At 32.0% G+C, this 57,671-nt stretch carries 53 protein-coding genes (2 of these 53 only partly in view); 24 read left to right on the forward strand and 29 right to left on the reverse strand.

The features are described 5' to 3' along the window. From HNV10_RS06310 to HNV10_RS06320, 3 genes are all read left to right on the forward strand, one after another. Positions 1-150, forward strand: partial view of a DUF2795 domain-containing protein gene (locus HNV10_RS06310; RefSeq protein ID WP_008272287.1) — the 3' portion only. 72 nt of this gene lie to the left of the window's left edge; 150 of the gene's 222 nt are visible here — the last part of the coding sequence; the start codon falls outside the window, past its left edge; it ends in the stop codon at positions 148-150. A 238-nt stretch (positions 151-388) separates the two neighbouring features. Then, positions 389-3,742, forward strand: a complete 3,354-nt coding sequence (secA, locus tag HNV10_RS06315; protein WP_173300475.1) for a preprotein translocase subunit SecA — start codon at positions 389-391, stop codon at positions 3,740-3,742. A gap of 393 nt (positions 3,743-4,135) precedes the next feature. Continuing rightward, entirely contained in the window at positions 4,136-4,678 is a 543-nt protein-coding gene (locus HNV10_RS06320; RefSeq protein WP_173300476.1) for a hypothetical protein, read from the forward strand. A gap of 51 nt (positions 4,679-4,729) precedes the next feature. Here the strand turns inward: HNV10_RS06320 and HNV10_RS06325 are convergent, their stop codons facing one another. Continuing rightward, a complete protein-coding gene (locus HNV10_RS06325; RefSeq protein ID WP_173300477.1) occupies positions 4,730-5,035 on the reverse strand; it encodes a winged helix-turn-helix transcriptional regulator in 306 nt (101 codons plus the stop codon). Between the two features lie 123 nt (positions 5,036-5,158). Here HNV10_RS06325 and HNV10_RS06330 point away from each other — a divergent pair, with 123 nt between their 5' ends. Continuing rightward, positions 5,159-5,671 (forward strand): lactoylglutathione lyase family protein, encoded by a 513-nt coding sequence (locus HNV10_RS06330; protein WP_173300478.1) that lies wholly within the window; start codon positions 5,159-5,161, stop codon positions 5,669-5,671. A 272-nt stretch (positions 5,672-5,943) separates the two neighbouring features. Here the strand turns inward: HNV10_RS06330 and HNV10_RS06335 are convergent, their stop codons facing one another. The 6 genes from HNV10_RS06335 to bshC form a co-directional block, all read right to left on the reverse strand. Continuing rightward, positions 5,944-6,174, reverse strand: a complete 231-nt coding sequence (locus tag HNV10_RS06335; protein WP_173300479.1) for a DUF3820 family protein — start codon at positions 6,172-6,174, stop codon at positions 5,944-5,946. A gap of 66 nt (positions 6,175-6,240) precedes the next feature. After that, positions 6,241-6,780, reverse strand: a complete 540-nt coding sequence (locus HNV10_RS06340; protein ID WP_173300480.1) for a DUF922 domain-containing protein — start codon at positions 6,778-6,780, stop codon at positions 6,241-6,243. Positions 6,781-6,925: 145 nt separating this feature from the next. Continuing rightward, complete coding sequence (locus tag HNV10_RS06345) at positions 6,926-8,842, reverse strand: LysM peptidoglycan-binding domain-containing protein (protein ID WP_173300481.1); 1,917 nt, start codon at positions 8,840-8,842, stop codon at positions 6,926-6,928. A 113-nt stretch (positions 8,843-8,955) separates the two neighbouring features. Further along, on the reverse strand, positions 8,956-10,491 hold the full coding sequence (guaA, locus tag HNV10_RS06350) for a glutamine-hydrolyzing GMP synthase (RefSeq protein WP_173300482.1): 1,536 nt from the start codon (positions 10,489-10,491) through the stop codon (positions 8,956-8,958). 152 nt (positions 10,492-10,643) lie between these two features. After that, the gene (locus tag HNV10_RS06355) at positions 10,644-12,014 is read right to left on the reverse strand and encodes a pyridoxal phosphate-dependent decarboxylase family protein (RefSeq protein WP_173300483.1); all 1,371 of its coding nucleotides are present in this window, start codon (positions 12,012-12,014) and stop codon (positions 10,644-10,646) included. 3 nt (positions 12,015-12,017) lie between these two features. Next, positions 12,018-13,616: a bacillithiol biosynthesis cysteine-adding enzyme BshC gene (bshC, locus tag HNV10_RS06360; RefSeq protein WP_173300484.1), complete on the reverse strand. Its 1,599-nt coding sequence runs from the start codon at positions 13,614-13,616 to the stop codon at positions 12,018-12,020. Positions 13,617-13,733: 117 nt separating this feature from the next. Here bshC and HNV10_RS06365 point away from each other — a divergent pair, with 117 nt between their 5' ends. The 7 genes from HNV10_RS06365 to HNV10_RS06395 all read left to right on the forward strand — a co-directional run bounded on the left by HNV10_RS06365 (position 13,734) and on the right by HNV10_RS06395 (position 20,811). Continuing rightward, positions 13,734-16,214: a M14 metallopeptidase family protein gene (locus tag HNV10_RS06365; RefSeq protein ID WP_173300485.1), complete on the forward strand. Its 2,481-nt coding sequence runs from the start codon at positions 13,734-13,736 to the stop codon at positions 16,212-16,214. 111 nt (positions 16,215-16,325) lie between these two features. Continuing rightward, on the forward strand, positions 16,326-16,976 hold the full coding sequence (locus HNV10_RS06370) for a peroxiredoxin-like family protein (protein WP_173300486.1): 651 nt from the start codon (positions 16,326-16,328) through the stop codon (positions 16,974-16,976). A 294-nt stretch (positions 16,977-17,270) separates the two neighbouring features. After that, on the forward strand, positions 17,271-17,909 hold the full coding sequence (locus HNV10_RS06375; protein ID WP_173300487.1) for a T9SS type A sorting domain-containing protein: 639 nt from the start codon (positions 17,271-17,273) through the stop codon (positions 17,907-17,909). Between the two features lie 535 nt (positions 17,910-18,444). After that, entirely contained in the window at positions 18,445-18,816 is a 372-nt protein-coding gene (locus HNV10_RS06380) for a VOC family protein (RefSeq protein ID WP_173300488.1), read from the forward strand. Position 18,817: 1 nt separating this feature from the next. After that, positions 18,818-19,144, forward strand: a complete 327-nt coding sequence (locus HNV10_RS06385; RefSeq protein ID WP_173300489.1) for a hypothetical protein — start codon at positions 18,818-18,820, stop codon at positions 19,142-19,144. A gap of 177 nt (positions 19,145-19,321) precedes the next feature. Continuing rightward, entirely contained in the window at positions 19,322-19,864 is a 543-nt protein-coding gene (locus tag HNV10_RS06390; RefSeq protein WP_173300490.1) for a DUF4287 domain-containing protein, read from the forward strand. Between the two features lie 134 nt (positions 19,865-19,998). Then, the gene (locus tag HNV10_RS06395; RefSeq protein WP_173300491.1) at positions 19,999-20,811 is read left to right on the forward strand and encodes a hypothetical protein; all 813 of its coding nucleotides are present in this window, start codon (positions 19,999-20,001) and stop codon (positions 20,809-20,811) included. 43 nt (positions 20,812-20,854) lie between these two features. Here the strand turns inward: HNV10_RS06395 and rimO are convergent, their stop codons facing one another. Further along, positions 20,855-22,156 (reverse strand): 30S ribosomal protein S12 methylthiotransferase RimO, encoded by a 1,302-nt coding sequence (gene rimO / locus HNV10_RS06400; RefSeq protein WP_173300492.1) that lies wholly within the window; start codon positions 22,154-22,156, stop codon positions 20,855-20,857. Positions 22,157-22,236: 80 nt separating this feature from the next. Between rimO and HNV10_RS06405 the strand changes: the two genes are divergently transcribed. From HNV10_RS06405 to HNV10_RS06415, 3 genes are all read left to right on the forward strand, one after another. After that, positions 22,237-23,319 (forward strand): serine hydrolase domain-containing protein, encoded by a 1,083-nt coding sequence (locus HNV10_RS06405; protein ID WP_173300493.1) that lies wholly within the window; start codon positions 22,237-22,239, stop codon positions 23,317-23,319. 92 nt (positions 23,320-23,411) lie between these two features. Beyond that, the gene (locus HNV10_RS06410) at positions 23,412-24,383 is read left to right on the forward strand and encodes a fibronectin type III domain-containing protein (RefSeq protein ID WP_173300494.1); all 972 of its coding nucleotides are present in this window, start codon (positions 23,412-23,414) and stop codon (positions 24,381-24,383) included. Between the two features lie 251 nt (positions 24,384-24,634). After that, the gene (locus tag HNV10_RS06415) at positions 24,635-26,818 is read left to right on the forward strand and encodes a T9SS type B sorting domain-containing protein (protein WP_173300495.1); all 2,184 of its coding nucleotides are present in this window, start codon (positions 24,635-24,637) and stop codon (positions 26,816-26,818) included. 15 nt (positions 26,819-26,833) lie between these two features. Here the strand turns inward: HNV10_RS06415 and ftsY are convergent, their stop codons facing one another. The 19 genes from ftsY to HNV10_RS06510 form a co-directional block, all read right to left on the reverse strand. Next, complete coding sequence (gene ftsY / locus HNV10_RS06420) at positions 26,834-27,808, reverse strand: signal recognition particle-docking protein FtsY (RefSeq protein WP_173300496.1); 975 nt, start codon at positions 27,806-27,808, stop codon at positions 26,834-26,836. 186 nt (positions 27,809-27,994) lie between these two features. Further along, complete coding sequence (locus tag HNV10_RS06425) at positions 27,995-28,147, reverse strand: DUF4295 domain-containing protein (protein WP_008271041.1); 153 nt, start codon at positions 28,145-28,147, stop codon at positions 27,995-27,997. 6 nt (positions 28,148-28,153) lie between these two features. After that, complete coding sequence (rpmG, locus tag HNV10_RS06430; protein ID WP_173281391.1) at positions 28,154-28,336, reverse strand: 50S ribosomal protein L33; 183 nt, start codon at positions 28,334-28,336, stop codon at positions 28,154-28,156. Positions 28,337-28,368: 32 nt separating this feature from the next. Continuing rightward, positions 28,369-28,605 carry a 50S ribosomal protein L28 gene (gene rpmB / locus HNV10_RS06435; RefSeq protein WP_173300497.1) on the reverse strand — a complete coding sequence of 79 codons (237 nt, stop codon included), beginning with the start codon at positions 28,603-28,605 and terminating at the stop codon, positions 28,369-28,371. Between the two features lie 179 nt (positions 28,606-28,784). Then, positions 28,785-30,023 carry a competence/damage-inducible protein A gene (locus HNV10_RS06440; protein WP_173300498.1) on the reverse strand — a complete coding sequence of 413 codons (1,239 nt, stop codon included), beginning with the start codon at positions 30,021-30,023 and terminating at the stop codon, positions 28,785-28,787. Then, positions 30,024-30,365, reverse strand: coding sequence for an Hpt domain-containing protein (locus tag HNV10_RS06445; protein ID WP_173300499.1), 342 nt, complete (start codon positions 30,363-30,365; stop codon positions 30,024-30,026). Then, the gene (locus HNV10_RS06450; RefSeq protein WP_173300500.1) at positions 30,366-30,977 is read right to left on the reverse strand and encodes a fumarylacetoacetate hydrolase family protein; all 612 of its coding nucleotides are present in this window, start codon (positions 30,975-30,977) and stop codon (positions 30,366-30,368) included. A gap of 30 nt (positions 30,978-31,007) precedes the next feature. Continuing rightward, on the reverse strand, positions 31,008-31,784 hold the full coding sequence (locus HNV10_RS06455; RefSeq protein WP_173300501.1) for a 3'-5' exonuclease: 777 nt from the start codon (positions 31,782-31,784) through the stop codon (positions 31,008-31,010). Between the two features lie 190 nt (positions 31,785-31,974). Continuing rightward, positions 31,975-34,047, reverse strand: coding sequence for a hypothetical protein (locus HNV10_RS06460; RefSeq protein ID WP_173300502.1), 2,073 nt, complete (start codon positions 34,045-34,047; stop codon positions 31,975-31,977). A 119-nt stretch (positions 34,048-34,166) separates the two neighbouring features. Beyond that, on the reverse strand, positions 34,167-34,949 hold the full coding sequence (locus tag HNV10_RS06465) for an MBL fold metallo-hydrolase (protein ID WP_173300503.1): 783 nt from the start codon (positions 34,947-34,949) through the stop codon (positions 34,167-34,169). Continuing rightward, positions 34,946-35,365, reverse strand: a complete 420-nt coding sequence (locus HNV10_RS06470) for an acyl-CoA thioesterase (RefSeq protein WP_173300504.1) — start codon at positions 35,363-35,365, stop codon at positions 34,946-34,948. The genes HNV10_RS06465 and HNV10_RS06470 overlap by 4 nt, the downstream gene beginning before the upstream one ends. Next, positions 35,355-35,990, reverse strand: coding sequence for a GTP cyclohydrolase II (gene ribA, locus HNV10_RS06475; protein WP_173300505.1), 636 nt, complete (start codon positions 35,988-35,990; stop codon positions 35,355-35,357). Before ribA ends, HNV10_RS06470 begins: the two co-directional genes overlap by 11 nt. An 81-nt stretch (positions 35,991-36,071) precedes the next feature. Beyond that, the gene (locus HNV10_RS06480; RefSeq protein ID WP_173300506.1) at positions 36,072-36,452 is read right to left on the reverse strand and encodes a NifB/NifX family molybdenum-iron cluster-binding protein; all 381 of its coding nucleotides are present in this window, start codon (positions 36,450-36,452) and stop codon (positions 36,072-36,074) included. Positions 36,453-36,455: 3 nt separating this feature from the next. Further along, positions 36,456-36,626 carry a hypothetical protein gene (locus HNV10_RS06485; protein WP_173300507.1) on the reverse strand — a complete coding sequence of 57 codons (171 nt, stop codon included), beginning with the start codon at positions 36,624-36,626 and terminating at the stop codon, positions 36,456-36,458. A gap of 3 nt (positions 36,627-36,629) precedes the next feature. Continuing rightward, the gene (locus HNV10_RS06490) at positions 36,630-37,037 is read right to left on the reverse strand and encodes a DUF134 domain-containing protein (RefSeq protein ID WP_173300508.1); all 408 of its coding nucleotides are present in this window, start codon (positions 37,035-37,037) and stop codon (positions 36,630-36,632) included. A gap of 283 nt (positions 37,038-37,320) precedes the next feature. Further along, positions 37,321-38,754: a dihydrolipoamide acetyltransferase family protein gene (locus tag HNV10_RS06495; protein ID WP_173300509.1), complete on the reverse strand. Its 1,434-nt coding sequence runs from the start codon at positions 38,752-38,754 to the stop codon at positions 37,321-37,323. A gap of 89 nt (positions 38,755-38,843) precedes the next feature. Continuing rightward, entirely contained in the window at positions 38,844-39,944 is a 1,101-nt protein-coding gene (locus HNV10_RS06500) for a glycosyltransferase family 2 protein (protein WP_173300510.1), read from the reverse strand. A 3-nt stretch (positions 39,945-39,947) separates the two neighbouring features. Continuing rightward, complete coding sequence (gene recR / locus HNV10_RS06505; RefSeq protein ID WP_173300511.1) at positions 39,948-40,565, reverse strand: recombination mediator RecR; 618 nt, start codon at positions 40,563-40,565, stop codon at positions 39,948-39,950. A gap of 83 nt (positions 40,566-40,648) precedes the next feature. Further along, entirely contained in the window at positions 40,649-43,189 is a 2,541-nt protein-coding gene (locus tag HNV10_RS06510; protein ID WP_173300512.1) for a T9SS type A sorting domain-containing protein, read from the reverse strand. Between the two features lie 80 nt (positions 43,190-43,269). On the opposite strand from HNV10_RS06510, the gene HNV10_RS06515 reads away from it, so the two are divergent. Next, entirely contained in the window at positions 43,270-44,715 is a 1,446-nt protein-coding gene (locus HNV10_RS06515) for a sodium:solute symporter (RefSeq protein WP_173300566.1), read from the forward strand. Here HNV10_RS06515 and HNV10_RS06520 read toward each other — a convergent pair. Next, a complete protein-coding gene (locus HNV10_RS06520) occupies positions 44,712-45,074 on the reverse strand; it encodes a CoA-binding protein (RefSeq protein WP_173300513.1) in 363 nt (120 codons plus the stop codon). The genes HNV10_RS06515 and HNV10_RS06520 overlap by 4 nt on opposite strands. Before the next feature lie 105 nt (positions 45,075-45,179). On the opposite strand from HNV10_RS06520, the gene HNV10_RS06525 reads away from it, so the two are divergent. Then, entirely contained in the window at positions 45,180-47,624 is a 2,445-nt protein-coding gene (locus HNV10_RS06525) for an outer membrane beta-barrel family protein (protein ID WP_173300514.1), read from the forward strand. A 321-nt stretch (positions 47,625-47,945) separates the two neighbouring features. On the opposite strand, the gene HNV10_RS06530 is transcribed toward HNV10_RS06525, so the two are convergent. Beyond that, entirely contained in the window at positions 47,946-48,950 is a 1,005-nt protein-coding gene (locus HNV10_RS06530; RefSeq protein ID WP_173300515.1) for a 3-oxoacyl-ACP synthase III family protein, read from the reverse strand. A gap of 209 nt (positions 48,951-49,159) precedes the next feature. Here HNV10_RS06530 and htpG point away from each other — a divergent pair, with 209 nt between their 5' ends. From htpG to rlmF, 8 genes are all read left to right on the forward strand, one after another. Next, entirely contained in the window at positions 49,160-51,070 is a 1,911-nt protein-coding gene (htpG, locus tag HNV10_RS06535) for a molecular chaperone HtpG (RefSeq protein ID WP_173300516.1), read from the forward strand. 296 nt (positions 51,071-51,366) lie between these two features. Beyond that, positions 51,367-52,521 (forward strand): iron-containing alcohol dehydrogenase, encoded by a 1,155-nt coding sequence (locus HNV10_RS06540; RefSeq protein ID WP_173300517.1) that lies wholly within the window; start codon positions 51,367-51,369, stop codon positions 52,519-52,521. A gap of 193 nt (positions 52,522-52,714) precedes the next feature. After that, positions 52,715-53,296, forward strand: a complete 582-nt coding sequence (locus tag HNV10_RS06545) for a Crp/Fnr family transcriptional regulator (protein WP_173300518.1) — start codon at positions 52,715-52,717, stop codon at positions 53,294-53,296. Positions 53,297-53,446: 150 nt separating this feature from the next. After that, the gene (locus HNV10_RS06550; RefSeq protein WP_173300519.1) at positions 53,447-53,998 is read left to right on the forward strand and encodes a hypothetical protein; all 552 of its coding nucleotides are present in this window, start codon (positions 53,447-53,449) and stop codon (positions 53,996-53,998) included. A 363-nt stretch (positions 53,999-54,361) separates the two neighbouring features. Then, entirely contained in the window at positions 54,362-55,132 is a 771-nt protein-coding gene (locus tag HNV10_RS06555) for a hypothetical protein (RefSeq protein ID WP_173300520.1), read from the forward strand. 2 nt (positions 55,133-55,134) lie between these two features. After that, positions 55,135-55,929 (forward strand): class I SAM-dependent methyltransferase, encoded by a 795-nt coding sequence (locus HNV10_RS06560; RefSeq protein ID WP_173300521.1) that lies wholly within the window; start codon positions 55,135-55,137, stop codon positions 55,927-55,929. A gap of 47 nt (positions 55,930-55,976) precedes the next feature. Next, positions 55,977-56,714, forward strand: coding sequence for an outer membrane beta-barrel protein (locus HNV10_RS06565; protein WP_173300522.1), 738 nt, complete (start codon positions 55,977-55,979; stop codon positions 56,712-56,714). A 14-nt stretch (positions 56,715-56,728) separates the two neighbouring features. Beyond that, positions 56,729-57,671, forward strand: the 5' portion of a protein-coding gene (gene rlmF, locus HNV10_RS06570; protein WP_173300523.1) for a 23S rRNA (adenine(1618)-N(6))-methyltransferase RlmF. The gene runs 14 nt beyond the window's last position; only the first 943 of its 957 coding nucleotides appear in the window; it begins with the start codon at positions 56,729-56,731; its stop codon lies off the right edge, out of view.

Here is a 57,671-nt window from a genome sequence, read left to right on the forward strand (position 1 = left end):
GACTACGCAATTAGAACAGGAGCGCCATTGGAAGTTGTTGAAAATTTACAAGCAATTGAAGACGAAGGAGATTCTTACGACTCTATTGAAGAAATTTGGCCAGATTACCCAACTGATGAAGATTACCTCTGGAATGAGGATGAATATTAACATATAAAATTATCACAAAAAAGTCTCTTACGTTTCTATAACTAAGAGACTTTTTTTATTTTCGGATGCTTTTTTATTCTGAAAAAAAACTAAATCAGTAACTCAATTTTTATAACCATTAATTATCCATTTGAAGGGATTTTATACGTTTATTAAATTAAATACTGAATTACAAAATAAAACTAACGGAATCAAAATCAATGATTGAAACCATTCAATCTATTACAAAATATAAAATATGACCTTTTTAGATAAAGTACTTAAAGTTTTTCTTGGCGATAAATCGCAAAAAGACGTTGGTACAATGAAACCAATTGTCGATAAAATTAAAACTTTCGAAAAAGCCTTAGAAGCTTTATCTCACGACGAACTCAGAGCAAAAACAATAGAGTTTAAAGCCATTATAGAAGAAGCAAGAAAACCTCTTCAAACTAAAAAAGATGACCTTTTAACAAAAGCTCAGGATACAGAAGACATTGACGAAAGAGAAGATATATATCTAGAAGTTGATAAAATTGATGATGAAATTTACGAGGTAACTGAAGGTGTTTTAAATGATATTCTTCCAGAAGCTTTTGCTGTTGTAAAAGAAACAGCTAAGCGTTTTGTACACAATACGAAGATTCCTGTAACGGCAAATGCATTTGATAGAGAAATTTCTGGTGAAAACGATTATGTAACTCTAGAAGGTGATCAAGCAATATGGGCAAATTCTTGGGATGCTGCAGGTAAACCAATTACTTGGGACATGATTCACTATGATGTACAATTAATTGGTGGTATTGCCATGCACCAAGGTAAAATTGCAGAAATGCAAACGGGTGAAGGTAAAACGTTAGTAGCAACGCTTCCTGTGTATTTAAATGCGCTAGCAGGTAAGGGTGTGCACCTGGTAACCGTTAATGATTACCTAGCAAAACGAGATAGTGCTTGGATGGCTCCAATTTTTCAGTTTCATGGTATGAGTATTGATTGTATTGATTACCATACACCAAATTCTGACGCACGTCGTAAAGCTTACAATGCAGATATTACATACGGAACAAATAACGAATTTGGCTTTGATTATTTACGTGATAACATGGCGCATTCGCCAGACGATTTAGTGCAACGTCCTCACCATTATGCAATTGTAGATGAGGTCGATTCTGTATTAGTAGATGATGCACGTACACCTTTAATTATTTCTGGTCCAGTACCTCGAGGAGATGAGCACGAGTTTGATGCCTTAAAACCAAAAGTGCAGCAGATAGAAGATGTACAACGCAAGTATTTAGTTGGTGTTTTAGCTGAAGCAAAAAAGTTGATTTTAGCAGGCGACACTAAAGAAGGTGGTTTTCAATTATTAAGGGCTTACAGAGGTATTCCAAAAAACAAAGCCTTAATTAAGTTTTTATCTGAAGAAGGTGTTAAGCAATTACTTCAAAAAACAGAAAACTTCTACATGCAAGATAACAATAGAGAAATGCCTAAAGTAGACGCAGAACTCTATTATGTTATTGATGAAAAAAATAATCAAGTAGAATTAACTGATAAAGGTGTAGATTTCCTTTCGGGTGAAGATGACCCAAATTTCTTTGTAATGCCAGAAATGGGAACTGAAATTGCCAAAATTGAATCTAAAGGTTTATCATCTGAAGAAGAAGCCAACTTAAAAGAAGATTTATTTAGAGATTTTGGTGTTAAATCAGAACGTATACACACACTTAACCAATTATTAAAAGCATACGCCTTATTTGAAAAAGACAATCAATATGTTGTAATGGACAACAAGGTTATGATTGTAGATGAGCAAACAGGTCGTATTATGGATGGTCGTCGTTACAGTGATGGATTACACCAAGCCATTGAAGCAAAAGAAAACGTAAAAGTAGAAGCAGCAACCCAAACATTTGCAACAGTTACTCTTCAAAATTATTTTAGAATGTACCGTAAACTGTCTGGTATGACAGGTACTGCGGTAACTGAAGCTGGTGAACTTTGGGAAATCTATAAATTAGATGTTGTAGAAATCCCAACAAACAGACCAATTGCTAGAGATGATAGAGACGATTTAGTGTACAAAACTAAACGTGAAAAATATAATGCCGTTATCGATGAAGTGGTAAGTCTATCTAATGCAGGTCGTCCAGTACTTATTGGTACAACAAACGTTGAGATTTCCGAGTTATTAGGAAAAATGCTAAGCATACGTAAAATACCACATAACGTGTTAAATGCTAAACAACATAAAAAAGAAGCAGACATTGTTGCACAAGCTGGTAATGCTGGCCAAGTAACTATTGCAACTAACATGGCTGGTCGTGGTACAGATATTAAATTAAGTGACGAAGTAAAAGCTGCTGGTGGTTTAGCCATTGTTGGTACTGAGCGTCACGATTCTCGTCGTGTAGATAGACAATTACGTGGTAGAGCTGGTCGTCAAGGAGACCCAGGAAGTTCGCAGTTCTACGTATCTTTAGAAGATAATCTGATGCGTCTTTTTGGCTCTGAACGTATTGCCAAAATGATGGACAGAATGGGCTTAAAAGAAGGCGAAGTAATTCAGCATTCTATGATTTCTAAATCTATTGAGCGTGCACAGAAAAAAGTAGAAGAAAATAACTTTGGTGTACGTAAACGATTATTAGAATATGATGATGTAATGAATGCACAACGTGAAGTAGTTTACAAACGTCGTCGTAATGCCTTACATGGAGAACGATTAAGAGTTGATTTAGCCAACATGATTTATGATACCTCAGAAGGTATTGCAAATAATAACAAAGATGCTAACGATTTTAAAAACTTTGAGTTTGAATTGATTCGTTATTTCTCAATGGCATCGCCTATTTCTGAAGCAGAATTCGGAAAAATGGGAGCCCAAGAAATTGCAGGTGTAATTTATAAAGCAGCTTTTAAGCATTACAGAGAAAAAATGCAACGCGCTGCAGATTTAGCATTTCCAGTAATTGAAAATGTATATAATACACAACGCGATAAGTTTAAGCGTATCGTTGTACCATTTACAGATGGTGTAAAGAATTTACAAGTCGTTACCGATTTACAAAAAGCATACGAAACCAAAGGAACACAGTTAATCAATGATTTTGAAAAAAACATTACACTCGCTATTGTAGATGATGCTTGGAAAGTACATTTACGTAAAATGGATGAATTAAAACAATCTGTTCAATTAGCTGTACACGAGCAAAAAGACCCATTATTAATATACAAGTTTGAATCTTTTGAGTTGTTTAAAGCAATGATTGACCAAGTGAATAAAGATGTGATTTCATTCTTATTTAAAGGTGAAATTCCGCAAGAAACAGCAGATACCATTCAAGAAGCTAAAAAACGAAAAGAGGAAAAATTACAAACTCAAAAAGAAGAGATTCAAAATTTAGACGAACGTGCTTCTCAGAGTAGACAAGTGGGTGAAGGCGCTTCTCGTCAACAACAAGTTGTAGAAACTATTGTTAGAGACCAACCAAAAATTGGGCGTAATGATAAAGTAACGATTAAACATGTAATGAGCGGTGAAGCAAAAGAAGTAAAATACAAACAAGCTATACCATTAATCGCTAAAGGCGAATGGGTTTTGGTTGAATAAAACTCATAATGGCATTTTAATCTAGGTTAAGAAACTAAATACTAATAATCCTGATGTTATTGCATCAGGATTTTTTTGTTAAAAACTTAAGAACATTGCGCCTCAGAACAAAGAATGTCCCACTCCTTTGTCTAAATCTCTAATAACCAACATAACACACTTATTTACAGCAAAATATACGTAGAACTACGTATTGACTTCTGTTTTTATTTTATATAATTTTATAGTCTAGAGATAGTAAATATTAAAAATATGCCGTTTTATTAACCCTAATCATTTGATAAATGAATTAAATCCTAATGTCACAGTTAGGATTTTTTTTGCAATTGTTTAATTAAATATATTAAAAGAAAATATTTTAATACTTTAAAGATTGATATTCAAAATTTTGAAATGAAACATTACATAAAACTATTTCTCTTATCTATATGTCTATACGACTGCAATTACCACAAAACCCAAACACCAGAAAACCCAAACATAGAAAATCAAATTATCTGTTCCAAAACAGAATGCAAAGGTACTTATGTTGGTAAAGAGTTTATTAATGGTAAAGATATTGCGCATCAATTCTCTAACCAAATGTCTGCAGCCGTTGGTGACCAATTAAAAGCCCTCTATAAATCTGGTGATTACAGTAAAGTAGATTTTAAAAATATTACAATGACTACGGAAGGTATGGGCTCTGGTGAGGTTACATATTCTTTATCTATTCCTTTTACAGCCGTAAAGACCAAGTATAACGCTTATACCTCTTTTGATCATGTTGGTGGATGGAACCATGCACCTGCCCTTTCTCAACGCAAAGCACAATTAGAACATCTTCTTTTATCTGGTGAACATCTAGACATAAGTAAATTAAAAACCACAGCAGAGGGTTTACAAGAATATTGGATACAGTGGAAACATAAAACTATTCAGGTTGAATGTGAATAATTCTATATGTTAAAAATAGACCTCAACAGAACCAATTAAATCACTAATAGTTTAATTTTTACAATCTTCTAAACCCCATTTATCAAGGCTTCTTAAAATACCTTCTAAGGATTTGCCTCGTTTAGTGAGCTTGTATTCTACTTTTGGTGGTACTACAGGATAAACTATCCTAGAAATAAGTCCATCTTTTTCTAATTCTCTAACGGTTTGTGTAAACATCTTATTAGATATTTCTGGTACCTTTTTCTGTAATACACCAGAGCGCGAAGCACCTTCTAACAAATGAAAAAGCACTAATGGTTTCCATTTTGTACCAATTAAGGTCATTGTATAGTTTAATGGACAATTAATTTTCATAATTACAAACACATAATATATTGACAATCAACAATTAACTATTTTAGTATACTATAATACTTTTTGGTAAGTTATTGCCGTATTGACAAATATAAATTAATTTTGAAACCTAAAATAAAATCTATGGAAACAAATAAAAATTATCCAAAATCATTTTCTCATATTGGTATTACTGTACCAGATATTAAGGCTGCTGTAAAATTCTATTCAGACGTTATGGGTTGGTATATAATAATGGAACCTTCAACTGTAAAAAAAGAGGCAGATACTGCAATTGGTATTATGTGTATTGATGTTTTTGGAGAGGATTGGGAAAGTTTTGAGATTGCACACATGTCTACTTCAGATGGTATTGGAATTGAATTATTTTCTTTTCCAAATGGTGTAAAAGAAGCACCAGAATTCAATCCGTTTAACACAGGCTTATTTCATTTCTGTATTCAAGATCCAGATATTGAAGCATTAGTTGATAAAATTGTTGCCTTAGGAGGCAAACAGAGAATGCCTATACGAGAATACTATCCTAATGATAAACCGTATAAAATGTGTTATGTTGAAGACCCTTTTGGAATTGTGTTTGAAGTCTACACACACAGCTACGAATTAACGTATTCATCTGGTGCATATGCTAAATAAATAGAAAAAATCCTGATACGTTGTATCAGGATTTTTTTTTTGAAAATTAGTTTGGGGATTAATTTTCAATATTTACTTTATTGATTAATGTTTCTTTTTAGAGATCCACAAGGGGTTTACTTTATGTTTCATTAATCTAAGGATTGTTATGACCTCCTTTACTATTAAGACACCATTACTTTAAAAAAGTCACATTGTTAGACCTAAAATGAACCTGTATATGTAGTTATCAATATTTCACAAAGCAATAGAATATAGTAAAATAAAAAATGTTATTGCTTTGCAAAATCACGTCTAATAGTTCTAAGCATATCTTCTAAACCATTAACTTTTATTTCAAACATTTGCTTCATCATGCTACCAAGTTTTCCTTTCGGAAATCCTTTTTGTTGAAACCAAACATAATAGGCTTCCGGAAGATCAACTAAGTATTGATCCTTATATTTACCAAATGGCATTTTATAATGCGCCAATTCAATAAGTAATTGACCATCTAATTCCATAATATTATCAATTTAAAGATATTTAAAACGCGCAAAAAGGTTTGAAATAAAACTGAACTACCACAATTAAAGTGCTTTAAACTCTTCTAGTCTGTTAAGTTCTTTTTCTATGTAATTAGACCATTTTCGTTGCTCAACCGCATTAATGGAGTGCGTTGTTTCTAGGTCGTATTTTTTTTGAGCTTCGTTAAGTTCTGCATTAATATCTCCATGCAGCTTATTCAATTGCTTTTTAATATTTTGATTAACCTGCAACTTCGCTATTTGCGCTCTAAACTTACGTGCATAAAGTTCTGTGATATCAAAATGTAATTGCTCATGAGCTAAAATATGAACATCACTACTTGCTTTTACATACCAAGATTTATTGGGATAAAAATGAGACTCTACGAGTGTTGAAAACTCGGTAATTCGTTTGCCTGAAGTTTGTACAGAATACCCAAAGGTAATACCAGATGCTGTTAAGGCAACTGCATCAGACTCTTTATCTGGACTTGCTTTAAAATCTGACCAAGTAAGTTTCTTTGTCGCATCCCAAATTATTGTTTCTTCGTTAGATTCACTTCCAATAAATAAGACAAACAGACATATTAGTATATTTTTCAAGGGACAAAATGGATTAAACTGGTTGGCATACTACATTAGGATAGCATGCCTTTCAAAATAACGTCAATTAAATGAAAGTATTCTTATTTTTCGTTAAAGGACAAAAAATTAAGTTGAGTTAAATTTCTAACTCACTAATCTTCGATTAATTAGCTTTTACAACTCTTAAATCATCGAATTTTACGACGTAAAAAGCTTGATTAACATAACCTCCAAAGAAATCTGTGGTATATCTAAACTTGTTTTCTATGTATTCTGTCTCTACAGTATCTCCAGAAGCTTCATATAAATTCTCTGCAGAAGCTAAACGCATCAATAGATCTAAAGTAATATCAAAACCACGAGCAACATATTTACTAGGTGATACACCATATGCTTTTCGATATGCCTTTACAAAACCATTATTTTTAGATTCATCATAATCCTTATATACAGAAGCATAATGAAATTTAAGATTAGATAGATTTATATTATCAATGTTCTTACCTTCAAAAGCTTTACCCTTTTTTAATGTTGTTAAAATTATTTCGGTTTTAGAATCAATGAATCCATTAAGCATACTAATAACACTAGACGCAAAAGAATCGTTATTGGTTTCTAAAAACACATATGTTTTTCCTGCCGAAAAGATATTCTCTAATTCTGTGTGATATATAAAGTAAGCATCTTTAGTTTTATTTTTTTTATCTAATCTTGAAAGTATTAACTTAGAACCAGGAAATTCTTTTTGCAATGACTCACTCGATAATTTATTAGCACGATCAGAAATAATCACTACACTCTTTTTTAAACTATCTGCCTTTACAAAGTCTATCATAGTTTTACGCAATAATTTATCTTCTGGCAAGGTTTGAAAAACATTGCTATACACTTGTTTTGGTTTATTCATTGCCGCAATAACAGGAATACGATCTGCCTTTAAAGCTGAAGCTACACGATCAAAACTTTGCTCTTCCATTGGACCGATAACAGCATCATAATCTGAGAAGTCATTCTCAGCTAATAGTTTTGAAGTGATTGCTGCATGATAACGTGTATCAAAAACCTTTAAATCTGTTGAGATACCTAAATGTTTTGCAGAATCTAATGCCATTAAAACACCAACGTGAAAATCTAAAACAATAGATAATAACTTATTGTTTTTAATACGGTCTTTAGCTTCTTCTACAGAATCTACATCAATTTTATGCAATTGATAAGGCATCATCAACGCAATTTTCTTCGTTTTAAAATTAGTAAGATTACGTCTTAAATTAGTGATTTTAACATCTACTATTTCTGCTGAAGTTATATCTTTAGTTGAGCTATCTGGTACTTTTAATACCATACCTGCTTTTAAACCTGTAGCTTTTAATTCAGGATTTAATTGCTCTAATTGCTCCTGGCTTAAATTCAACTTACCTTTTAAACCGTAAAATGTTTCTTTAGGTAACACTTCATAATACCCAAAAGAAGCTTCTATTGCTTTTTCTTCTTGATCTTTAATATTTGGTACATTAAGAATATCTCCTGGCTGAATAACAGAATTCATGTTAGGATTTAATGCCTCTAATTCTGCAACCGAGACACCAAATTTATAGGCAATTCTCCATTTGCCTTCTTTTGGCTGTACCGTGTATTTTTTTACTGTGTTATTTAAAGTACGCTTAGAGGTTATGGTTCTAAATTGTGGAATTTTAATTTTATCACCTTTTTTAAGGTTCTCAGAATACAAATGTCGATTGGCTTTTTTAAGCTCCTCCTCAGAAATACCATACTTTTTAGTTAAACTATAGATGGTTTCTTTCCGCTTAACTTTATGAGTTTTGTAGCCTGTAAGCTCACGTTTATTTTCTATTAAAGGTTCATTCTTAATTTTAGAATTAGGAATAATTAATACTGTATTAGGTTGAATTTTTTTCTTAGCATCAGGATTTAAAGCATAAATATCAAAAGGTGTGACCAAATATTTTTTTGCAATAGTTTGAATTGTTTCACCAGATTGCACTTTATGTTCTATGTAATTTTGTGCACTTAAACCAATAGTAAAAGCAATTAACAAGGTGGCTAAAAAATTTCTCATGTATTCTATTTTACTTTAAATTCTGAAAACTGTACTTAGCCTTCAATCAGAGACTGGTTAATTTTGTAACCAAAAACCGAAAATTGACTTTGCTTTATAATCAGTAAACTTTATTATTCCCACTCAATAGTAGCTGGTGGTTTTGAGCTAATATCATATACTACTCTATTTACACCTTTTACTTTATTTATAATTTCGTTTGAGGTTTTTTGCAAAAACTCATACGGTAAATTTACCCAATCTGCTGTCATTCCGTCTGTACTTTCTACAGCTCTCAAAGCTACACATTTTTCGTAAGTACGCTCGTCTCCCATTACTCCTACACTATTCACTGGTAACAACATAGCGCCTGCTTGCCAAACTTTATCGTACAAATTCCAAGAACGAAGGTTATTTATAAAAATAGCATCTACCTCTTGTAATATACGTACTTTCTCTTCAGTTAGATCTCCTAAAATTCTAATAGCTAAACCAGGACCAGGAAATGGATGACGACCTAACAATTGACTATCCATATTCATAGATGCACCTACGCGCCTTACTTCATCTTTAAACAAAGCTCTTAGTGGTTCAACCACCTTTAACTTCATATAATCTGGTAATCCACCAACATTATGATGACTCTTTATCGTAGCACTTGGTCCACCTGTTGCCGAAACACTTTCTATAACATCAGGATAAATAGTGCCTTGCGCTAACCATTTTACATCTTGTATAAGATGTGCCTCATCATCAAAAACCTCAATAAACGCATTGCCAATAGCCTTCCTTTTCTTCTCTGGATCACTCAATCCTTTTAAAGCATCCAAAAAGCGTGCCGAAGCATCTACACCTTTAACGTTTAATCCCATGCCTTCGTATTGATGCAATACATCTTCGAATTCATTTTTACGTAAAAGACCGTTATTTACAAAAATACAATAAAGGTTTTTTCCTATGGCTTTATGCAATAGCATCGCAGCCACTGAAGAATCTACACCTCCAGACAAACCAAGAACAACCTTATCTTCACCTAGTTTTTCTTTTAAATCTTCAACGGTTTCTTCAACAAATGCATTTGGTGTCCAATCTTGTTCAACGTTTGCAATCTTAACTAAGAAGTTTTGAAGTAATTGATGTCCATCTGTTGTATGATAAACTTCTGGATGAAACTGAATAGCATACGTTTGTTCGCCCTCAATTTTATAAGCTGCATTTTTAACATCACTTGTACTGGCTAACAAAACACCATTTTTTGGTAATTGTTTAATTGTATCACTATGACTCATCCAGACTTGGCTGCCTTCGTGAATATTTTCAAAGAAATCTTCGTCAGTTTTAATATAAGCTAAATTGGCTCTACCATACTCTCTGGTATTAGATTCAGCGACTTCACCACCCGAAAAATGAGCCAAATACTGCGCACCATAACAAACGGCAAGCATCGGTTTTTTTCCTCTAATACCGTCTAATTCTGGATGAAGAACATCTTCTCCTCTTACAGAATTTGGACTACCAGATAAAATAACAGCCATAAAGCTATCTGAATCTGAAGGAATTTTATTGAATGGGTGAATTTCGCAATAGATGTTTAATTCTCTAACGCGACGCGCAATAAGCTGTGTGTATTGCGATCCGAAATCTAAAATTAGGACTTTGTTGTGTTGCATGCGCAAAAATAAGGATTGATTTGCGAACTACGATTTACGATTTAATTTTTTTTTAGATTAAGTTTTTAACATAATATCAGCATACTTGTTATTAAATTAATTCCTTTAAAATTTGAAATAATTTATAAAATTAACACATCTATAGTTTTGATTTAAACCATAGTTTCTAAAATCAACTTAATATCCTTTTCTGTGGTATCTGGATTGATAAAACAGAAACGAGAACAGGTTTCATAAGTATCACCGTTTTTCCACTTAGTTGGTGTGACTAATGCAAATCCTTTATCGTGATTTTCGTACGTCCAATGTGTATAATCTTCTGGCTCCCAACCTATTCTTCTATATAATACACAAGATAAACTTGGCTCTCTAACCAATTCTAAATCTGGATGCGCTTCTATTAAACGACCTGCAATTTGTGCTAATTCTAAACCACGTTCTACAGCTTCTTTATAACGGTCTGTGCCATGAGTTGCCAATGAAAACCACAATGGTAAACCTCTTACTCTTCGTGTTAGTTGAATTTGATAATCTGTTGGATTAAATCCGTGTGCACCTTCGTCTTTAAAAATTTCTAAATAAGACCCTTGTTGTGAATGGGCATTTTTTGCCAATTCCATATTCTTATAAATAACAGCACCACAATCGTATGGCGAAAACATCCATTTATGTGGATCAATAGTTATACTATCTGCTTTTTCTATACCTTTAAATAAATGACGAACAGAATCTGCAACCAAAGCACCTCCACCATAAGCGGCATCTACGTGAAACCATAAATTCTCAGCTTCGCAAACCTCTGCAATGCTATCTAAATTATCAATAATACCTGCATTTGTGGTTCCACCTGTAGCAACAACAGCAAATAAACATTTACGCTGATGTTCTGTTAAAGTAGCAATAGTCTCCTTTAGGGCATCACCTGTTAAATGCTCTTCAGAGTCTACCAAAAGTATATCTACATCTGCTACTTTAGCCATAGATTTTATAGAAGAATGCGCACCTAAGGAGGTTATTATTAAACCTTTTTCTCTTTTAAATTCTGGGTTTTCTCGCCAATGCTCTCTTGCAGTTACTATCGCTGATAAGTTTGCTGCTGTGCCTCCACTGGTAAAAACACCAAAAGCACCTTCTGGTAATCCTGTTAAAGACACAATCCATTTCATAGCTTCGTTTTCACAAAAAATACCACCTGCACCTTCCATCCAATAAGCACCATGAATACTAGATGCCGACGTTATTAAATCGAACATAATGGCAGCCTTAGTTGGTGACGCTGGCACAAAAGCTAAATTTCTAGGATGATCAACTGGTACATTTGTTTTTGCTAAATGTTCTTTCCACAGATTAAAAGCATATTCACCTCCAACACCTTTTGGTGTTACAGTTTCTCCTACTATGGCTTTTAATTCTTCTGCTTTTTTGGGTTTACCTATTTGATGCTCGGTAGCAGAAACTCTGCCGATAACATATTTCATGACATCTAATGTCATTTCAATTAACTCAATATCAATATGATGCATTGATTATTTTAAATTTAATATTAGAAATTCACCTTTTAAAGGTTCTAAGGCTTTTAATAATTCAGGAATTAATTGGTCTCCAAACTCTAAATATAATTCCGAAAAATTAGTATTTCGTTCTTGTAAACTTTGATTAGGAAACAGCTGCTCTTGTAATTCTGTACAACGGCTAATTTGGTCTGCTAATTTTCGCTTTTGTGCTTGTAGTAATCGTTTTTCAAGATTTTTTAAGCCTTTTAATTGTTTTACTTCTTGCGCTTTTACTGCACCAATAAATGATTTATCGGTTTGTTCAGCTAAATCATAAAGGGATTTAAACTGAGATTCTAAATGCGCTATTTGGTCTGAAAAGTCAATATCCATATTCGATATTTTTCTAACTTTTTTATTAATAAACGCGTGTCTGTCTAAAAATAAATCTTTGTCAGAGATATTTAATTTTTCAAGTTTCTCCGCTTGTTTGGTTGTTTTTATTAAGGCTGAATTTCTTAATAACAACATAGGAAATGTGACGTTTTGCGCTTCAAAATTAGATTTTAATTGTAACCAATAAATCATTTCTCCGCCTCCACCAATGTAACAGAGATTTGGTAAAATTACTTCTTGGTATAATGGTCGCATAATTACGTTAGGCGAAAAACATTCTGGTGCTTCATCTAAATGTTTTAGAAGTTCAGTTTCATTCCATTGGATTTCTGAATCTAAAACCGAATAGGCACCATCACTTTCCACAATACGTTCGCGCAAGCCATCTTTTATATAGAATAAATTTATTTCTCTTGGATTAACTTGAATTTTTAAATCTAATTCTTCTAATTTTTTATTGGTTTCAGATACGGTTTTAAATGCCGTTTGCTCTAGCATTTCTTTTCTCATCTGCGGAATAAACAGACGTTTCAATTCTCTATCGTCAGCATCTACAATTACTAAGCCATGTTCGCCAAACAATTCATTCGCCAAATAACGTGTGGCATCAGCTAAATTATTATGTTTTAAATAGCCTTCCTTAAACCATGTTTTTAATTGTTTTGCATGTCTACCTTCTCCGAATTCTAAAGAAATAATGTCGAAAACATCGTCTAAGCCCTCAGTATTAAAATGACCAACAGCACCTGTTTGGGTAGAATTCCACTGTATCTTTTTTCCTTTAAAGTTAAAGTAATTGATTTCTTCAAAATCGTGGTCTTCTGATGCCATCCAATAGATAGGCACAAAATTATAATTTGGATATTCGGCCTTTAACTGCATGGTTAAATTTATAGTTGAAACAATTTTGAACAGAAAATACAATGGTCCAGTAAACAAATTTAATTGATGACCAGTTGTAATGGTGAAGGTGTTTTCTTGCTGTAGACTTTCAATATTTTCAGACGTCAAATTTGAAGTCTTTATATCTTTATATTGTTGTTTTAATGTTTCAACTAAAACAGTTCTCGTTTCACGTTTAAATGATATAGACTTTTCATGTATCTGAGCTTCAAAATTTTCAAGCTTAGGAAAACGATGATAAAAGTCTTTTAATTCTGGTTTTTCAGCGAGATAATCGCATATAAAATCTGAAAAATAATTGGTTTCCTTAAATGGAATACAGTCAGTTGGCATAGGTTAATCTTAATTTCGGCATAAATATAAGGCTCTTCAATTTTTTATCTGCTAATTTTTAGTTAATTCAGTTGCGCTAACTATCTTTACTAGCTTACAACCTTAATTTTAAATTAAATGCAAAAATTAGTCTTCGTTTTATTGGTCGTTTTAGGCAGTCTATCCTTAGCAGCATCGCAAACCATTCCCTCTCCTAATGACGTTTTAGGTTACGATATTGGCACACAATTTAGTAGAAATCATCAGGTTATTGATTATTTTAAAACTGTTGAAACTGCTATTCCTAAGCAAGTAAAATTGGTGAACTACGGAAAAACCAATGAACGTAGAAACATGTATTTAGCTTTTGTTACAAGTGAAGCTAACATGGGAAATCTGGAAACTATTAGAGAAAATAATTTAAAAAACGCAGGTTTATTAGATGGCGAACCAACTGCAACAGATACTGCAATTGTTTGGTTGAGTTATAATGTGCATGGTAACGAAGCATCGAGTTCTGAAGCTGCAATGCTAACACTTTATAAATTACTAACGGAAGAACAAGATTTATTAAAAAATACGGTTGTAATTATGGACCCAAGTGTAAATCCGGATGGTAGAGACCGTTACATTAATTGGTATAATGAAACCAAAAGCGAACCTTACGATGTGGACAAACAAGCCAGTGAGCACAACGAACCTTGGCCAGGTGGACGACCAAATCATTACCTTTTTGATTTAAATAGAGATTGGGTTTGGGCAACACAAGTTGAAACGCAACAACGTTTAGAAGTTTATAATACTTGGATGCCACATGTGCATGTCGATTTTCATGAACAAGGCATTAACGAACCGTATTATTTTGCGCCTGCTGCAGAACCGTTTCATGAGGTAATTTCTGATTGGCAACGCGATTTCCAAACGCAAATTGGTCAGAATCATGCTAAATATTTTGATGCAGAAGGTTGGCTATTTTTTACAAGAGAACGTTTTGATTTATTGTACCCAAGTTATGGTGATACCTATCCAACGTTTATGGGTGCCATGGGAATGACTTACGAACAAGGTGGACATGGTATGGCAGGTTTAGGCATTTTAAACGATGAAGGTCATGTTTTAACTTTGGTAGAACGCTTAACGCATCATACCACCACAGGAATTTCTACGGTAGAAATGGCTTCAAAAAATGCCAAGCAATTGAATATTGAGTTTGGTAAATTTTTCAATAATGCCAATCTAAAATATAAGAGCTACGTATTAAAAGGGAATGAAGACAAAATTAATAGCTTAAAAACACTGTTAAATAAACATCAAATTTCATTTGAAAATGCAACGAGTTCTAAGGTTTCTGGTTACAATTATGCTACAGGAAATCAAGGTAGTTTTAATGTAGATGCTAATGCTTTGGTGGTACATTCTAACCAACCGAAAGGAAAAATGGTAAAGGTTTTGTTTGAGCCCAACACATTGCTTTCCGACTCATTAACCTACGATATTACAGCGTGGTCATTACCTTATGCTTATGGTTTAGATGCTATTGCTACAACATCTAAAGTGAGCAGTAACAAAATGGCGAGTAAAAAAGCGCTTCAGGTTTTAAATGATGCTTACGGCTATGTTAGCAAATGGAATTCCATGGAAGATGCGCAATTTTTAGCCGCATTATTAAAGCACAATTTCAAAGTTCGCTTCACAGAAAAACCATTTTCTTCTAACAATAAAACCTTTGGTCGTGGTTCTTTAATTATCACTAAAGGCGACAATAAACATATTGAAAAAATGGTATCAAAACTGAATACCATTGCACAAGAACATGCACAGCCTTTAACAGAAATCACTTCTGGATTCTCTCAAAAAACACCAGATATTGGCTCGCCAGATATTAAATTAGTGAACCAACAAAAAATTGCTATGCTTTCTGGTGATGGTACATCATCTTTAAGTTATGGTGAGATTTGGCATTTCTTTGAGCAACAATTGCACTATCCAGTAACTTCTATAAACACAGATGATTTAAGTAAAACCAACCTGAATAAGTACAATGTTTTAGTTATACCAAATGGTTATTATGGCAAAGTATTAACTAGCGATAATATGACCAAATTAAAAGAATGGGTAAGTTCTGGTGGAAAAGTAATTGCTATTGATGGTGCATTAAGAAGCTTTGCAGGTAAAGATGGATTTAGTTTAAGTTATAAAGATTCTGACGATGATGCAGACGACGACAACTTAACACCTTACGCCAATCGCGAACGCGAATACAGTAACCACTTAATTACAGGTGCCATTTTTAATACTAAAGTAGATGCTACGCATCCTATGGCTTTTGGTTATGATGATAATTATTTTACATTAAAATTAGGTAGTTCTGCATACAATTTATTAGACAGTGGCTATAATGTGGCTTACTTAAATGACACCAAAGTATTTTCTGGATTTGCAGGTCAAAATGCTGTAAAAAACTTAGACCAAACTTTGGTTTTTGGTGAGGAAACTATGGGAAGCGGTAGTTTTATTTACATGGTAGATAACCCTCTTTTTAGAAGCTTTTGGGAAAACGGTAAATTGTTTTTTGTGAATTCTTTATTCTTTGTGAATAACAATGCTTACGAGTTGTAAATACTATTTAAAACATTAATTAAAATTAAAGAATAACTTCAGTTATTAGATAATAGGTAAATTGAATTTTTATTTAAACATTATAAAACTTACTCAAATTTAATATCTGACATGAAAACACTTAAAGAACAAACCGACGCCAAAATTGCATCAGGACGTAAAGCAAAACCCGAATTTATGCAAGGTGTTGATGATGTTATAGCCAAAGCAAAAGCCTTTGAAGACGGAAAAGACGCTCTAAAAATTGGCGACAAAGCTGTAGATTTTGTATTACCAAACCCTAAAGGACAACAAATTTCTTTAGCCAATTTACTTAAAAAAGGACCTGTTGTAGTTACATTTTATCGTGGTAGTTGGTGTCCTTATTGCAACTTACAATTAAGAGCATTGCAAGCTAAACTCAGTGAGATACAAGCTTTAGGTGCAAGCTTAGTTGCTATTAGCCCAGAAGTACCAGATGATTCCTTATCAGAAAATGAAATTAGTAAAATGGAATTTACAGTGTTGTCGGATCAAGATGCTAAAGTTGCCAGACAATATGGTGTGGCTTGGGAAGTCCCAGAATTTTTGATGGAACATATGCGTGTAGATCGTGGACTAGAATTAAAAGCTATTAATAATGGAAATGCTAATGTTTTACCAATTCCTGCGACCTTTATTTTAGACACAGATGGTATTGTAAAATGGAATTACGTTAATATAGATTACAGAACACGCTCTGAACCAGATGAAATTATTGATGTGCTTAAAAGTATGAGTTAAGCAATAACAACATGCTTGTTACCTATAATATAAATGGTGTTTTACCTTATTAACAATTAATGACAAAAAACTATATATTTAAGAGTGAGGCACTTGACTTTAAATCTCAAAAAAACTACCTTCGTTTAACGTTGGATATAATACTTTGAAACGCTTTTATATCCGCGAGACATTGTAAAGCATTAACTAGCGTCCTGAAAAATATTAATCTGAAACCTGAATTGTTAACGAATATTCTAGCCGAATAAAATTTTTAATACTTTGGTTAATTAAAGACAATAAAATATTTGAAATATGAAAAAAATAGTATTTCCTCTAATCCTATTCTTAGTTTCTTTGCCATCATTTGCAATAGAAATAGCTAGCACTTCTGCTACACAAATAACAGGAGGCCTAAATGTAAATGTTGAAACTTTTTGGCATCAAGGGTTTAGTTTATTAAGTAGTGAATTTTCAATTGAAAATAATGTAATACATCTTTCAATTTGTCTCAGAGATGAAGGCACCTTAGCGTTTCACCAAGAAGACAATGATTTTTTTATACCATTAACTAATAGTGGTAATTATACCATTAATATTGGTATCATTGTATCATCACTAGGTTCTACAACATGTGATTCAACTGTTGTGTCAGATACAGATTCAATTAGTGCTGAATATAACTCTTTATCAACCAATGATTTTGAAGATTTGGAAAAGGAAAAATTTATTATATATCCTAACCCTGCATCAACAAAAGTCAACTTAAAATTTGAGAAAGTTTTTTTTGAACAAATTTGTTTATTAGATAGTTTTGGTAGAGAAATAATAAAATTAGATAATTCTAATAACGAAAATATTCAATTTGACATTTCTTACTTGAATAATGGTATTTATTTTATTGCAGTCGAAACTGATAATAAAGTTTTTTATAGAAAACTGATTAAAAATTAACAAAATACCGAATATTAATTTTATTCATTTAAAAAATAACGCTTTACAACAATAGCAATAAGTAATTGCTTGTTCTCGCCTACTTCTAAAAATCCTTACGGATTTTCAGCTTGGTGTGTACTTGCAAAATTTCGTGCTAACCCACGCAACTACTCATAGCCGAGATCGATGTGGTGAAATTGCCTGCGGCACGTAGAATCGCGTTTTCCAAACGCTTCCTTTCTACTAATTTTACCACATCGTCCATTGTTAATTACACCTCAAATAATTTTGTGCTATTGCTATATTTAGTCGAGTCTACAAGAGCTCCACACGAAACTACACACATCAGCGTTTATAGCGAATGAGGCGCAATTATGACTCCTCGTGAGGCGCGCCTCACTTCGCCATACACAGTGGACGTTAAACGAATATTCAAAACCACATTAAAATTAAAACCTTAATTTAACTAACGTATTGTACACATTATTAAAAAACACCTACAAAACGTCATAATTAAAACTTTCATTATCTTTAAGTCTAACTAAATAAGATTATGAAACTAGGCGCATTTTCAGTTAGTCTTGCTGTAAAAGACATAAAGGCATCAAAAGAATTTTATGAAACTTTGGGATTTTCCGTTTTTGGTGGTGATTTAGAAAAAAATTACCTCATTATGAAAAATGGCGAATCCTTGATTGGTTTATTTCAAGGTATGTTTAAAAACAATATCCTCACCTTTAATCCTGGTTGGGACCAAAACGCTAATACTTTAGAAAATTTTGATGATGTTAGAACTATTCAAAAAGCATTAAAAGCTAAAAACATAAAATTTGAACATGAAGCTGACGAGTCAACCTCTGGACCTACAAGTTTTGTAGTTTTAGACCCAGATGGAAATGCTATTTTAATAGATCAACATATTTAATATGACGTGGGAAGAAACATTAAAACTATACGATAACATAACCGAAGCTTGCGATGGTTTTGAGCGTAAAGGCAAAAAGATGATTTACACATCATCTAATGGTTATATGTTTACCTTGCTAAATAAAGATGGAGAAATTGGCATTCGCTTACCAAAGGAAATGGCGAATAAATTTAAAACCGATTATAATACAGGAGATTATTATTCTTATGGTGCTAAAATGCGAGATTATGTTTTAGTACCTAAAAACCTATATATCAACAAAGCACTCTTAGTAGAATATTTTGAAAAAAGTTTCGCTTACATTAATAGTTTACCTTCAAAATAAAAAACAATTAGAATAAAAAATACCATATTAGTGAACTCATTATCGTGTAACAAGATAATAATACAATTTGCTTTCTATTGTGTCTAACGGCTCTGTTCATAATACTGATATTTTTGTTCAATTATAAGACACACAATACTGTAAAAAGTCACATTAAACCTCTTAAAACCAAAGCTTATGGAAAAAGCACTACAAACAATGATTAATAATATGCCTGAGAAAACAGGTAAATCTTTAGATCAATGGAAATCTATTTTAAAAGAAAAAGCATTTGCCAAACATTCTGAAGGTGTTAATTTTCTTAAAAAAGAACATGGCGTAACACATGGTTTTGCCAATACTATTGTCACGCTTTCTAAAGAAGAAAATAATACAGCAGATGATTTAGTTGCCAACCAATATAAAGGCAAGGAAAGTTTATTTCCTATATATAAAAAGCTACAAGCTACTGTTGAAGTTTTTGGAAATGATATAACAATCACTCCCAAGAAAACAAGTGTTAGTATTATAAGAAAACGTCAATTTGTTTTAATAAAACCAGCTACTAAAACAAGAATTGATTTAGGATTAAAACTACCAGATAAACCAACAACAGATAGACTCGAAAATTCTGGTCCTTTTGGGACAATGTGTACACATCGAGTAAAAATAACTACTGTAGATGATATAGATGATGAATTAATTGAATGGATGAAAGAAGCTTATGATAAAGCAGAATAATTCCACACTTTCAGCGTAGTAAACATTTACAACGTTAAGATTCACAAAGAATTTGCACTTTTTTTACATTTAATTTTACAACTGTAGCTTCAATCCATAATACATTTGAAGTATTCATCTCAAAAACAACAATTATGAAGAAGCGTATTATTATCTTAGGAACAACATTAACCATCCTTAGTGTATTATTTTTTGGTTTTACTAAATTAACAATCAATAATCCTGAAACTTTAACTACAGTTGCAACCAATGAAGCTGTCATGGAAAACAACGTCTATGTTGGGCCATATCTTAATCCATTACCAAATTTATATTATGGAGTAGATGCGCGGTTTGCTCCTGTAAAAAAAGCAGATGTTCTCAATGCTAAGAGTATTTATGATTTTTTAAATGAAGGTGAAAAAGACCAAATAATAACAATAAAATCGGTAAATCTTACGGTTATAAAAGACAATCAATTATCTGAATTACAAGCACTAGGCACAACAGCAAAGCTTACAAAGGCACAAATAAAACTTTTAAAATCAATGGATTACTTTAATCATTTTACGATTAGAACAGAGTTTAGAGGTAAAAATATGGAAACAGGTATTATAGAAGATAAATTTTTTGGACCTCATATTACTATTGTACCAAACCAACAAGCTGCTTATTCAGAGGGCAAAGAAGCATTACTAAACTATTTTAAAGACAATAGTAGAAACGTTATGAATATTATAACAGATAATAAAATTAACGCCTTAAAAATTAGTTTCATCATCAACAAAGAAGGAAAAGTGACAAATGTTAAACACGATGCAATGTCAACTGGTTATCCTAAAATAGATGCAAAATTTATGGAGTTGGTAAAAAATATTCCTGGTCAATGGATACCTGCACAAAATGCAAATGGTGAAAAAATGAACCAAGAACTGGTATTTACATTTGGTCCTACTGATGGTTGTTAATCAACCTTGCCACATCTTTAAAACTACTTAAAACATAAAAACATTATAAGACTTCGCCATAAAGGTCGAAGTCTTCTGCTTCAATCACTTTTATAGTTGCAAATTCTCCTGTTTTCAAATAAGTTTTAGAGGCATCAATTAACACTTCGTTATCTACATCTGGAGAATCAAATTCTGTTCTACCAACAAAGTAGTTGCCTTCTTTTCGATCAATAACAACTTTAAACACCTGTCCAATTTTAGCTTGGTTTAATTCCCAAGAGATCTGCGATTGAATTTCCATTATGTCATTTGCACGTTGAATTTTTACGTCCTCAGGCACATCATCTTCTAAGTTGTAGGCATGTGTATTTTCTTCGTGAGAATATGTAAAGCATCCTAGACGTTCAAAACGCATATCTTTTACCCATTGTTTCAATTCTTCAAAATGGGCTTCTGTTTCTCCAGGATAACCAACAATAAGCGTTGTTCTAATTGTCATTTCGGGAACAATTGCTCTAAATTCATTAATCAATTTTGTCGTCTTAGCTTTTGTAGTTCCACGACGCATAGATTTTAATAAATCATCAGAAATATGCTGTAAAGGAATATCTAAATAGTTACAAATCTTAGGCTCACGTTTCATAAGGTCTAAAACGTCCATCGGAAAACCAGTTGGGAACGCATAATGCAAACGAATCCACTCTATACCTTCAACTTTAACTAAGTTTTCAAGTAATTCAGCAAGGTTTCGTTTTTTGTATATATCTAAACCGTAATACGTTAAATCTTGAGCTATAAGAATTAATTCTTTAACGCCTGTTGCTGCCAATTTTTCAGCTTCAGTAACCAAGTTTTCTATTGGTGTACTTTTGTGTTTCCCTCTCATAATTGGGATTGCACAAAAACTACATGGTCTGTCACAACCTTCGGCAATTTTAAGATAAGCGTAATTTTTTGGTGTCGTAGTTAGACGTTCACCAATAAGCTCATGTTTATAATCTGCACCTAATGCTTTTAATAAACCTGGTAATTCAGTTGTTCCAAAATACTGATCTACATTTGGTATTTCCTTCTCCAAGTCTGGCTTATAGCGCTCACTTAAACAACCTGTTACAAAAACCTTATCTACTTCACCATCTTCCTTCTTCTGCATGTATTCCAAAATGGTATTCACACTTTCTTCCTTGGCATTATTTATAAATCCACAAGTATTAATCACCACAACATTACCTTCTTGTTCATGGACTACATCTTTACCACTAGCTTTAAGTTGCCCCATTAATACTTCGCTATCGTAAACGTTTTTACTACAACCAAGTGTTATAACGTTGATTCTGTTTTTCTTAAGAGTTTTTGTACGCATGTTCTATTAAATCAGTTTGCAAAGATACAATGTAAATTAAACCTTTAGTATATTTATCAGTCTTAAATAAAAACTTAACCATGAAATCGTTACAATTACTCTCATTTTTCTTCTGTTTTTGTCTAATAGTATCATGCTCTAGCGATAGTGATTCTAGTGATGACGAAGATTCTCAAACTGAAGATATCTATTTTCCGCCTTTAGATTCTGATACTTGGGAAACGGAATCTATTTCAGAATTAAACTGGAATGAAAATCAACTTCAACCACTATTAGATTTTTTAGAAGAAAAAAACACCAGAAGTTTTATGATTCTACACAATGGAAAAATTGTAGTAGAGGAATATATGAATGGGCATAACGCTAACTCAACATGGTATTGGGCAAGTGCTGGTAAAACATTAACAACTGCCACATCTGGAATCGCAGAACAAGAAGGTTTTATAGACATAAATAATAAAGTTTCTGATTATTTAGGAACAGGTTGGACTAGTGCTACTTTAGATAAAGAGAATTTAATTACCTGTAAACATCTTTTAACTATGACTTCTGGATTAGATGATAGTGCTGGAGATGATGTTTCACCATCTAATTTGCAATATTTAGCTGATGCTGGCGAACGTTGGGCTTATCACAATGTCTATGTAAAAATGCAAGATGTTGTTGCGGAAGCAACTAACCAAACTTGGAGTAACTATTTTGATGCTAAATTAAAAACACCAATTGGCATGAACGGCAGTTGGCTTGCTCTTGGTGATTTAAGTGTATATTGGAGTAATACCAGAAGTATGGCAAGATTTGGCTTATTAACTTTTGCCAATGGAATGTGGGAAGATGAGCAAATTATAAACAACAATTATTTAACAGAAGCTACCAATACTTCTCAAGACATCAATTTAGCTTATGGCTATTTATGGTGGTTAAACGGAAAATCCACGTATCATTTACCGCAAACACAATTTGAATTTGCAGGCAAACTAATTACAGATGCTCCAAACGATATGTTTGCTGCATTAGGTAAAAATGATCAAAAAATTTATATTGTCCCAAGTAAAAAAATAGTTGTTATTAGAATGGGAGAATCTGCCGATGATGAAAACTTTGGACTTTCTAGTTTTGATAATGAGCTTTGGCTAAAAATTAATAATTTAATTAGTGATTAAGTCCTCTTTACAAGCCTAGTAAATTAGATTTATTGATTTAAGTATTTGTCCTAATAATATTTATATTTGCGACCCTTAAATCAAATCAATCTATGAAAAAATTAATTTTACTTTTAGCTATTTCTATCCTAGCACTTGGGTGCTCAAGTAGTGATGATTCAGACAGTTCCAGCTGTCCTAAACCTACCAACCTTGATGTTAATAACATCACCAACACAACAGCTACATTTAGCTGGAGTTACGAAGTAGACTCTGCTTTGTTTCAAGTAGAGTATGGTCAATTTGGTTTTACACAAGGCTCTGGAACGATTTTAACGATACCTGAACCTTATGTTCATATCGAAAATCTTTTGGAACAAACACAATACACCTTTTATGCACGAGTTTTTTGTAATGAGTCTAACGAATACAGCAGTTGGTCAACACCTTTTAACTTTGTGACATTAAATTATAATCCTTATTGTAATGACCCTGGAAATCTTTATGTACAACCCTACAATAATTCTGTAAGTTATAATTACATAGACTTAGCATGGTCTGATGGAGATTTTGATGGCTCACAAATTCAACATGGTACGGAAGGTTTTATATTAGGATCAGGAACCATAACAACATATGATGAGACAATATATCCTAGTAATGCTAGAATAAGTGGTTTAAACTCTGATACATCTTATGACTTTTATGTACGTAATACTTGTGGTGAAAGTGGTTATAGTTCTTGGGTAGGCCCTGTTACTCATAGCACTTTGGAAGACCCTTTAAATCCTAGCTGTTTAGACCCTATTAATTTTACTTTAGACCAGATTTATACTACTGCTCAAGGATCAGACGTACTAGTATTTAGTTGGGACTCTATGAATGGTGAAAACACATGGCAATTACACAAAGTTGGTTCTGGTGACCCTATAGGTTCTGGGACAACAATAGACACAAGTTACAATCCTATACAGTTAACAAATCACACGTATACAGGCGCAGTTTATGACTTTTATATTAGAGCTAACTGCGGCACTAACGGTTATAGTGATTGGGTGGGTCCAATTACAGTTACTGGACCATAATAAATTAAAAAAACACAAAATATTAAAAAGCCTTTAGACATTTCTAAAGGCTTTTTGCTTTTTTAGAATTTAAATGATATAACAGTTATTTAGAGCTTTCTGACTTGTTTGTTTTCCAAGATTCTGTATTTGTTAAGTACTTTCAATTTAAAAATATTAAACTTTACTACACAAGTTTTTTATGAAAAACACATCTAAAAATTAATAGTTAATACTTTACTATTCGTTTTTAAGATTAAAAAAAAATAGCTTTGCAGAAAAACCACATCCTTTATTCTATTATTCTATTTTTAACTTCATCGCAAGTCTATTCACAATTATGCGAAGGCAGTTTAGGTGATCCTGTTATTGAAATAAATTTTGGTTCTGGCACAAACAGAGGACCAGCTTTAGGATCTAATATAACTGCATTTACTTACAGTTCTTCTGGCAATTTAGACGAAGGAGAATACACCATAGCAAATACAACTAGTGGTTTAAAAGATAATGCTTGGCATACCACATCTGACCATACAGGCGATTCTAATGGTTACATGATGGTAATTAATAGTGCTGTACTTGCTAATGAAGGTGTCTTTTATACCAAAACTGTAACAGGGCTCTGCGCAAATACCACATTTGAGTTCTCTGCTTGGCTAATGAATATTATGAATCCCTCTGCTGGCACAGATGAATATCATCCAGATGTTACTTTTAGAATAAGCGATACATCAGGTAATATTTTAGGATCATATAATACAGGTGATATAGCACAATCTACTTCTGGTATTTGGCAACAATATGGATTCTTTTTTACTTTAGACGCAGATACTGAAGTCGTAATTACAATACTAAACTCAGCACCAAGTGCACATCCTGGAAATGATATTGCTTTAGATGATATAGAGTTTAGACCTTGTGGTCCAACAATTTCAAACACAATTGAAAACGAAACAACAAATAGTATAACCGTATGCCAAAACGAAAATGTAAGTTATACTTTTCAAACAACGATTTCTGAAGGTTATTCTAATCCACAATATCAATGGCAATATTCTACTGACTTAGGTACAACTTGGTTAGATATTGAAAATGCCACGGCTTTAGATTATATTTTTACAGAAACAACTTCTGCAGGAATAGTTTATTATAGAATTGCTGCGGCTAATGGAGACAATATAAATTCAATTTCTTGTCGTATAACTTCTGAAGTAATAATTGTTGAAATAACTGCAACACCAGAACCTCTAATTGGTGAAGCTGAACAACAGTTTTGCACCACCCAAAATCCAACCTTAAGTGATATTGAAGTAAATGCCAATGCTGTTTGGTATGACGCTGCAATTAATGGCAATATTTTACCAAACACCACAAGTTTAGTGAGTGGTACAATCTACTACGCAAAGAAAGAAAGTCTTAGTGGTTGTGAGAGCGATGAAATATTGTCCGTAACAGTAACTATTATTTCCCCTACACTTGTTGTAAATAACATTTCCACAATTATATGTGATACTGATAATGACAATTCTGAATTTACAGATTTAACCATCCATGAAGACGATTTAGTAAATTGTAATGATTGCATATTTAGTTATTTCATGTCTTTAACAGATGCTGAGAATTATTATGAAGAAGGACTCATATTAAATCCAACAAATTATGAATGGACCACAGACACCTATTCTATTTTTGTAAGAATTGATTCTTTAGATAAATGCTATCAAATTGCAGAAATCTCAATTAGTCTAGGTGAATCTCCTATTATTCCAATTGAAGAAGTCGTTAGTATATGTGAAGGTGAAAACTCTGTAACAATAGATGCTGGTTATGGCTTTAATAGTTACTTATGGTCAACAGGAGAAATATCACAAACAATTTCAGTCAATAATGAAAATATTGGACAATACTGGGTTTCTGTTACTGAAGATTATGGTTCTTATACTTGTAGCTCTTTAAAAGAATTTGAAGTCATACTTTCTAATACTGCTATAATTTCGAATATTGAAATTGAAGATTGGACTGATAATAATAATTCAATCACAATCTTCTTATCGGATTTAAGTTTAGGCGATTACGAATATTCAATAGATAATATAAACTACCAAGACAGCGATAGTTTTACAGGATTATCTTCTGGCGAATATACCGTTTACGTTAGAGATAAAAATGGCTGTGATACCGCAGAAGAAGTTATTTATTTATTAAACTACCCTAAGTTTTTTACACCAAATGGAGATGGCACAAACGACAATTGGTATATAAAAGATGCTTTATCTGAACCGAGTTTAACTATTTTGATATTTAATAGATATGGAAAAATCCTAGCCAATTTAGATGCCACATCCACTTGGGATGGCACCTACAATGGAAATTTATTACCTACCAACGACTACTGGTTTAAAGTTACACGAGCCAATGGTAAAACTCATGTAGGACACTTTACTTTAAAACGGTAATAATAGATAGTAACATTATTTAAAAAAAGAATCTACAAATTCATATTTATTAAAAACCTGTAAATCTTCTATACCTTCACCAACGCCAATATACTTAACTGGAATTTGAAATTGATCGCTAATACCTATAACTACACCTCCTTTTGCTGTTCCATCTAATTTAGTAACCGCTAAAGAGGTAACTTCTGTTGCTGCTGTAAATTGTTTGGCTTGTTCAAAAGCATTTTGCCCTGTAGAACCATCCAAAACTAATAAAACATCATGAGGTGCATCACCAACTACCTTTTGCATAACACGTTTTACTTTTGTTAACTCGTTCATTAAGTTAATTTTATTATGTAAACGACCTGCAGTATCAATAATTATAACATCGGCATCTTGGTTAACACCAGATTGTAGTGCATCAAAGGCAACAGAAGCTGGATCAGAACCCATTTCTTGCTTTATCATTGGCACATCTACTCTATCTGCCCAAACCTGAAGTTGGTCTATTGCTGCTGCTCTAAATGTATCTGCCGCACCAAGTACCACCTTTAAACCTTTCTTCTTAAACTGGTATGCCAATTTACCAATGGTTGTTGTTTTACCAACACCATTTACACCAACAACCATTAGAACATATGGCGTTTTAGAACCATCTGTTTGTTTTGGTAATTCTGGAATGGTATACTCGGTTTCCTCTCCAGATTTTGTTTCAGATAATAAAGCAGCAATTTCTTCCCTAAGTATTTTATTAAGTTCTGATGTACCCAAATATTTATCTTTCGCCACCCGTTCTTCAATTCTTGTAATAACTTTTAAAGTGGTATTAACACCAACATCACTTGTTACTAAGATTTCTTCAAGATTATCTAGAACATCGTCATCTACTTTAGATTTTCCAGCAACGGCTTTATTTAATTTACTAAAAAAAGAGGATTTAGATTTCTCTAAGCCTTTATCTAGTGTTTCTTTCTTTTCTGAAGAGAATATTTTTTTAAAAAAACTCATTTTGTTGTTAGGTTATTTATCAGCACATCGACAAGCTCAGTGTGACAGTATTATTAGTAATTATGACATTACAACAACCTTGCCTTTAGTATTATACTGATAAGATGTCAGATGTTTTTCAAATATAAACATAAAAAAACTGCTTTCATAAGAAAGCAGTTTAGTAAATCTATATATAAATAAAGATTATTTTTTGTTTAAAAAGTCATTGACAAATTCTGGTGCCATTACTGATTCTACAAACATGTAAGCTCCAGTTTTTGGTGATTTTACCATTTTAATCGCTTTTGTCAAACGCTTTGATCCTGTCTGTAAAGACGCTACTGATTTCTTTGCCATGTTTTCTTATTTTATCTCTTTATGTACTGTCATACGCTTAAGAATAGGATTAAATTTCTTAATCTCCATACGATCTGGCGTATTCTTCTTGTTCTTTGTTGTAATATATCTTGATGTTCCTGGTTTTCCAGAAGTTTTGTGCTCCGTGCACTCTAAGATAACCTGTATTCTATTTCCTTTTTTTGCCATTGTAAATTGACTTAAGCGTTAAAAAAACGCTATTATTTGTAAAATCCTTTTGCTCTAGCTTCTTTTAACATTGCTTCGATACCAATTTTATTGATAGTCTTTAATGCTGATGTAGAAACTTTTAATGTTACCCACTTATCTTCTTCAGGAATGTAAAAACGTTTTTTGATTAAATTTGCATCAAATCTACGTCTTGTTTTATTCATAGCGTGAGAAACATTGTTTCCAACCATCGCTTTTTTCCCAGTAAGTTCACAAACTCTTGACATTGTTTTCTTTCTTTAGGTCTATTATTGTTTTTCTGCTAACTCTTAATATTGTTGTTGTTTTTAGAGTATATCCCTTTAAACATTAGCATTAAGAATCTAAAATCCGAACATGGATATTTTAAACAGGGTGCAAATTTAATAAAACTTTGAGGTTTAGCAAAAATATATATCCACTTTTTTTAAATTTCTTTTAGTAACATCTCAAAAGCCTTACTAGTTGCTCTACCAATAACTTTTTCTCTAAGTGTTCCAAAATTAAAAACTTCTGAAAACACCTCATCTTTTGTAGCAATACCAATCCAAACGGTACCTACTTCTGCATCAGAATCTCCTTTTGAAGGTCCTGCGTTGCCAGTAGTACTTATTGCATAATCAGTATTAAAAAGTTCTCTTACGTTATTAGCCATAGCTTCTGCAACTTCTTTACTTACTACAGAATGTTTGTCTATAACTACTTGTGGGACGTTTAACACTTTCACTTTAGAGCTTGTTGCATAAGTTACAACACTACCTTTAAAATAATTAGATGCACCAGCAATTGCTGTAAATGATTGCGCAATTCTACCACCTGTACAACTCTCTGCTATTGCTAATGTTTTCCCTTCTTGCGATAATTTGTTACCAATAAGAGCTTCTATTGATGCCTCATCTTCAAAACCAACAAAAATATCTTCAATTTGTGGCAAGAGCAGATTTATCTGATTATTAATTTCAGTTTCAAGTAATTTTTTATCCGAAGATTTTCCAGACAACCTTAAACGTACGCGACCTAAACTAGGTAAATACGCTAATTTTATAAAATGAGGTAAATCTTCTTCCCACTTTGAAATATGTTCTGCTAGTGCACTTTCACCTCTACCATAAGTTAAGATGGTTTTATGCATTATAAAAGGAAACTTAAACTGTTCCCTTAATTTAGGTATAACTTGCTCTGTAATTAATGCCTTCATTTCGTAAGGCACTCCTGGAAGTGACACAAAAACTTTTCCGTTTTTTTCTAACCACATTCCTGGAGCTGTACCATTATAATTCTTTAAAACATGTGCTTTAGAAGGCACTAATGCTTGTTGCTTATTTACTTCTAAAAGCGGAGATGAACTGAATTTTGAAAATATTTGTTCTACATGTTTTAAAACAGCTTTATCTTCAACTAGTGTATCATTAAAATATTCGCAAATGGTATGTTTGGTGATATCATCTTTAGTTGGTCCAAGTCCTCCCGTTATAATTATGATATCTGCATTAGCTTCTGCTTCCTTTAAGGCTTGAAGAATATGAGATTTTTCATCTTGAATAGATGTAATCTGATAAATTGAGATTCCAACTTTATTGAATTCCTTACCAATAAATGCAGAATTTGTATCTACAATTTGACCAATGAGAATTTCATCGCCAATAGTAATTATTTCTGCTTGCATTTAGAGTCCGAAATCGGCTTTAATTTCATTAACAGCATTATCTACTGCAGTTAATACTGTGATAAGTTGCTGATCTATATTTTTTTCTGTTTGCTCAAACTTTCCCCAATCTTGCACTTCAATTAAGGTATCTAATACGCCTAGTTCAAACAAATCTACAGTTGGCTTCATTTTATGAGCGGCTTGGTAAACTTCTTTAAAATCTTTTGCTGGAACTGCTGTTCTTAATCGTTCTGCATCTTCGGGTACTTCTTCTAAGAAGGCTGCTGCTATAGTTGCAACGAATTCTTCATCGTTATCAGCCATTTCTCGTACACGATCTAATTTATAATGTTGTGACATTTATTTTATTTTTATTGAAAACATTTCTTCGTCTTCTATGTAACCAATTAATCTATCGTCTGCAAAAATCTTACCAACTCCTGCAGGTGTGCCTGTAAAGATAATATCTCCAATTTTTAAAGTAAAATATTTAGAGACATATTCTATAATTTCATCTATTTTCCATAGCATAAGTTCTGTATTACTAGCTTGTACTATATCTTCATTCTTTTTTAAACTGAAATTTATATTGTTTATATTTTGAAATTTGTTTTTTGGTAACCACTTTCCTATTACTGCTGCACCATCAAAGGCCTTAGCTTTTTCCCAAGGTAATCCTTTTGACTTTAATTGTGCTTGTAGGTCTCTAGCTGTAAAGTCAATTCCGAGCCCTATTTGATCATAATACTTATGCGCAAATTTCTTATCAATGTACTTTCCTACTTTATTTATTTTTACCAAAACCTCAACTTCATAATGTACATCATTAGAGAAATCTGGAATAAAAAAGGGTTGTTTCTTTAATAAAATAGAAGTATCCGGTTTTAGAAAAATAACAGGATCTTTTGGCCTTTCGTTTTCTAGCTCTTTAATGTGGTCTGTGTAGTTGCGACCTATGCAGATTAGCTTCATTTTTCAGCTTTTAATTTTTAAAATTAGCTTTTAGCTAAGCTTATTATTAAATTGTCTTAATTTAATTGCTGTCAATACTTTTTTGGTATATAAAGGAAAATCTGCATTGAGCAACCAACCAAAATAACCTGGTTCTTTTTCCATAACATCCACTACCTTTTTCCCCTTGTGCTTACCAAAAGAGAAACATTCTTCACCTTCTTTATTAAATATTATAAAACCGGCAAAATCTGCAAACTTTTTACGTGAGCTAAACTCTGCTAAAAATTTAGTATCGTTTTCTAATTCATCATACTTAGACAACTGTGCTTTTAGAACCTCATAGGTTGCTTTGGTATCTGCTTCTGCGCTGTGAGCATCGCTTAAATCTTTATCGCAGTAAAATTTATAAGCCGCAACTAATGTCCTTTGCTCCATTTTATGAAATATAGTTTGCACATCTACGGATTGTGTGTTTTTCATATCAAAATCGACATCTGCTCTTAACATTTCTTCAGCTAAAAGCGGAATATCGAAACGATTAGAATTAAATCCTCCCAAATCCGAATCCTTTATCATATTATAAATCTCCTTAGACAATTCCTTAAAGTTTGGCTTATCTGCAACGTCTGCATCCGAGATTCCATGAATTGCTGTTACTTCTGCAGGAATTGGCATCTCAGGATTCACTAACCAAGTTTTAGCTAACTCCTTACCATCGGGATAGACTTTAAGTATAGAGATTTCTACGATTCTGTCTTTTGAAATATTAATACCTGTAGTTTCTAAATCGAAAAAACAGATAGGTTTTGAGAGCTTAAGTTGCATTGGTTTTGTTTTCTGCAAAGGTAGTTAGATTCTTTAACATCAAAAAGGCTCTTACATTTTAATATAGAAAGGTTTTTAAACAAAAACACCTTGGATTTTACAGTCTCGACTATGCAAAACTAAACACCTTTAAAATTAGAAAATCAGAATTTAAAAACATAATTTTAAATCTTCAGTATTTTGTAATACTTCAATCTATCAAATCTGGGTGATTAAGAATCAATTCTATCTTTCTAATAATCACCGTCACTTGACTCATTTGCATTTCTATATTCCTAAAAAACAGACTAATATCTCTATTTACCCAACTTTCTGAAATAACCCTTGCTCCCAAACTTATTCTTAAAACAGCACTTTGTAAATCGTTTCCGTATTTTACATTAACTGCTTGTCCGATATGACATTTTTGCGCTGCAAGCCTTATAATTTCTAACGAAGAACCTTCAAATTTATCTGACAAATCTGAATTTAATAACATATAGAGCTCTTTCACCTTATCTACAGGTAAAACTTTGTTGTTTTTACGGATAAAAAACGGAAAAATTGTACGGATGTTTCTTATTCCAAATTCATTATTATCATTACTATTAGCTTTTGCTTCATCATCATACAATCGCTCTAAAAAGGATGCATCTTTTATAGAATCGTCAACAAAATTACAAAACATCTCAATACCCATATTTCTATATAAAATTGGTGTTTTATAATATCTATCCATTTCTACTATTGCAGCATTCCATCTCATGTAAGAACCATAATTAAATCCGTCTGATAACGCTTTAGAACAAAACCATGATGTTGGCCAATCTGTATGGTTATAATACTGAGTTAACCCTTCTGGCAATGATTTTTTTGAAGCATTAATTAATTGATTCACACTTTCTGGTAATAGCAATGCGCCACAATATGGAGGTCCTGTAAAATATTTACTTCCTGTTATTGCAACCATATATCCTCTCTCTAAATAATTTTGAATATCTGTTGCATCTAACCTAAGTTGAGCTGCATCTACAATAATTTGTAAAGCAGGACTATTGAGTTTATTTAAATCTTCCATCATTTTTTTACTAGGCGATTGATAACCTAGTTTTGAATGATCCATTACATGCAGCACAGCATGTTTACCTGATTGCTCGGTTTTTGTAATTTCATTAAGAACTTCAGCATCTAACTGAGCAGTGGTTTTCAATTTTCCATTCTCATCTCTAAAAGGAATATTAATGACATCAACATCTCTAAACCCTTCAATTTTATCGCCTTTTTTAACCGGATAATTTAGTGCCGATGTGTTTTCAAAATGACAGCCTTTTAATGCTGTAGAAACACCACTACCCGTTTCGTCTGAAGCCACCAAAATATGAGTAATTTCCTTGTCTGTAGTAATTTGAGTAATTGCAGCTATTTGAAGTGAAGAATCAGTACCTGAAGGTGAAAAAATTATCTCACAGGCATCATTTAGTTTAAAGATTTTTTTTAGGTTGTTTTTTAATAATTCAGAGAATTCATTAGTCGTTTTTTTGAAACCATTTTTTAAGCTATTCTTTATTAAAATGCTCCTTACTTTATCTGTTTTATCGAAAGCAAAATTTGATACACTTGTTGCTGTAGAAGAGGCAAACGTAAATGCATCTGGTCTAGGAAATGGTCTGCAACCGTATTTATTTAGCAAGGCTACTTCATCTATATTTAATCTAAGATCACCACCAGCCATTAGTAAATACTCTGTTGGTTTTGCTAGATTTTCAACAATAGGTTTCCAAGACTCTTTAAAAACTTTACTGGTATTTTTAAGGCCATGGAAAGCTTGCAATTCTTGATATTCTAGTAAAGATTCTGCACTTAAATCATCTCCTTTTATAACCAAATCAATTAAAATGTAATTTAGAGCGTTTAATTTGTCTTTATCTTCTTTTGGTAATAATTGGTAAAATATGCGAGTTACTTCAAACGCAGCTATATCGCATAATGCTATATTTTCTTTTTTATCACTTAAGGCTTTATACCACAACTGCCATTCTATACCATACCTTAAATAAACCAAGGCTAAAACTGGGTTCTTCAAATACAAGGCGCCAATTATAATTGCTTTATTTGGCACAATTTTAAATACAGCAGGCTCTGTATTAGAGGTAATAATATTAATATTATTTAATTTAGGTACCGTATTAAAACGTTTTAATACATGAACCAAGTAATTCACATTATCTTTTTCAAATAAACTTGTTCTTTTGTATTGATTTTCTATAATTATATTGTTTGTCATAAATGCCTTTTTTTACGTTCGTAAGAACGGGTTTCTCTAGTGATAAAAACTCACCATTAATTCAATCTTTAATGTTTTAAGGTTTTCCTTGTTTAAGATGTTATAAAAATAAGTTTATTTTAAAAATATAAGACCATTCCTGTTTTTAATTGTTCTATTTTAAAGTTTTTATAAAAAGCTACAAGAGCCGGAAATTGCGTGCAATGTGATGGGTAAATATTAGCAATTTGTTTTTCTTTTAGATATTTTATAGTTTTTTGGGTCTGAAAATCATTCTGTTTTAAATGAAAACCACCTATCACAGATGTTACTTCATTAATACCTGTGACTTTACAGGCATAGTCAATAATATTACAAATACCAGAATGTGAGCAACCTGTGACTATTACCAATTCTTTATTCTGAATTATTACAATAGCAGAATCATCATTAACAAAATCTGGCTGTCCGTTTTCATCTGTAAAATTAGTTGTTTTTGCTTCAAAATCATTCTGTCTTGGTATTTGTCCTAAGAAAATAATATGTTCTGAAATATGATAAGGTTCTTTTGAAAGAATTAATTTGAATTTTTGTTCAATTTCATCTTTCGTTAAACTTAAACCTAACATTGAATGATCTTTATTCCTATAGCGCTTTATAAATGACTCTGGATGTGTAATTAAAGTTTTACCATCTATATATCGAAGTCCATCTCCATGATCCCAATGTCCATGACTGAGTACTACAGTATTAACATCTTTTTCAATATCTATACCACTTATCTTAGCATTTTTAATAAATACATCTGTATAACCTACATCAAACAAAATCTTTTCGTCTTTGTGCTCTATAAAATAAGATAAGCCATGCTCTGCAAGAAATCCAGACCCAGCACAATTTTCTGTTAAGACAGTTAATTTCATACGGCACTTGTGTTAAATTTAGACTTAATATTCTTGGCTATAAAGTCTGGTATTTTTTTTGGTAAGCGCGACTCTATATGAGCAAATACAACAGTAGATTTAGCGAAACTTAAAAGTATGTTTTGTTCATTTTTTATTTCGAATTCAAAATTAAACCGAACCTTTGGCAACTCTTTAATTGTCGTTTTTATGGTAATAATTTCATCAAAAACAGCTGGTCTCTTATAATTAATATCAAACGAAATTACTGGTAAAATAATATTTTGCTTTTCTAGTACAACCTCATCTAAATCTAATTTTCGTAATAATTCGTTACGAGCTTGATGACAATATTTAAGATAATTAGCATGGTAAACATATCCCATTTGGTCAACATCTCCATATTGTGGCCTAAGTTGAAATATATCAGTTATCATAATGCTGTGTTTCTCCTTTTTCTTCTTTAAGTTGATGCCCCATATGATTTTCCTTAGTATCCAAATAGAATTTATTAAATGGATTAGACTTTATTATCAGCGGAATTCGTTTAATAATCTCAATTCCGTGTTGTTCTAGTCCTATGATTTTGTCTGGATTATTGGTTAATAAATTCAATTTACTTACACCTAAAGCACTTAAAATTTCAGCACCAATTTTATAGTCTCTTTCGTCTTCAGCGAAACCTAATTCTATATTTGCTTCTATAGTATCCATACCAAGTTCTTGCAGTTTATATGCTTTCATCTTATTCATAAGACCGATTCCTCTTCCTTCTTGTTGTAAATAGACGATTACTCCACTTCCATTGTTCTCTATTATTTTCATGGCCTCATTTAATTGTTCACCACAGTCACATTTTAATGAACCAAATAAATCTCCTGTTGCACAAGATGAATGAATACGAGTTAAAACAGTATCCTTTGCCGTAAAGTTTCCTTTAATTAATGCCATATGCTCTATCCCAGTTGCTTTTTCTTGAAACGGAACAATTTCAAAGTGACCGTATTTGGTTGGGAGCTGAACCCTTTCTCCTTGTAAAATATTTGTATATGTTTTAGTCATTGGTTTATTTTCAATACACCTTTAAGAGATGAAACTTTTAAATTTCACTTTAAAAAAATTAATAGTTATAAGGGATTAAGTTTAATGACTACAAGAATGTTGATGACCTTTATGGTTATGATGAGAGCATGTCTCACCACTATCTAAAATTTTACCTTCTACATACTCTAAAATAACATCTGCAGATTTACCAGAACAGCCTCTTACAACGCCTATTCCTGCATCATTTAATTTGTTCAATGCACCATTTCCAATATTACCAGACAACATAAATGTTACACCTTCATCTGCTAAAACACTAACAACATTAGATTTACACCCACAACCTTCTTCTGCTTCTAACAATTTTAAATCTATAATTTCATTTGCATCAGAAAAGGTATAGATTTCATAAAACCTACTATGTCCAAAATGATCTTCTATAATATTATCGCTTGTTATTGGGATTGCTATTTTTTTCATGATTTAAAAATTTATTTTTGTTATTTTATTATTACATTTTTTTCGTCTTCCCATTCTAAAAGGTCTGTTTTTAGGATACTCGTTAGAATCTGATTCTGTTTTTCTACAGTTCCCTAATTTCATTCCTGTTTTTGGCCCTAAATTATGGGGTTCTTTATGATTAAAATTTGACATATCTTACTCATTTAAATTAACTAATTCATCTGTTTCATTAGAAGGACAATCATCGCACTCTCCGCTATTATCCATTCCTACAATTAATTTGAAACATTTTTTACATTTATACCAATCGTCTTCAAATTCAAAATCTCCTCCTTTAATAAGGATAGATTTACCCTCTACAAAGGCTTGTGCTATTTTCTTTAAAGCACTGTTATAAATCCTTGTAAGTGTCGGTCTTGAAACCTCCATCTTTTCCGCTGCTTCATCTTGTGAAAGATTATCATACACAACTAACCTGAGCGCCTCATATTCTTCATATTGCATTACAACATGCTCAGTATTACGAAATCGAATTCCGAATGGCTTAAACCCTAGCATTTTAGGCGGATAATTAACTTTTCTCTTTTTTTTTGGACGTGGCATTTATAAAACTTTATACAAAGATAATGAACTTACGTTCAAAACTAATCGAATTGAGAAGAAAAAACACATAATAATCTGTCTCTACAAATACAAACAAACTATACAACTGTATTAACTTCTACAAATACAGATTAGAAACCTTTTGAGAACATGTAAAGGCTAGGAAGCACTAAACTTGGGGTTATAAAAAATAAAATATATCCATAAAAAAAGCACAGTATTTAAACTGTGCTTTTAACTATCTTAATATGAGCATCTTCACTATACTTTTAATACCACTGTATTAAATCTCATGATTTATATCCCAAGATTCTAAATGATCTTTTACGGCTTTTACAAATTGGCCACCAAGTGCACCGTTAACAACTCTATGATCATAAGAATGTGATAAAAACATCTTATAACGAATACCAATATAATCACCTTGTGGTCCTTCTATTACAGAAGGTGTTTTTCTAATAGCGCCTAACGCTAAAATTCCAACTTGTGGCTGATTAATAATTGGTGTTCCCATTATGCTTCCAAAAGTACCAACATTAGTTACCGTATATGTTCCACCTTGTATATCATCTGGGTTTAATTTGTTTTCTCTAGCTCTGGTTGCTAAATCGTTTACACGTTTTACCATACCCAATAAATTTAGCTGGTCAGCATTTTTAATTACTGGAACAATTAAATTACCGTCTGGTAAAGCGGCTGCCATACCAACATTAATAGCTTTCTTTTTAATGATTTTATCTCCTTGTACAGAAATATTCATCATAGGAAACTCTTTTAGTGCCTTAGTTACAGCTTCCATAAAAATTGGCGTAAAGGTTAGATTTTCACCTTCGCGCTTCATAAAATCATCCTTAACTTTCTTTCTCCAATTCCAAATAGCTGTAACATCTGCTTCAATAAATGACTGTACATGCGCAGAAGTTTGAACAGAATCTACCATATACTTTGAAATGAGTTTACCCATTCTGGTCATTTCAATAATTTCATCACCTTGTGAAATTGCAATCGGTTTTTCAGAAGATTTCTCTTCTGGTTTTTCTGTTTTTGATTTTTCCGCGATTGGTTGAGCTTTTTCTTGTGGTACTTCAGCTTCAACCTTAACACTTTCCGACGCTACGTTTTGAGCAACATTAGAAACTGTTTCAACTTTTGAAGGTATAACCTGCTCAACAACAGGAGCGGCAACTGGTGCCGAACTGCGAGATTCTAAATACGCTTTTATATCGTTTTTAGTTACTCTATTATCTTTACCTGTCCCTGGAATGGTATCTAATTCTGCCTGAGTAACTCCTTCTTGTTTGGCAATATTTTTAACTAATGGCGAATAAAAACGGTCTTCTGTGGAAACCACAGGTTCTACCGATGCTTTTGCTGCAATAACGGTTTGAGCTACATCAGCAGCTGCTTTAGGAACTTCTGATGCTACAATTGGCTCTGTAGTAGCTGCAGGTGCAGTTACTTCAACTGTTCCGCCACCTTCTGTTTCAATTACTGCAATGGTTTGACCAACTTGCACAACGTCATCAACATTAAATAGTTTTTCAACCAAAACACCATCCACTTCACTAGGCACTTCACTATCTACTTTATCTGTCGCAATTTCTAATACTGCTTCATCAGCTTCAATGGTGTCTCCAACTTCTTTAAGCCATGAGGTTATTGTTGCTTCCGCAACACTCTCTCCCATTTTAGGTAACTTAAGTTCAAATTTTGCCATATATATAATTTGTAGGTCTTTAATCTGTAATTGACTGCAAAATTAACAAAAAAACCAATACTTTACTGATTTTTCATCAACTAAACAACCTAGAAATGCAACACTTCACCCCTATTAATTGAGCTATCACTTCCGAGTATAAAATTACTGTTTTTTGGTAGAAATCTAAAAACAATATTCTCTTGCTTAGATTTCTGTTTCATATCTTCAATTACTACACTAGCTTTCAACAAGTTAAAATCATACAAAAGCATACTATTATCTTCTATTTTATCTAGTATTATTTCCGTTTTCTTCGTTGGGTTTGGCAATTGTTGATTTAAAGAGGAATTTATGGATTTAGAATACACATAAGTTCTATCCATTTTAAGTTTTTTCGCTTCAGGTGATTTACTCATTAAATAAGCCATTTTTATACCTAACCAAACCGAAGCATTAAGAAATAGATTCCGCTTAAAATGTTTCTTATAAAAAATCTGCATCGCTCCATAAAAGCGTTTGGCATATTTTGAGTCTTTCAAAGTACTTTCGCCCTTAAAATGTATAACCGTAGTTTCTCCAAAATAGTAATTATCGTAACCTAATTTTAAGACTTTATAGGACAAATCGATATCTTCGCCGTACATAAAATAGTCTTCATCAAATCCTTGTACTGCATTGTAAACCTCTTTTCTAAGCCACATAAATGCGCCTACAAGAATATTTACTTTCCCCTTATTTTCTTTTTGAATATGATTAGCGTAATAATCATTTGATAGGCCTAATACTTTTTTTAGCGATACTTTAGGAGTTGGAATATTACGCTTGCTCTCTGGAAGAAATGCACCTCTTCCATCTATGAGCTGACAGCCAACAATACCTACGTTTTCTTTAGAATCTGAAAATTTAAGCAGCTTAAGAAAAGTATCTTCTGCAACTACAGTATCTGGATTTAATATACATAAGTATTCTCCTTGTGCTTGCTTAACTCCAATATTATTTCCTCTTGAAAACCCAGAGTTTTCCTTGTTTTCTATTAGTTTTACTGAGGGAAACAATTGCCTAACCATAGAACAACTATCATCCGAAGAATTATTATCAATAACAATAATTTCTGCCTCTATATTGTTGATTGCAGCTTCCACACTTTTTAGACATAATTCTAAAAAATAGCGCACATTATAGTTTAATATGATGACAGATAATTTCAAATTCTAGGATTTTAGTGAAGCTTCAAAAGGCACACGATCAATAATACTGCGACCTAAGGTAATTTCGTCTGTATATTCTAATTCGTTACCTGCTGCTACACCTCTTGCAATAGCTGATGTAGAAACATCATAACCTTGTATTTGTCTAAAAATATAGAAATTAGTAGTATCTCCTTCCATTGTAGGACTCATTGCAAAAATTAGCTCTTTTACTTTGCCAGATTTTACTTTTTCTACTAAAGATGAAATATTTAAATCTTGCGGACCAATACCATCCATTGGTGAAATTTTACCACCTAAAACGTGATACAACCCTTTAAAAGAACTAGTATTTTCTATGGCCATAACATCTCTAATGTCTTCAACCACACAAATTAATTCACTATTTCTATTTGGATTTTCGCAAATTTCACAAAGTACTTTATCGCTTATGTTATGACAAGATTTACAAAAATTAATTTCAGCCCTTACTTTTGATAATGCATTGGCTAATTGAAATGTTTGATTTTCTGGCTGACGCAATAAATGCAACACTAAACGTAAAGCGGTTCGTTTACCAATACCAGGCAATTGCGCCATTTCATTTACTGCGTTTTCTAAGAGTTTTGATGAAAATTCCATAAGAGCAAAGGTACTGATTTTTAAACACAAAAAAGTCCAACTGTAAGGGCTTTACACTTGGACTTTTGCTTCATTTTTATGTTTTATTTTATAATAAGTTTTTTAGTTAACGCTCCTTTATTACTATTTAATTTCACAAAATAAATACCTGATTCAAAAGATGATGAATCAATTTTATAAGCGTTAGATAAATTTACATTTTTAGAATAAAGCATCAATTTACCTAAAGAATTAAAAACTCTAACTGTAACAATATCTGAAACATTCCATTCTAAATTCACTTCATTTTTTGCCGGATTTGGGTATAGTTTCAAATCATCTAATTCTAAATTAGTAATACTTAAAGTTTCGTCATAAAGGCTAGATCTCCACAAACCTCTTCCGTAGGTTGCTGCGTATAGCTTACTATCCGCAGTATTAATTTCGAGCTCATTAATTCTTACATTTGGTAATCCGTTATTAAACTGAGCCCATGTATTACCCAAAGTATTATCTGTGTAATAGACACCATAATTCATCCCTAAGTACAAACCATCTTTACCATTGTTTTGCCATGTTAAGGCCTGCGCAGAAAAGCTTGGCAAATCCCAAGCAATAGATGCAAAAGTTACACCATTATCAGTACTTACATAAACCTTACCACTATCCGTAGTAGCAATTGCAATTTTATTTGGGTCCGTAGGATGTACTGCAATGCTATTAATTTGACCACCAACAAGGTTTAAAGTTGATGAAGACCAAGTAACTCCTCCATCTGTAGTGAACCAAAAAGCACCATTGATAGCTATATAAATTTTATTATTATCAGTTGGAGCAATTTTTAAATGATCTATATTATTAGAAAAATTCTGAGATATCGATATCCAATTTAAACCAGCATCAGTAGACTTATAAACCTCATCAAACGCACAGTAAATAACATTTTGTACTATTGGGTCTTGTTCAAACGGCACAACCCAATTCCAAGAAGCATCTCCACCCTTGTCATCTGGTTGAGTTAATGCAGAAACTCCACTAGTCCAACTCCAATTAGTATATTTATATAACGATCCAAATTGCGTTGTCCCATAAAATATATCAGCATCATTCTTATCTACAAAACCTTCCATACCATCTCCACCAAACCAATCAATCCAATTTCCATCCGATAACAATGCCGATGATCCATTATCTTGAGAACCTCCAGTTACAACCACAGGATTTGTTTGGCTTACACCTATTTTATAAAACTGTCTTATTCCCAAACCAATTGTTAAATCTGTATAATAACCACTATTTACTACGGTAGGGTTTTCTGCTTTATATATTCCTCCATCTGTGCCTACAAAAAGTTTAGCATTAGTACCAGAACCCACAAACTCTAAAATATCTACGTCTGCATGGCAATACCCAATATTTTGATTAGTCGCACTTTCTGGTGTCCATTGTGATGTGATACTAAAATTAACACCTCCGTTTAAAGACCTCCAAGTGTTAATACCTGCAATATGAACATCATTTACATCATTAGGATTAACCGCAATATCCATATCTCTAGGTGCTTGACCTCTATCGTCATTGCCAGAAGAATCATATCCAAAATAATTTGAAGTATGGCTCAATTTAGAAAAACTACTGCCACTATCTGTTGATTTATATAAGGCTCCAAATAATCCATCTTCAGCTTCAAGAACATAAACAGTGTTTGGGTCATTAGGAGAAACTGCTATCATTTTAGGTCCAAAAGAAAACTCATTTGGTGTAACGCCTTGTACTTTTGAAAAACTAGACCCATTATTTATGGACTTATAAAAATCGGATCCTGTTGCATAGACTACAGTTGGGTCTCCTGGTTTAAAATCTATATCATAACCATTATTAACGCCTGCAAAATATATTGAATTCCAATTTTGACCACCATCACTTGATTTATATATTCCACCGCCTTGCGAACTAGCGTATATAATTTGATTATCTGCTGGATGAATAAGTATTTTATTTACAGAACCTCCTCCAGGCAGATTGCTATGTAATGTCCATGTAGATCCGCTATCTGTAGATTTAAAGATTGCTCCATTTGAAGAACCCCAAAAATAATTTAAACTATTATTAGGATCAATTGCCAGTGAATTCACATCCATATTTGCTAGATTATCGGTAAGAACCGTCCAAGTAGATCCACCATCTACACTTCGCCATACACCACCTGTTTCACTGCCAGAAATAATATGATTTAAATTGTTTTTATCAATAGAAATTGATGTAATTCTGCCAACTCCAGGATTATAACCAGAAGTAGCATTCCAATAAGTAGGTCCCATTTCTTCCCATGTACCAACAACTGTTCTTGCTGCATAACCTTCCGTATTGATATTGGCATTGTAATTTTGTAGCTCGTTATAATAAAATTCTGAAGGTTTTAATTTCCCCATTTCATCCATAGCGCGTTCTGCAAAATACTGCCAACGTCTAAAAGGCTTATAACCTGTTCCACGTTCCCTTCCTACTGAATCGAAATGACTTTCGGCAGTAACAACAATTTCTTCAACTGTATAATTTCCATCTGCAATAAGTTGCTTAAAATCTTGGGAGAAAATACTAGAACAAAACAAAGAACACACAAATAGTAAAGTATATCTTTTCATAAAAATTTCCTTTTTAGAGCAATGATTTTTCCCAAATGTACTACTTTTCAAAAATAATTTACGAGATTGAAGCCAATTATATGACACCAACTTCTATACTATTTCTCATTGCAAGTTACTTTGTATTGCTTGTTTTAATTTCTTATTTCACCGGAAAAGAAGATTCTAATGCTGCTTTTTTTAAAGCAAATAAATCTGCTCCTTGGTATTTGGTAGCGTTTGGGATGATTGGCGCTTCGTTATCTGGTGTTACTTTTATCTCGGTTCCTGGAGCTGTAGAAGCCAAACAATTTGGATATCTTCAGGTTGTTTTTGGTTACTTTTTTGGATACCTCATAATAGCCTATGTTTTACTACCGCTTTATTACAGACTAAATCTCACGTCTATTTACACGTATTTAAAAGACCGTTTTGGTATTATAAGTTATAAAACGGGTTCGGTAGCTTTTCTAATTTCTCGTACAATTGGCGCTGCCTTTAGATTATTTTTGGTAGCTAAAGTTTTACAGCTTTTAGTTTTTGACCTTTTTGATATTCCTTTTGCTATAACTGTAATAATTACTATTGCTTTAATTTGGCTCTACACCTTTAAAGGCGGAATAAAAACAATTATATTTACTGATACGCTTCAGACATTATTTATGTTGATATCTGTAGTGGTTGCCATAATCTTCTTAGCTTCTGCCTTAGATTTAAATAGCGTTTCTGATATTATCACATACACTAAAGATAGTAACCTTAGCAAGGTGTTCTTTTTTGAAGACGGAAACAATTCTCAGTATTTTTGGAAGAGCTTTTTATCTGGCATTTTTATTACCATCACCATGACTGGCTTAGATCAAGATATGATGCAAAAAAACCTAACTTGTCGTAATCTAAAGGATGCTCAAAAAAACATGGTAACTTTTAGTGTAGTTCTTATTTTTGTGAACATTCTGTTTTTAGTGCTTGGTTTAATGCTTACGCAATACGCAGAAAAACATGGTATTTCAGCATCTAAAGATGATTTATTTCCAACAATAGCTATGCTTCCTGAAATAGGAATTGTAACCTCAGCATTTTTCTTATTAGGTTTAATAGCTGCTGCTTACTCTAGTGCAGATTCTGCTTTAACATCCTTAACAACATCGTTTTGTTTCGACATTCTAGATATTGAAAACAAACCAGAAACCCAAAGAAAACATCTAAGAAAACGCGTTCATATTGGCTTTAGTCTCTTACTAGTTATCGTTATTGTATTATTCGATTTAATCTTTAAGGATGTTTCTGTAATTTGGGAACTATTTAAAGCTGCAGGTTATACTTATGGACCTTTACTAGGTTTATTTGCATTTGGACTTATCACCAAGTCGCAAATAAAAGATAAACTTGTTTGGCTTGTTGCCATTGCAGCGCCTCTACTATCATACATTTTAAATATATACTCAAAAGAACTTTTTAATGGCTATGAAATTGGCTTCGAAATCCTAATTATTAATGGTCTCTTTATGTTTTTAGGATTATTGCTAATTAAAAAGAAGTCTTAATATTGGTTTGTAGCCAAAAGCACTAAAGTACAAGCGGCTTCAAATTCAATATTATTTTGTTCTAACAATTTATAAAACTCAGGGTTTTCGGTTCCTGGATTAAAAATAACACGCTTTGGTTTCAGGCTAATAATGTAGTTATAATACTCTTCTTGGCGTTGCGGATTTAAATATAAAGTAACTGTATTTATAGCATCATAATTTATTAATTCCGTATCAATTGTTACATCATCTACTTTACCAGGTTTTAATCCAAAAGCTACTACAGTGTGATTATAATTTCTAAGTCTATTAATTGCAATATTAGAGTAGCGTTCCGTTTTTAAGGAAGCGCCAATGACTAGTGTTTTTTTATCCATAATGTTAAAAAGGTGTTAACATATAATTATTACGTAACATGTGGTAAAATTAGTCGTCTATACTTTAATATACTTTCAAATCAATCAAAAATAATCAATCAAACAATGAAATCAATCACACTATTCTGTGCGCTATTATTTTCCCTAGTGTTAATAGCCCAACCCAATTCTAACAAAGATATTAAAAACGGTTCTGTATCTGGACGCGTTTTAGATGCCCAATTAAATGAACCTCTACCATACGTAAATATTGTAATTACTGATATTGCAAAAAAAGTTATAACAGGTGGCATTACTAATGATGATGGTACTTTTGAAATTAAAAATATACCTGAAGGCTCAATTACAGTATCTATTCAATTCGTAGGTTTTAAAACCATTGACAAAAATGTAACATTAGGTAAAGGAAACTATAAAGTAAACCTAGGAGACATAAAACTAGAAGAAGAATCTACCAGCTTAGATGAAGTTAATATTGTTGCAGATGTTTCTACCATACAACAAAAAGTAGACCGTAAAGTCATTACTATTGGTAAAGATTTACAAACAGCAGGAGCTACTGCAAGTGAACTAATGAACAATTTACCGTCAGTAAGTATAGACCAACAAACCGGATCCGTTAGTTTACGAGGCAACCAAAATGTAAGAGTTATGGTAGATGGAAAATTATCTAATATTCCTGCTGAGCAATTACTAAAACAAATTCCTTCAAACTCAATTAAAAGTATAGAATTAATAACAAACCCTTCTGCTAAATATAATCCTGAAGGCATGAGTGGTATTATTAATATTATACTTCATAAAAACACAAAAATCGGTTTTAACGGAAATATCACTGTGGGCTTAGCTCATGATATTGAAGCTAAATTCAACAGTTCTATCGATGCGAATTATCGAAATGGAAAAGTAAACGTTTACGGTTCTTACGGCAATAACATTAGAAGAAATGCTAACTACGGTTATATCTTTAGAACTGAGCAAGAGGTAAAACAAAATTTCGATATTCTAAATGATAACAAGTCTCACTTATTTAAAATAGGACTAGATTATTACTTAAATGACAAAAACACTATTTCCGTTTTTACTAACCAAAACATCTTTAACGGTGAAACTGATGTTAACTCAAGCATTGCCTATTTATTTAATGATGCTCTAGACGAATCACAATATTTATCTGGATTAAACGAAAACGATTCGCAACAATATAACTTTAATTATACGCACGATTTTACTAAAGAAGGTCATAACATAGAATTAGAAGTTGACCATAATATATATGAAGGATTTGCAGATAATAGCAATATATTTTTTAGCTCTCAACGACCAAATTTTATTGAAGACACAGATACAGATAGAAATAGAACAACATTTAATTTAGATTATGTAAATCCATTATCTGAGTCTGTAAAATTAGAATTGGGCTTACAAGCGCGTCTTTTTGATACCAATATTTTTTACCAATCTGATGCTAGAGAACAAAATGAAAACGAAGAATATATACCAACAACTACAAATTTTAATTATACCAGAAACATATATTCTGCCTATGCAACGTATGGTAAAAAACTAGAAAAATGGAGTTATCAAGTAGGTATTAGAGCAGAAACAGTAAATGTAGATTCTGATGCTTATAAAATAGATTTAGATTCTAATGAAGAATTTAATATTCCTTTTGAAAATGATTATTTTGAATTGTATCCTTCTGCATTTGTAACCTATTCGCCTTCAGAAAAAAACTCGTATCAATTTAGCTATAGTAGAAGAATTGACCGACCAGGAATTGGACAAGTAAACCCATTACCTAACTGGAGCACGCCTTTAATTTCAGAATTTGGAAATCAAGAATTGCGTCCGCAGTTTACTAATTCCGTTGAAACAAATTACACAAGACAACTCGAAAAAGGAAGCATTACTGCTGGTGTTTTTTACAGAATTATTGAAGACGAAATTCAGCAAGCCATTTTAATAGATAGAACAGATACAAATCGTTTAATTTTTACCAATTTAAATTTTGACAATACCTCTGCTTATGGTATTGAATTATCTTCTAATTACAGACCAACAAAATGGTGGAGCATTAATGCTAGTTTTGATTTGTATGCTCAAACACAAAAAAGTTTAGCAGAATCTTTTGATACAAATGATGAAATTGTTTTAAACACAGTAGAAGTAGACAATATCGCATGGAGTGCTAGAGCTTTTAACAATTTTAAAGTAAGTAAAAGTCTTAGTTTTTCGGCATTTGGAATGTACCGTTCAAAAAACAAAAACATTCAATTTGAAATGAAAGATATGCTAATGGTTAACCTTGGTATGCGTTATAACTTTATGGAAGGTAGAGCAAACTTTAGCTTAAGCTATAATGATATTTTTGATACCATGTATGCTGAGTTTGATGGCGAAAGACCATATGCTCAACAAGGCCAATTTAACTGGGAAAGCCAACAAATAACTACAAGCTTATCTTATCGCTTTGGAGGTGGAAAATATAGAGCTAAATCTCGTAAACAACGAGATAATGATGTAAAACAAGATGGTGGTATGTTTTAAATAATATTCAATAGTCTACATAAATAGTTGATGGTTAGTGTTAGTGTATAGCTATTGAATAAGAAAACCCGAAACGCAAGTTTCGGGTTTTTGTTAAATACGCGTTAAATATACTATGTCATGAAATAAAATTGAAATTTCGGCGTCTATATAGTAGTAGGTTTTAATCATAGTATTATAAATTTTGGGAATTTATATATGATTAGTTAAATTTGGTTAATAGTTGAAAAGCCCAAACAAAATATCTGTTTGGGCTTTTTTTTATTAATAACTATATAATACTTTTAATAATAGTAAATTCACTTTATACAAAAATTTGCCTTACCACTTCATAATAACACTTCCCCAAGTAAAACCGCTACCAAAAGCAGCTAGTACAACGGTATTGCCATCTTTTATTTTACCTTCTTCCCAAGCTTCAGTTAAAGCAATAACAACAGATGCCGCTGTAGTGTTACCATATTTTTGAATATTATTAAAAATCTGGTCGTCTCTTAGACTAAATTTCTTCTGAATAAACTGTGCTATTCTCAAATTAGCTTGATGCGGAATTAACATATCAATGTCCTCGCGTTTCAAACTGTTTTTATTTAATCCTTCCATTATGACTTCGCTAAAACGAACCACCGCATTTTTAAATACAAAAGTGCCATCCATATATGGAAAATAAGACAAGTCTTCCTCACCAGCTTCAATAATTTCTGGAACCCAATGCGATATACTTGGCGAAGCTACTATGAGCTTATCAGCATATTTACCTTCACTATGTAAATGTGTAGACAATATTCCTTTAGAGGTATCTTCTTCTCTACTTAAAACTGCTGCTCCTGCTCCATCTCCAAATATTACAGAAACACCTCGTCCTCTAGTTGTTTTATCCAATCCGTTGCTATGGTATTCTGCACCAATAACCAAAATGTTTTTATACATCCCAGTTTTTATAAATTGATCCGCAACAGAAATAGCGTAAATAAAACCAGAACATTGATTACGCACATCTAGTGCACCAATAGTTGGCATATCTAACATATCTTGAATTTGCACACCACAGCCAGGGAAATAGTAATCTGGACTCAAAGTAGCAAACACAATAAAATCAATATCATCTTTGCTTAAACCAGAACGTTCAATTGCAATTCTGGCAGCTTTTGCTCCCATTACTGCAGATGTATCTTCACTGCCTTCTTTTATCCAGCGACGTTCTTTAATACCTGTACGCTCTTGTATCCATTCGTCATTAGTATCCATCATTTTAGATAGATCGTCGTTAGTAACAATGTTTTCAGGAACATACTTCCCTAAACCAATTATTTTAGAATTATACATATTTAAAGGGGAAAAATTGTGAATAACAAAAATAATCAATTAAATACTAATTGGTTTTAAACAAATTTGTATTTATTATGCAAGCATAATATTTGTGTCAGTTTGTCACCTTTTAACTCTTGGTATTTTATTTGACAAGAAGTAAAGTGTAATTAAAATAATAATTAATCAGGTTCTTGCCTTTGCAAGAATGACAAAAACTACATAAAATGGCAAAAGGAAACATTAATGTATCGGTAGAGAATATCTTTCCGTTAATTAAAAAATTCTTGTACAGTGATCACGAAATCTTTTTACGTGAGCTTATTAGTAATGCAACAGATGCTACGCTTAAATTAAAACATCTTACCAGTATTGGAGAATCTAAATCTGAATATGGCAATCCACAGATTGAAATAAAAATTGATAAAGAAGGAAAAAAACTTCATATTATTGACCAAGGTCTAGGAATGTCTGCTGAAGAGGTTGAAAAATATATTAATCAAATTGCATTTTCAGGTGCTGAAGAATTTTTAGATAAATACAAAGATTCTTCTAAAGACTCTGGCATAATTGGTCATTTTGGTTTAGGTTTTTATTCAGCCTTTATGGTTGCAGAAAAAGTAGAAATTATTACAAAATCGCATACTGATGCTCCTGCAGCACATTGGATTTGTGATGGGTCACCAGAATTTACTTTAGAGGCATCAGATAAAGAAACAAGAGGTACAGAAATTATACTTCATATTGCGGAAGATTCTACTGAATTTTTAGAAGAATCTAGAATTCGCGAATTACTAATGAAGTACAATAAGTTTATGCCAATTCCAATTAAATTCGGAACTAAAGAAATAAACGACCCAGATTTTACACCAAAAACAACAAAGGATAAAGATGGTAAAGAAACTACTGAGCCTCACAAACAAATAACAGTAGATAACATTATTAATAACCCAAATCCTGCATGGACAAAACAACCTTCAGAATTAAAAGATGAAGATTACAGCAGCTTCTACAGAGAGTTGTATCCAATGCAGTTTGAAGAGCCTTTATTTAACATTCACTTAAATGTAGATTATCCATTTAATCTTACAGGAATCTTGTATTTCCCTAAGATGACAAATGATATGAACATACAGAAGGATAAAATACAACTATATCAAAATCAAGTTTTTGTAACAGATAACGTAGAAGGTATTGTTCCAGAATTCTTAACTATGTTGAGAGGTGTAATTGATTCGCCAGATATTCCACTAAATGTATCTCGTTCTTACTTACAAGCAGATGGAGCTGTAAAGAAAATTTCATCTTACATTACAAGAAAAGTAGCAGATAAGTTGAAATCTTTGTTTAACGCAAATCGCGAAGATTTTGAAGCAAAATGGGATGACATTAAGATTGTAATTGAATACGGAATGCTTTCAGAAGAAAAATTCTTTGAAAAAGCAGATGCGTTTGCACTTTACCCTACAGTAGACGGTAAATACTTTACTTACGATGAGCTTTTCAATAAAATTAAAGCAAATCAAACAGATAAGGATGATAAATTAGTAATTCTTTATGCTTCTAATAAAGATCAACAACACTCGTATATTGAAGCTGCTAAAGCTAAAGGTTATGAAGTGTTATTACTAGATTCTCCTATTGTATCTCATTTAATTCAGAAACTAGAAAGCACTAAAGAAAATATTTCTTTTGCTAGAGTTGATGGTGATCATATTGACAACTTAATTAAGAAAGATGATACTACAATTTCTAAATTAACTGAAGAGCAAAAAACAGAACTAGATACACTTTTAAAAGAAGTAATTCCTTCTGAAAAATTCTCTGTACAATTAGAAGCTATGGATAGTGATGCATCACCGTTTATAATTACGCAACCAGAATTTATGCGTAGAATGAAAGAAATGCAAGCTACAGGTGGAGGCGGAATGAGCATGTTTGGTAGTATGCCAGAAATCCATAACCTAATTGTTAATACAAACTCTGATTTGGTTGGTGAAATTTTAAGCACTAAAACCAAAAAGAAACAAGAACGCTTAATTAATCAAAGTTTAGATTTAGCACGTTTATCTCAAGGCCTTTTAAAAGGCGAAGAGTTAACGAACTTTATTAAGCGTAGTTATGATATGATAAAATAACCAAGTGCCTTTATTTAAAAGATATTTGAACAAAAAACCACTTAGTTTTAGCTAAGTGGTTTTTTTTATAAAATGATTTTTTTAACTATCATTTTAAACATAAAAAAGCATTAACTAAAAAAAACAACACTTATTACAACAATAACAAAATATATAAACACATTCTACATTTGCAATCAGACCAACATTTAACTTTTTTAAGTCTAAAGTGACAAAAATCATAAAATAGGAGCGGAATATTTGAGTCTTTTACACTATCAATTATAATTTAAATTTAACAATTAAAAAACAGTAAAATGTTACAAAACAGAAGAATTTATTTACCACCGTTAAGCTTAATAGGACCAGGTGCATTGAATGATTTAGGCGAAGAATTAAAAACGCTTCCATATAAAAAAGCACTATTTGTTACTGACAAAGTTTTAGTAAAATTAGGTGTTGCTGAAGATGTATTAAAAGTTATCAATGCTTCAAATATTGAAACTGTTGTTTATGACGATGTACATCCAAACCCAACAGTAAAAAATGTTAACAACGGTTTAGAGTTATTAAAAGAAAATAACTGCGATTTTATTATTACCCTAGGTGGTGGATCACCACAAGACTGTGGTAAGGCTATTGGTATTCTTGCCACTAATGGAGGAAATATTGGTGACTACGAAGGTATTAATTTATCTAAACACGCTTCATTACCAATTATAGCAATAAATACAACAGCTGGTACTGCTAGTGAAGTTACTATTAATTATGTTATTACAGACGAAGAACGCCACATAAAAATGGTGATGGTAGATAAAAACTGTTTGGTGAAAATTGCAGTAAATGACCCAATATTAATGCTAGGTAAACCAGCATCCTTAACCGCTGCGACAGGAATGGACGCTTTAACCCATGCCATAGAAACTTATATTACAAAAGGAGCTTTTGGATGGTCTGATGCTTTAGCCCTAGAAGCAATCAAATTAATTTCACAAAGCTTAGAAAAAGCAGTGGTAGATGGTAAAGATTTAGAAGCTAGAAGTAAAATGGCTTGGGGCCAATTTATTGCAGGACAAGCGTTTTCAAACGCAGGATTAGGATATGTACATTCTATGGCACATCAATTAGGTGGTATGTATGATTTACCGCATGGTGTTGCTAATGCCATATTACTGCCGCATGTAGAACAATTTAATATTCCTGCTTGCGCGCATAAACTAAAAAAAGTTGCAAGAGCTATGGGAGTTGGTGTTCTAGAAATGAGTGATACTCAAGGCGCTAATGCCGCAATCGAAGCCATAAAAGCTTTATCAAAATCCGTTGGAATTCCTTCTGGCTTAAAAGAGTTAGGTGTAAAAGAAGAAGATTTTGAAGAAATGGCAAAAAATGCATTAGAAGATGTTTGTACAGGAGGAAACCCTAGAGAAGTAACATTAGAAGATACAATAGCTATATATAAAGCAGCTATGTAAAACAGATGATTATAAGTTTTATTGACCCTTTGTAATTAACATTGCATAAATAAAAAAATCACGCTGAGAAATCAGTGTGGTTTTTTCATTCAAAATAATTGCTGTTTAACCATTAATTAAATATTGTGTCGAATTTAAACGACATACTCTAAATCTTTGTGTAATTTAAGGTCAGATAACAATTCTAATTTATGTGATTTCCAATAATTCTGTAATAAAAGAAATATTTAAAGACCTTAATTTTAATAACGATGAAATTAAAATAATAGCATCTGTATTTAAAAAATTAACTGTAAAAAAGGGAACAATTCTATTAAATGCAAATGATATTGTAGACAAACAATATTATATATTAAACGGATGTTTAAGAGCATTCCATATTGATGCTCATGGCAAAGAGCATACTATACAATTTGGAGTAAAAGATTGGTGGATTAGTGATTATACGGCTTTCTTTTCAGAAGGAAAAGCCATTTTAACCATAGAAGCATTGCAAGATTCTACACTCTATTGCATTTCTAAAGAAGGAAAAGACGAGTTATATGATAGAATTCCTAAAATAGATAAATTTTTTAGGATAAAATTAGAAAGAGCATTTGCAACATTTCAGAAAAGAATACTTTCTAATTTAGCAAAGCCAGCTATTGAACGTTATATCGATTTTATTACAACCTACCCAAACATAGAAAAGAGTGTTAAAAACTATCATATCGCTTCTTATCTCGGAATTACTACGGAGAGTTTAAGCAGAATTAGAAAAGAATTATCCAAATAATAGATTTATTATCATACATCAATTTTTTGAATTAAAAAAAGTATTAATTTTGTAGTCCTTACAAGGTAAATATTCCCTTATTTTCCTAAGATTAATAGCTAAAAAAGCGTGAGTTGAATAAACTTGCGCTTTTTTTATTTAAATTAGCTTATGCAAGAAATAAAAATACTCTTCTTTATTGTTGGTTCATTTTTTGGTGTTAATGAAAGTCAAATTATTTCAGAAAAAACAACGGTAACAATAAATCCAACAGAAAAAACAATTTTTATAGTTCATGAGAATTTAATTTCCATAGTACAGAAAGAAAGTGATAGCATTACTTTAACTGCTGAATTATTAAAAATTAGTAAAGCTGACGCTAAATGGGACTCAGAATTCATTGGTTATTCTAATACAGAAAAAGAATTCTATCTTTCAGAAGAAAACGAAACACTAAATTCTAAACTAAAACTAACCTATTCTAAAATTGAAGATTTAGTTGCTTTTGGCATTGATGTTAATAAGAATGGTGAATTCTCTATGACTAATTTTCCAAAATATCACATAACAACAACTGATGGTACTTTAAATGACCGTTACTGGAATTTTAAAGCAGACCAACCATTTACATTTACAATAGAACCATTAATTGATATGCCTGAACACTATAAAACTTTAGTAAAAAGTTTATTTCCTATTTGGAAGACCATTAAAGAACAATAATAGAAGTCATTTCTACTAATATTGCTCAACCAACAACTTTTATATAGAATGAATTAGGTAATGTTTTTAATGCAATTTATATAGCCAAGAAAACCTTGTTTTAAATTTGCCTATAAGTTTGTAGTAATGCAATTTTACATCACTTTATTGACTACGGTTTTTCTGGTACTTAAGTAAAGGTTAACGATACGTTTCAATTGATAGAACACCAACCAAATGGCGTTTCGGTTTTTCAGTTATTTAAATTATTAAATACCAAAAACAAGAATAGTGACCATATTTGTTTATTACTAAATTATGATGCTTTACCACAAAGTTTAATACAGCGTCTAGAATTTTACATAAAGTAATTAGTTTCTAAAAATGACGGAATATACAGACTACTATAAAACCCTTTCACTTTCTCAGCTTTATAAAATTATTGAAGAATCTGAGAAATATAATCCAATTGCTGTGAAAACTGCTGAACAAGAAATTAATCACAGACAAAATAACGAGGCAAATTTCAACGATACTAAATCTATAATTGAAGATCAAAAAAAACAGAACGATACTAGATTAAGAAATAAAAAAAATCAAGAGGAAAAACTAAAACAAGGTGCATTTACTTTTCTCGAAACTATAAGCCCTATTCAAAACGGAATTCAAACACCAGAAAGAATAATTAGACTAATTACTATTCTCTTTGGAATAATAGCTGTTTTTAAAATCTATGATGATTTTTGGTTTCTACAGTTTATGTTAACTGACGGATTAGATAACTGGGACTTAAGTATGCTTCTCTATTTAGTAGAGTTAATAATACTACCCATTACAGTCATTCTCTTTTGGCAACGAAAAAAAACAGGTTGGATTTTATTGGCATTGCTGTTAACCTCAACAGCCGTCTCAGCTATAAACCATTTCTTATCTAGTATTAACAGAAAACCTTCAGATTTTTCAGGAATAGATAATTTGTTTCCAGAAATATCACCTATGGCCTATGTTACTGCATTCCTATTTTGTAGTACATCGCTTTGGTTAATTTGTAAAAAAAGTGTGAGTTCAATTTTTAAAGTATCTGAGCAAACTGTTTTTTTAGCCGTTTCTTTGACTATTATTGCGCAATTAATTATTATTTTATTTATAACTTAAGAATGAAGTCTAGCATATACAATAAAATAGGAATCAATTACAACCAAACACGTAAAGCAGATCCATATTTAACCGAACAATTTCTTAAACACCTCAACCCTAAAAAAGGAGGCCTATATTTAGATGTTGGTTGCGGAACAGGCAATTACACCAATGCGCTACAACAAAAAGGATTTCAATTTATGGGCATAGATCCTTCTATAGAAATGCTTAAACAAGCTCATGCACTTAATAAAAATATAGAATGGAATTTTGCTGCTGCCGAAAAAACAAACTTAGATTATCAGAGTATAGATGGTATTATGGCAACGTTAACCCTACATCATTGGCCAAATATTACAAGAGCATTTTCAGAATTTAAATATATTTTAAAACCAAATGGTAAAATTGTCATCTTCTCCTCTACACCTCAACAAATGAAGGGATATTGGCTAAACCATTATTTCCCTAAAATGCTCGAAGATTCTATGAAACAAATGCCATCGTTTGATGCTATTGAGACTGCTATGAATCTTTCAGGATTAAAAATTTCAAAAACCGAACTCTATAACATAAAACCAGATTTAGAAGACCAATTTCTATATTGTGGTAAGTATAATCCCGAATTATATTTTGACGAAAGTATTAGAAATGGTATTTCGTCTTTTTGTGCTTTAGCTAATATAACTGAAGTTGAACAAGGATTACATATGCTAAGAAATGATATAGACAGTGGAAAAATCGACGAAATCATTAAATCTTACGAGAACAACCTTGGTGATTACCTCTATATTATTGCAGAAAAAACAAACCTTTAACCAAATGCTTTTAGCGTACCTTTGCAATTGCATTTACTAATCTATTTATGAAACACTTTTACTTTTTTATCATTCTTATTAGTTACCTAACTCATGGTTTTTCTCAAAATAATAGAACTAGTTTTTCTTTAGCATTAGGACCTACATTATCAATTCCAAGCACAAGTGAACTTACAAACTCTAACGTTGATGGAAGACCACAGATAAAATCTAAAATGAATATTGGGCTATTTGTGCTACCAAGTATCAAATACTCACTAAACGAAAAATTTTCTTTAGATTTTGGTATTGGATATTATTTAGACCGATTTTCCGTTGAAGATAAACTAGGTGCAGTTTCTAATGAAGGAAATAGAAATGTTCATCAAATACAAACACCAATTAGCTATAATCTTCACTTTGGTGCAGGTAATGCTTATGAAATTGGGCTTGGAGGATTTGCAAGTTTTATATTATCTGCAAAAGAAAAAGGAGATATCATTACAAATAATTCCCAAATCGGTATTGTTGACCCAAACGACCCAACATTTTCATATAACTCAACTGTAAGTTACAGTAAGGATATTAAAGATAATTACAATTCAGTAAATTTTGGTGCATTCCTTCAGATTAAAAAGAATATAACTTTTTCTGAAAGTAAAAAAGGGTTTATTCTTTTAAGAATCAACCAATATATCAATGCTATTAAGAATAATGATTCTGAATCTGATATTAATCAATATATAGAATTCAAGAATGAAAAAGAGCCAATGACCGTTAATATTGGTATAGGCATATTATTATAAAAACACTTTTCAAATTGCAAAAAAAGAAACCACATCCAAAAGTAAAATCAGAACTTCATCCTAGAAGTCAACATAGAGAGCGCTATAATTTTAAGAAGCTTATTAAAAGTTCGCCAGAATTAGCTGCCTATGTTGCACCTAATAAATATGGTGATGAATCTATAGATTTTTTTAATCCTGCAGCTGTAAAAGCGTTGAATAAAGCCTTATTAATTCATCATTATAAATTACAATATTGGGATATTCCGCAGCATTATTTGTGTCCTCCAATTCCAGGCAGAGCAGATTACATTCATAATATTGCCGATTTGTTAAAAGGCAATAATCCTGAAATCCCAACAGGTAACCACATAAAAGGTTTAGATATTGGTGTTGGTGCCAATTGTATCTACCCAATTATTGGTCAGCATGAATATGGTTGGTCCTTTATTGGCAGTGATACAGACGAGAAAGCAATTACCTCAGCAAAAGAAATTGAACAACGAAATAAAAACTTAAAAGCTAATTTAGAAATTAGACGACAAGAAAAATCTAACGACTTCTTCTACAACATTTTAAAACCTGAAGAAAAAGTAGATTTCACCATTTGTAATCCACCTTTTCATGCCTCTATAGAGGATGCTCAAAAAGCAAGCTTAAAAAAATTAAAAAATCTAAAAGGAAAACGACCGAGCAAAGCGCTTTTAAATTTTGGAGGTCAGCAGAACGAACTTTGGACCAAAGGTGGTGAAGCACGTTTTGTAAAAGATATGATTTACGAAAGCAAACATTTTGGAAAACAATGCTATTGGTTTACAAGTTTAATCTCTAAAGAAGTCACCTTAAAACCTACTTATAAAATTTTACAAAAAGTAAACGCTACTGATGTAAAAACAATTGAAATGGGACAAGGCAATAAAATAAGCCGGTTTATAGCTTGGACATTTTTAACAGAAAAAGAACAAAAGGATTGGGTTG

It is taken from the genome of Winogradskyella litoriviva, assembly GCF_013249065.1.
GTDB classification, from domain to species: Bacteria; Bacteroidota; Bacteroidia; order Flavobacteriales; family Flavobacteriaceae; genus Winogradskyella; species Winogradskyella litoriviva.

Bases quoted from the DNA above. Each gene is read 5' to 3' on its own strand.
- HNV10_RS06565 (WP_173300522.1), top strand. From the start codon at position 55,977: ATGAAACACTTTTACTTTTTTATCATTCTTATTAGTTACCTAACTCAT.
- HNV10_RS06495 (WP_173300509.1), bottom strand. From the start codon at position 38,754: ATGGCAAAATTTGAACTTAAGTTACCTAAAATGGGAGAGAGTGTTGCG.
- HNV10_RS06525 (WP_173300514.1), top strand. From the start codon at position 45,180: ATGAAATCAATCACACTATTCTGTGCGCTATTATTTTCCCTAGTGTTA.
- HNV10_RS06555 (WP_173300520.1), top strand. From the start codon at position 54,362: ATGACGGAATATACAGACTACTATAAAACCCTTTCACTTTCTCAGCTT.
- HNV10_RS06440 (WP_173300498.1), bottom strand. From the start codon at position 30,023: ATGCAAGCAGAAATAATTACTATTGGCGATGAAATTCTCATTGGTCAA.
- HNV10_RS06445 (WP_173300499.1), bottom strand. From the start codon at position 30,365: ATGTCACAACATTATAAATTAGATCGTGTACGAGAAATGGCTGATAAC.
- HNV10_RS06335 (WP_173300479.1), bottom strand. From the start codon at position 6,174: ATGGAATTAGATGGTCAATTACTTATTGAATTGGCGCATTATAAAATG.
- HNV10_RS06490 (WP_173300508.1), bottom strand. From the start codon at position 37,037: ATGCCACGTCCAAAAAAAAAGAGAAAAGTTAATTATCCGCCTAAAATG.
- HNV10_RS06370 (WP_173300486.1), top strand. From the start codon at position 16,326: ATGAAAACACTTAAAGAACAAACCGACGCCAAAATTGCATCAGGACGT.
- HNV10_RS06460 (WP_173300502.1), bottom strand. From the start codon at position 34,047: ATGACAAACAATATAATTATAGAAAATCAATACAAAAGAACAAGTTTA.
- HNV10_RS06455 (WP_173300501.1), bottom strand. From the start codon at position 31,784: ATGCAACTTAAGCTCTCAAAACCTATCTGTTTTTTCGATTTAGAAACT.
- rpmB (WP_173300497.1), bottom strand. From the start codon at position 28,605: ATGTCAAGAGTTTGTGAACTTACTGGGAAAAAAGCGATGGTTGGAAAC.
- HNV10_RS06485 (WP_173300507.1), bottom strand. From the start codon at position 36,626: ATGTCAAATTTTAATCATAAAGAACCCCATAATTTAGGGCCAAAAACA.
- HNV10_RS06510 (WP_173300512.1), bottom strand. From the start codon at position 43,189: ATGAAAAGATATACTTTACTATTTGTGTGTTCTTTGTTTTGTTCTAGT.
- HNV10_RS06470 (WP_173300504.1), bottom strand. From the start codon at position 35,365: ATGATAACTGATATATTTCAACTTAGGCCACAATATGGAGATGTTGAC.
- HNV10_RS06480 (WP_173300506.1), bottom strand. From the start codon at position 36,452: ATGAAAAAAATAGCAATCCCAATAACAAGCGATAATATTATAGAAGAT.
- HNV10_RS06540 (WP_173300517.1), top strand. From the start codon at position 51,367: ATGTTACAAAACAGAAGAATTTATTTACCACCGTTAAGCTTAATAGGA.
- HNV10_RS06450 (WP_173300500.1), bottom strand. From the start codon at position 30,977: ATGAAGCTAATCTGCATAGGTCGCAACTACACAGACCACATTAAAGAG.
- HNV10_RS06345 (WP_173300481.1), bottom strand. From the start codon at position 8,842: ATGAGAAATTTTTTAGCCACCTTGTTAATTGCTTTTACTATTGGTTTA.
- HNV10_RS06325 (WP_173300477.1), bottom strand. From the start codon at position 5,035: ATGAAAATTAATTGTCCATTAAACTATACAATGACCTTAATTGGTACA.
- HNV10_RS06515 (WP_173300566.1), top strand. From the start codon at position 43,270: ATGACACCAACTTCTATACTATTTCTCATTGCAAGTTACTTTGTATTG.
- recR (WP_173300511.1), bottom strand. From the start codon at position 40,565: ATGGAATTTTCATCAAAACTCTTAGAAAACGCAGTAAATGAAATGGCG.
- HNV10_RS06410 (WP_173300494.1), top strand. From the start codon at position 23,412: ATGAAAAAATTAATTTTACTTTTAGCTATTTCTATCCTAGCACTTGGG.
- HNV10_RS06320 (WP_173300476.1), top strand. From the start codon at position 4,136: ATGAAACATTACATAAAACTATTTCTCTTATCTATATGTCTATACGAC.
- ribA (WP_173300505.1), bottom strand. From the start codon at position 35,990: ATGACTAAAACATATACAAATATTTTACAAGGAGAAAGGGTTCAGCTC.
- HNV10_RS06365 (WP_173300485.1), top strand. From the start codon at position 13,734: ATGCAAAAATTAGTCTTCGTTTTATTGGTCGTTTTAGGCAGTCTATCC.
- HNV10_RS06465 (WP_173300503.1), bottom strand. From the start codon at position 34,949: ATGAAATTAACTGTCTTAACAGAAAATTGTGCTGGGTCTGGATTTCTT.
- HNV10_RS06550 (WP_173300519.1), top strand. From the start codon at position 53,447: ATGCAAGAAATAAAAATACTCTTCTTTATTGTTGGTTCATTTTTTGGT.
- ftsY (WP_173300496.1), bottom strand. From the start codon at position 27,808: ATGAGTTTTTTTAAAAAAATATTCTCTTCAGAAAAGAAAGAAACACTA.
- secA (WP_173300475.1), top strand. From the start codon at position 389: ATGACCTTTTTAGATAAAGTACTTAAAGTTTTTCTTGGCGATAAATCG.
- HNV10_RS06520 (WP_173300513.1), bottom strand. From the start codon at position 45,074: ATGGATAAAAAAACACTAGTCATTGGCGCTTCCTTAAAAACGGAACGC.
- HNV10_RS06395 (WP_173300491.1), top strand. From the start codon at position 19,999: ATGAAGAAGCGTATTATTATCTTAGGAACAACATTAACCATCCTTAGT.
- HNV10_RS06380 (WP_173300488.1), top strand. From the start codon at position 18,445: ATGAAACTAGGCGCATTTTCAGTTAGTCTTGCTGTAAAAGACATAAAG.
- HNV10_RS06375 (WP_173300487.1), top strand. From the start codon at position 17,271: ATGAAAAAAATAGTATTTCCTCTAATCCTATTCTTAGTTTCTTTGCCA.
- HNV10_RS06330 (WP_173300478.1), top strand. From the start codon at position 5,159: ATGGAAACAAATAAAAATTATCCAAAATCATTTTCTCATATTGGTATT.
- HNV10_RS06355 (WP_173300483.1), bottom strand. From the start codon at position 12,014: ATGCATCATATTGATATTGAGTTAATTGAAATGACATTAGATGTCATG.
- rpmG (WP_173281391.1), bottom strand. From the start codon at position 28,336: ATGGCAAAAAAAGGAAATAGAATACAGGTTATCTTAGAGTGCACGGAG.
- HNV10_RS06390 (WP_173300490.1), top strand. From the start codon at position 19,322: ATGGAAAAAGCACTACAAACAATGATTAATAATATGCCTGAGAAAACA.
- HNV10_RS06425 (WP_008271041.1), bottom strand. From the start codon at position 28,147: ATGGCAAAGAAATCAGTAGCGTCTTTACAGACAGGATCAAAGCGTTTG.
- bshC (WP_173300484.1), bottom strand. From the start codon at position 13,616: ATGCCAACTGACTGTATTCCATTTAAGGAAACCAATTATTTTTCAGAT.
- HNV10_RS06385 (WP_173300489.1), top strand. From the start codon at position 18,818: ATGACGTGGGAAGAAACATTAAAACTATACGATAACATAACCGAAGCT.
- HNV10_RS06405 (WP_173300493.1), top strand. From the start codon at position 22,237: ATGAAATCGTTACAATTACTCTCATTTTTCTTCTGTTTTTGTCTAATA.
- HNV10_RS06530 (WP_173300515.1), bottom strand. From the start codon at position 48,950: ATGTATAATTCTAAAATAATTGGTTTAGGGAAGTATGTTCCTGAAAAC.
- guaA (WP_173300482.1), bottom strand. From the start codon at position 10,491: ATGCAACACAACAAAGTCCTAATTTTAGATTTCGGATCGCAATACACA.
- rimO (WP_173300492.1), bottom strand. From the start codon at position 22,156: ATGCGTACAAAAACTCTTAAGAAAAACAGAATCAACGTTATAACACTT.
- htpG (WP_173300516.1), top strand. From the start codon at position 49,160: ATGGCAAAAGGAAACATTAATGTATCGGTAGAGAATATCTTTCCGTTA.
- HNV10_RS06560 (WP_173300521.1), top strand. From the start codon at position 55,135: ATGAAGTCTAGCATATACAATAAAATAGGAATCAATTACAACCAAACA.